Source organism: Stenotrophomonas sp. YJH_SMC_10 (genome assembly GCF_059371555.1).
In genome coordinates, this window is record NZ_JCAFUS010000008.1 from 111687 (window position 1) to 169202 (window position 57516).

Below are 57516 nucleotides of genomic sequence, written 5' to 3' on the forward strand. Positions count from 1 at the left end.
TTGCCGGGCGTGCATGCACGCACGCAGGGTGGGGCCAGGGTGGTTTCCACCTGGGACTTCGGCGTGCCGGCCAACCAGGCCGCATGGAAGGTGCTGGCGCAGGGCGGCAGCGCGCTGGATGCGGTGGAAGCGGGCGCACGCTGGGCCGAAAGCGAGCTGTGCAACCCCACCGTCGGCCATTGCGGCAACCCTGATCGCGACGGCGTGCTCAGCCTGGACGCGAGCATCATGGATGGCGATGGCCGTTGTGGCGCGGTGGCCGCGCTGGTCGACATCCTGCATCCGGTGTCGGTGGCCCGCAAAGTGATGGAAAACAGCCCGCACGTGCTGCTGGTCGGCGAGGGCGCGCAGCAGTTCGCGGTGCAGCAGGGGTTCGAGCGCAAGCATCTGCTGACGCCGCATGCCGAAGCGGCCTGGCGCGAGTGGCTGAAGACCGAGAAGTACCAGCCGGAGATCAACGCCGAGCGGCGAGGTATCCCCGGCAACAGCGACAACCACGACACCATCGGCATGCTGGCGCTGGATGCCCAGGGCCGCCTGGCCGGTGCGTGCACCACCAGTGGCATGGCCTGGAAGCTGCACGGCCGGGTCGGCGACAGCCCGATCATCGGTGCTGGCCTGTATGTCGACAACGACGTCGGAGCGGCCACTGCCTCGGGCGTGGGCGAGGAGATGATCCGCAACGCCGCCTCGTTCCTGGTGGTCGAGCTGATGCGCCAGGGGCGTTCGCCGGCGCAGGCCTGCCGCGAGGCGATCGACCGCGTCGTACGCAAGCGGCCTGAAGCGAGCAAGACCTTGCAGGTCTGCTTCCTGGCGATGAACAAGCAGGGCGAGGTCGGTGCCTACGCGCTGCATCGCGGCTTCGTCTACGCGGTGTGCGATGCGCAGCGCCAGGATGACCTGCGCGACTCGCCGTCGATCTACACGAGCAGCCAGGCGTGAGCACGCGGCTGACTCTGGAGGTCGCCAGCAATTCGCTGGCCTCGGCGCTGGCCGCGCAGGCCGGCGGCGCCGACCGCATCGAGCTGTTCGACAACCTGGCCGAGGGCGGCACCACGCCGTCCTTCGCCAGCATCGCGATCGCACGCGAACGCCTGTCGATCCCGCTGTTCGTGCTGGTGCGGCCACGCCCGGGCGACTTCCACTACGACGCGCTGGAAACCGAACTGATGCTGCGTGACATCGCGCAGTGCCGCGCGCTGGGCTGCGATGGCGTGGTGATCGGTGCGCTGGACGTGCAGGGTGGCATCGACCTGGCGCTCTGCCGCGAGCTGGTCCAGGCCGCCGGGCCGTTGCAGGTGACCTTCCATCGCGCCCTCGATGCGGCCCGCGATCTGCCGGCAGCGCTGGAGCAGGTGATCGGGCTGGGCTGCCAGCGCGTGCTGACCTCGGGCGGCCAGGTCAGCGCCGAAGCGGGCGTGGATATGCTCGCCGGTCTGGTCACCCAGGCGGCAGGCCGCATCACGGTGATGGCCGGTGCGGGCCTGGGGCCGGCCAACATCGCCACCGTGGCACGACGGAGTGGCTGTACTGAACTGCACGCGTCCGCAAAAGGCCTGCGCCGCTCGGCGATGCAGTTCCAGAACCCGGCGCTGCGCGGTCTGGACCCGGACTGGAGCCAGACCAGCACCGCGACCGTGGCCGCACTGCGTCAGGCACTGGACGGCTGATCGCAGGGCCGGGGTCGGTTCCCTTCGCAGAAGGGCTCCGACCCCGCTGTCGAACGCGCACCCCTTGCCGAAAAGTGACGCTTCTGACGTGCGCGGATCGCCAGTCCGTCTGCCAAACAGCGGAACGCAGGGGCATCCATGTTTCCGTGTAGACGATCAAGCGGGGATTGTTGACAGTGGGTCCGACTCCCCGTGGCAATGGCCCTCCTTCCGCATGTCTCGACTGCTCTTGCTGCTTCTCTGTCTGCTGCCCACCGCCGCAATAGCTGGAGAGGAGGGACGGCCCCCACTGTTGATCTGGACGGCGGCCGGACCGGAGGGAGGCGGCATGGACGCTGTGCTGGACGGCGTGACGCTAGCCGCTGCTGCTACTGGCGCGTTCGTCGACACGCGCGTACATCGAATCGGGAAGAAGCGCTTCCGCGCGCTGTATCAGGTGTTCGATTCAAACGCCTCCAACCCGATGGGGCACTGTGGGGCGGGGCACGAGATCCGTATGTTCGTCTACGATTTGACGTCGCCGAAGCCCATTGAACGCGGCAGGATCCTGGTCAGCAGCTGCCTCGAATCCGTGTCCCTCGCCAGCCAGAACGCAGGGCGGCCCTACAGTGAATCCGACTTTTCCTCGGTCATCTGGCGGGGCGACGGGTTCACCATCGAGTGGTGGGGTAATGGGCCCGGAGGCGTTACGTCGAGCCACTACGCCCTCCGAAATGGCCGCTTCGTCCCAACTCGCTCGAGTGAGGGGAATCGCTGAGGGCGGACAAAACCGTTCCGCGCGCGGCTGTCGTGACCGTGTCACGTCTTCGTGCGCCGGTCTCTCAATGATGTTTCGCAACCCTTTGATTGTTCTGCGTAGAGGAAGCCGTTAACGGCATTTCCCCGGTCATTGCTGCATCGCCGCATGCCCGGTGTGGTTCAGCTGTGCTTTAGTTTGGATCGATCCACAGGGGAGGTGCCGTATCGGTCGTGAACCGATCCAGGCGCCTGGATCCGTCGTAGTGCCGCGCCACCGTCCGCCCGTGCGTCCACATCTTCGAAGAGCAACCACCCATGGCTCAGATCGTCCACAAGCGTCGTCACCTCCTGTCCCAGGCCCTGATCCTGGCCCTGTTGCCGCTGGCAGCCAGCGCACAGGAAGCCGCCAGCCCCTCCACCCAGGATCTCGACGCGGTCACCGTTACCGGCTCGCGCATCAAGCGCGCCGCGGTCGAAGGCCCGGCCCCGGTCAACGTGATCACCGCGCAGCAGATCCAGAAAGAGGGCTTCGTCAGCGTGTATGACGCGCTGAAGACGCTTACCGAAGCGACCGGTACCGTCGAAGCGGCCTCGCAGTGGGGTTCGCACACGCCCAACGCCAGCGGGCTGAATCTGCGCGGGATGGGGCCGAACCGCTCGCTGCTGCTGGTCAACGGCCGCCGCGTGGCCGATTACCCGCTGCCGTACGGCGGCGAAACCAACTTCTCCAACTACGGCAACATTCCGGCCGCGGCGGTGGAGCGGATCGAAGTGCTGACCGGTGGCGCCTCGGCCATTTATGGCTCGGATGCGATCGCCGGCGTGGTCAACGTCATCCTCAAGACCAACTACGACGGTGACGAAGTGCGCGTGCGCGGCGGCACCTCCACCGAAGGCGGACGCGATACCTGGGACCTGTCCTGGGCCGGCGGCAGGACAGGGGACAACTGGAGCGTGACCTATGCGTTGCAGTACACCAAGCGCGATCCGTTGTTCGGCCGCGATCGCCCGCAGATGGACGATGCCGATGATGCACCGTATGCGTCCTGGAACATGGAGCAGCGCAAGGTCGGCTTCCGTCCCACGGCCGGGCTGGCGCTGATCGATCCGACGACGGGCCAGCGCCTGGCGCCGCCCACCGGTACCTGCGAGAAGTTCGACGGTGAGTACTACACGGCCGATCGACTGGTCTACAACTACGCCGCCAACCGCATCACCAACACCGGCCGCCTGTGCGGCATGAGCGCCGACTACGCCAACTGGCTGCTCACCGGTGGTGCCGAGAACGTGTCCGGCAACCTGTATGCCACCTTCGATTTCAGCAGCGACCTGCAGGCCTGGACCAACCTGGCGGTCTACCGTTCCGAAGCGATCTGGGGCACCAATCCACCCAGCGTCTCGCTGATCGACGATGCCAACGGCTATTACTGGGACGCCAACCGTAACCGGCCGATCCTGGGCGTGCGCCAGTTCACCCCGAACGAGGTCGGCGGCCTGGATACGCTGCGCAACACCAATCGTGAACTGTCCTGGGACTGGAGCGCCGGCCTGCGTGGCCGCCTCGCCGACCGCTTCGACTGGAGCGCGACGGTGGGGCGTTCCTATTACCGCGTGGAAGAACGGCAGAACGTGGTCGACGAGCAGAAGTCGTACGACTATTTCCTCGGCCCGCGCCTGGGCACCACCGCCGATGGCGAGGCGATCTACGCGCTGAACGAGTCGCGCTGGTGGAACCCGCTGACGCCGGACCAGTACTGGCAGATGGGTACGGTGGCGAGGAACCGCGCGTCATCGTGGGTCAACCAGGCCTCGGCGGACATCACCGGTGAGCTGTTCCAGGGCTGGGCGGGCCCGATCTCGTTCGCCGCCGTGGCCGAAGTGGCGCAGCAGGGCTATCACCTCAGCCCGGACCCGCGCGCCGGTATCGACTTCGACCTGCAGAACGTTGACCGCGGTGGCGGCGAACGCACCCGCTATTCGGCCGGCGTCGAGTTCAAGATTCCGCTGCTGGACGGCGTGACCGCCACCGCAGCCGCGCGCTACGACCGCTACGGCAACTACAAGGCCGATGACAGCAGCCAGGCGCTGGACATCGGCAGCCAGAAGGAAACCACCTGGAACGTTGGCCTGGAATGGCGTCCGGTCGAATCGCTGCTGGTGCGTGGCTCGTACGCCACCAGCTTCCACGCGCCGGACATGCATTACCTGCTGGGCCAGCCGAGCAGTTCCGAAGTGCAGACCTATGACCGCCTGCGCTGCATCCAGAGCGGTGCCTACCTGGTCAACAACTGCGGGGTGGGCAACACCGATGTCTGGTACACCTTCGACGTGAACCGGCGCGGCACGCCGCTGCTGCGCTCGGAGACCGGCGATTCGTGGACGGTCGGCTTTGTCTGGGACGTGATGCCGAACCTGTCGGTGAGCGCCGACTACTGGGCGATCAAGCTGGAAGACATGATCGTCGACGTCGGCGCCGACGAGGTGCTGGCCAGCGAGGCCGGTTGCCTGACCGGCAAGAACATCGATGGCACGCCGTGGGCCAATCCGGCCGGTGGCGACTACTGCGCCGGCATCCTGGCCCGCGTGAACCGTGACAGCAGTGGCCGGCTGGTGTCGATCGAGCGCGGCCCGTTCAACCTGGCCAGCCGCGAAGTGCGCGGCATCGACCTGACCGCGCGTTACCGGCTGGAGACCGCCCAGTGGGGCAGCTTCCAGCTTGGGGTGAACTACACCAACCAGATCTCGACCAAGGAACAGCGCTACGCCGCCGATCCGAACCCGGAACGCCGCGACCGCGACCTGCGCAGCAAGCTGCGCGCGAGCCTGGCCTGGCAACGCGGCAACTGGAACGCCAACGTCTATGCCGACCGCATCGGTTCGGTGCCGGGCGTGCGTTACCACTGGGGCACCGATCGCCTGGACAACCCCGGCGGCTGCCTGCCGTTCGCCGACGGTTACGTGCCCAGTGACAGTCCGTCGCTGAACTGCCTGGAACCGGCACGGCTGCCGGATGGCTCGGTGAACCAGAACCCCAATGCCGGCCAGCAGACCTCGCGCTACTTCGGCCGGGTCGGGCCGTTCATCACCTGGAACGTCAACGTGGGCTACCAGCTGACCGAGCACGCCAAGGTCAATGTCTACGTCAACAACGTGTTCAATTCGGCCAGCTGGAACCACAAGGATCCGTACAAGCTGGACTATGACTTCGCCCCGACCCGCCTGCTGAGCGCGGTCGGCCGCGAGTTCGCACTGGAGTATGTGTTCACCTTCTGAGGCGAGCTGCCGCCGGCGATGGATCCACGCCATGCGTGGATCTGGCCATGCACGGACGTGGATGCCGGGTGCCATTAAGGAACTGCGGACAGGCTGGATTTGACCTTCCCACGATGGCAAGGTTTAGCCTGTCCGCATCCAGAAGGAATCCCGGGAATCTGATCATGAGCACGCCACGCGCCACTGCCGTCCCCACTAGCGCCCCGATCAGCCTGCCGATCGAGGGCATGACCTGCGCCAGCTGCGTGGGTAGGGTCGAAGCGGCACTGTCCAGGGTGGAGGGCGTGGGAAGTGTCGCGGTGAACCTGGCCACCGAGCGGGCGGACATCCGCCCGTCGGGCCCGGTCGATCGCGCAGCGCTGATCCAGGCGGTGGAGCGGGCGGGCTATGACGTGCCCGCCGGTACCACTGAGCTGTCGGTCGAGGGCATGACCTGTGCGTCCTGCGTGGGCCGTGTCGAACGTGCGCTGTTGGCCGTGCCAGGCGTCAGCCAGGCCAGCGTGAACCTGGCCACCGAGCGTGCGACCGTGCGTGGCGTGGCGGATGCTGCGGCGCTGGTCGCCGCCATCGACAAGGCCGGCTATGACGCACGCGTGATCGAGGCGGGTGTGCAGTCCGATGACGAGGCCGCAGAACGGAAGGATGCCGAGCGTGCCGAACTGAAGCGCGACCTGATCGTGGCCACGACGCTGGCATTGCCGGTGTTCGTGCTGGAGATGGGCTCGCACCTGATCCCCGGCATGCACGCATGGGTGATGTCCACGATCGGCATGCAAGCCAGCTGGTACCTGCAGTTCGTGCTGACCGCGCTGGTGCTGGCCGTTCCCGGCCGTCGCTTCTACCAGAAGGGCGTGCCCGCATTGCTGCGGCGTGCGCCGGACATGAACTCGCTGGTCGCGGTGGGTACCGCCGCCGCCTTCGGTTACTCGGTGGTGGCGACCTTCCTGCCGAAGCTGTTGCCGGCGGGTACGGTGAACGTCTACTACGAAGCAGCAGCGGTGATCGTGGCGCTGATCCTGCTCGGCCGCTTCCTCGAGGCGCGTGCCAAGGGCCGTACCTCCGAGGCGATCAAGCGCTTGGTCAATCTGCAGGCCAAGGTCGCGCATGTGATCCGTGACGGCCGCAGCGTGGATGTTCCAGTGAACGACGTGCTGGGCGGCGACGTGGTGGAAGTGCGTCCGGGCGAGCGCGTGCCGGTGGACGGCGAGGTGGTTGAAGGCCGCAGCTTCATCGACGAGTCGATGATCAGCGGCGAGCCGATCCCGGTCGGGAAGCAGCCGGGCAGCAGCGTGGTCGGTGGCACGGTCAACCAGACGGGCGCGCTGACGGTTCGCGCCACGGCGGTGGGCGCGCAGACCATGCTGGCGCAGATCATCCGCATGGTGGAACAGGCGCAGGGCTCGAAGCTGCCGATCCAGGCGGTGGTCGACAAGGTCACCCTGTGGTTCGTGCCGGCGGTGATGCTGGCCGCGCTGGCGACCTTCGTAGTCTGGTTGGTCTTCGGGCCCTCGCCGGCGCTGAGCTTCGCGCTGGTCAATGCGGTGGCGGTGCTGATCATTGCCTGCCCTTGCGCGATGGGACTGGCCACGCCGACCTCGATCATGGTCGGTACCGGCCGTGGCGCCGAGATGGGCGTGCTGTTCCGCAAGGGCGAAGCCCTGCAGTTGCTGAAGGACGCGCAGGTCGTGGCCGTGGACAAGACCGGCACGCTGACCGAAGGACGCCCGCGCCTGACCGATCTGGACGTTGCCGCCGGTTTCGAGCGCGACGCCGTACTGGCGGCGGTTGCCGCGGTGGAATCGCGTTCGGAGCATCCGATTGCCCGCGCGATTGTTGACGCCGCGACCGGGCAGGGCATTGTGCTGCCATCGCTGGTCGATTTCGAATCGGTCACCGGCATGGGCGTGCGGGCCAGTGTCGAGGGTGCTCGGGTGGAGGTCGGTGCCGATCGCTTCATGCGCGAGCTGGGCGTGGACATCACGGCATTCGCAGCATTGGCGGCGGAACTTGGCGCGCAGGGCAAGTCACCGATGTACGTGGCCTTCGATGGACGCCTGGCCGCGATCATCGCGGTGTCCGACCCGATCAAGCCGAGCACCCCGGCGGCGATCGCGGCGCTGCATCAGCTGGGCCTGAAGGTGGCGATGATCACCGGCGACAACGCTGCCACCGCGCAGGCGATCGCGCGCCAGCTGGGCATCGACGAGGTCGTGGCCGAGGTGCTGCCGGAAGGCAAGGTCGAAGCGGTGCGTCGCTTGAAGTCCACCTACGGCCAGATCGCCTTCGTCGGCGACGGTATCAATGACGCGCCAGCACTGGCCGAGGCCGATGTCGGCCTGGCCATTGGCACCGGTACCGATATCGCGGTGGAATCGGCTGATGTGGTGCTGATGTCGGGCAACCTGCAGGGCGTACCGAACGCCATTGCGCTATCGAAGGCGACGCTGGGCAACATCCGGCAGAACCTGTTCTGGGCCTTCGCCTACAACACCGCGTTGATTCCGGTGGCCGCCGGCGTGCTGTACCCGGTCTGGGGCGTGCTGCTGTCGCCGGTGTTCGCGGCCGGTGCGATGGCGCTGTCCAGTGTGTTCGTGCTGGGCAACGCACTGCGCCTGCGCCGCTTCCAGCCACCGATGGCCGATGCCGCCGCTGCGACCCAATGAAGGAGATCCGCATGAACATCGGTGAAGCCGCCAAGGCCTCCAGCGTATCGGCGAAAATGATCCGCTACTACGAACAGATCGGCTTGATTCCTGCGGCGGATAGAACGGAGTCGGGCTATCGGGCGTATTCGCAGGCCGACATCCATCGCCTGCGCTTCATCCGCCGCGCGCGCGATCTCGGCTTCCAGGTGGCCGAGATCGGCGACCTGCTGGGCCTGTGGAACGACACGTCGCGCCACAGTGCCGACGTCAAGCAGCTGGCCGAGCAGCACATCGCCGACCTGGAACAGCGCATCGAGCACATGCGGCAGATGGCCGATACGCTGAAATCGCTGATCCGCTGCTGTGCCGGCGATGAGCGCCCCGAATGCCCGATCCTGCAGCGGCTGGGTGAAGACGATGAGGCTCCGCTGCCGGTGGAAGCGGCCAAGACCGGCGCGGTGCGCCGCCGCGCGCGCAAGCACTGAGTTTTCATGTTCGCATGCATTGAAAAGCCCGCCCTGTGACAGTGCACGGGGCGGGCTTCGTTGTGGATGCCGGGCAGGGGATCAGGCGCTGCGCGGCGGGAAACCTGCATCGTTCACCGCGGCGAACACCTGTTCCTGCGACGCGGTGGTCTGCACCTTGACCAGGCCGCTCGGCGGGTCAGCGACTACGCGGGCGTTCGGATCGATCTGCTGGATCGCGCGGGTCACGCTGCGTGCGCAGCCGCCGCAGGTCATGCCGTCGACATGGAATTCCATCTGTGGCTCCTTCGATGCCATTGGGGTAGGGCCAGTGTGCACCTTCCAACGATGGCAGGGTCAAGCGCCGGACTGAACGGCGGCCAAGGGGCCCATGTACATGCATCAATGAAAAACGGCAGCCACCTGTACCAGCGTGGCTGCCGTGGAGGACCCTCCCCGCCGGAACGGGGCGAGAGCGCGCCGGGTAGGCCCGGCGCCGCCTCAGAACTTCCAGTTCAGGCCGAAATACAGCTGGCGGCCGGCGTACAGGTTGGACAGCAGGCGGGCCTGGCTGTCGTTGCCGATGTAGCTGCGCAGCTCGGACTTGGTGGCGTTCAGCACGGCAGCGGTCACCGTCCAGTCCGGGGTGAGGTTGTAGGCCACGTTCAGGTCAAGCTGGCTGTACGGCTTGGTGTAGGTGGTCATGCCATTGTTCAGGCCGCCGACCACTTCACCGCGACGGTTGTACGAGGCACGCGCCAGGAACTTGTCGTTCTCGTAGAACACGGTGACGTTGGCCTGGTTCTTGGCGCTGCCGACCAGCGGCGAGGAGCCGATTTCCTCGCCGTCCAGCACGATCGAGGCCAGGTTGGTGTCGTTGTAGGTGTAGTTGGCCTGCACACCCAGGCCGAAGTCGAAGGTGTACTGGCCATACAGTTCCACGCCCTGCGAAACGCCATCGCGGCCGTTGGCCTGGGTCTCGTACTTCTGCACGGTGACCGACTGCCCGCCGACGTTCATCTGCTGGTCGCGCACCACCGGCACGGTGAAGTTGTCCACGTTCTTGCGGAACAGCGAAACACCCGCGACGGCGCCCGGCTTGAAGTACCACTCCAGGCCCAGGTCGAACTGGACCGCCTTGAACGGCTCCAGCGCCTTGTTGCTGCCTGAGCCGTACCAGCCGGGCGTGTCGGTGCCGCCGGTGACGCGGCGATCGTTGGCGTACTCCTCGCTGATGTAACGCAGGCCACCGGGATAGGCGATGCTGGTGTAGCTCGGGCGCGCGACCACCTTCGACGCCGCGCCGCGCAGCACCAGGTTGTCGGTGATGTCCCAGGCGATGTTGAAGCTGGGCAGCACGTCGGTATAGGTCTTTTCCAGCGACGACAGCGCGTACACCTTGTCGCGCACCTGGGCGTCGGGCAGGCGGACGAAGCCACCCTGGCAGCGCAGGTTCGGATCGGCGGCCGGATCATCGCAGCTCATCGGTGCGCCGCTGGCGTTGTCGACGAAGTAGTCGTTGAAGCGCTCGACCGAGTCGCTGGACTGGGCGAACTGCTTGGTGCGCACCACGCGCACGCCGACGTTGCCGCGCACGCGCTCGGTGCGGAAGTTGGCCTGGAAGTAGCCGGAGTAGATCTTCTCGTTGACGTCGTAGACGAAGTCTTCCTCGGTGCGGTTGTGCGAGCCGCCGTAGGTCTTGTTCAGGTAATCGATGTAGGCCGGGTAGTTGATGCCCGGGAACACATTGGCGTTGAAGGCGCCGGTGATGTTGCTGATCGGGTTGGACAGGAAGAAGCCCGGCTGCGCGTTGCCAGCGGTCGGATCGCAACCGGCCTGGTAGCGGTTGTTGTCATAGTCGGACGGGTCCAGGCCCGGGCACACCCAGTAGGTGTTGCCGGTGTTGCGGTGGACCTTGCCGTCGCGGTACTTGGCGCCGAACTGGATCGAGTCCAGCCAACCCGCCTCGAACAGCTTGGTGACGTCTGCCTGGAAGTAGTTCTGCTTGACTTCGGTCTGCATCCAAGACGAATCGGTGGAACCGGTATCGACTTCGGCGATGCCGGCCATCAGCTGCTGCTGCAGGTCGGGCGAGAACTGCACCGACGGCGTCCCGGTGAGGTCCCACGCGGTGTACTGGTTGCCGGACTGCCACTGGTTGCCCACCTTGCGGCGCGGCTTGGCCGACATGCGGAAGTTCATCGACGGGCCACCTTCGGACCAGGTGCGGCCGCCGGTGAACGAGGCTTTCCAGAGCGGGCTGATGTCCCAGTCAATGGTCAGGTCCGCAGTCTGCGACAGCGCCTTTTCCTTGCTGTAGCCGCCGGTGAGCTGCGGGGTGGGGATGGTGCAGTCGTCCGGGCCCCAGCCACCGGGCTTGAGGCCGGCCGCAGCCGCTTCATCCTCGCTGCAGTAGTAGGTCTTGCCGGCCAGCTTCTGGTACTGCGCGCCGGTGACGATGCTGCCGCTCGGATCGAAGTCGAGGCCATTGAGCAGGCGGCCGCCGGCCCAGTTGCCGTCCTGGTTGTAGCGGGCCAGGTTCCACTCCGGCACCTTCAGCATGTTCTGGGTGTAGTCACCCTGCAGTTCGAAGCGGAAGTAGTTGGCCGTCATCGTGACGTTGTCGACCGGCTTGAACTGGAAGGTCAGCTGCCCGCCCTTGCGTTCGCGCTTCTCTTCCTTCACCGCGAAGTTCACCGAGGTCGGCATGAAGAACTCGCTGTAGTTCTTGCCGGTCTGGTTGTTGAAGCCGGACTGGCCCCACCAGTAGTGGATGCCATCCTGCTCCAGCAGGTTGCCGTTGGCATCGCGGGCGGTGGTGCCGTTGCCGTACCACTGGTAGTCCTCGGTACTGGCTTCCATGGTGCGGGTAGTGCGCTTCTGCTGGGTCACGCCGACCAGCACGCCGAAGCGCTCGTCCTTGCTGTGCCAGGAATACAGCGCCGACACCTGCGGATCAACGTCGTGGCTGGTGTCGGAGGTGGTGCCCTCCAGGTTCACGTAGCCGGAGTTGGATTCCATGTCGAGCGGACGGCGGGTATGCAGGATGACCGTGCCGCCGATGCCGCCTTCGTCGATGCGGGCTTCCGGCGACTTGAACAGCTCGGCGCTGGACAGCATGTTCGACGGCAGCAGGGTGTAGTTGAAGGAGCGGGTCGCTTCGTTGTTGGTCTCCGACGAGGCGACGAAGTTGCCGTTCAACTGGGTCAGGGTCAGGTCCGGTGCAAGGCCGCGCACGCTGACGCTCTTGCCTTCGCCACCGCTGCGGGTGATGACCACGCCGGGCACGCGCTGCAAGGCGTCGGCCACGTTCTTGTCGGGGAACTTGCCGACGTCTTCGGCGGTGATCACTTCGACCACGGCGTTGGCATCGCGCTTCTGCTCGAGGCTCTTTTCAATGGCGTAGCGGTAGCCGGTGACCTGGACGCTGTCCAGAGTCGTGGCGTCCTGCGTGCCGGTGGACGCGGCCTGCTGCGCGGCGGCGCCTGCCGGAATGACGGCGGCAGCCAGGGCCAGCGCGATGGCCAGCGACAATGCGTCCTGGCCGTGCGTACGTGTTGAATGCTTCATTCCCATCTCTCCCTCTCTCCTGGATTGATCCGGTGACGTGGCACGGACAACTTGAATCGATCTAATTTGAAGTGACTTTGCGGCGGTCGCCATGCAGTGGCAGTAGCACCGCGCGTGTGGCCTGGTACGTCCTGTTGCTGCTCCCCCAACTCCCGGCCATCGCGGCGTCGTCTTGGATCGATCTAAGCGATGGGCGGGCGATTTTTAGCACGGGTCGCCCGCCGGCGCATGCTGCTGCGCAATATGGTACTGGCGTGGCGAAGGGATGACGGTTTGCTGAAATCAGTGAAATCGTTTTCGTGCGCAGGGGAGGGGGGTCGGCAGGGCTGCGCCCTGCACCTGCGGGGGTAGTGCCGGCCGCTGGCCGGCAACAGCCAAAGCCAAAGCCAAAGCGGCTCGGGGTTGTCTGTGGTTTGGCGGGGCGCTGTGGACTGGCAGGACACGCCGTAAACCCCCCTCCGGGGTCCGGCCCAGCCGCTGGCGGCTGGGCGTTCGGGCGCTTGCGAAGCAGTGCTTCTCAAGCAAAGCGCCCTCACCCATGGGGGCTCGATGGCGCCATCCATGGCGCCAACGGTCCTGCCAGCCCACACCGCCCCACCTTTGACAGTTTCCCGGTGACGGTTGGATTGATCCTGGAGCGACATGGGGTCATGGGGTCAGATCCGTTTTCCGTTGGAAAACGGATCTGACCCCGGATCGATTTTCGTTATCCGTCAGAGATCCATTGCAGATCACGGAGATCTGTCGAAGGCGGGGTGGGTCCGGTTGCGGGGGCGTGAGCCGCATGGATGCGGCGACCGAGCCTACATGGACGTATTTACGGCGCCCCCCGCAACCGGACCCACCCCGCCATCCCACGGATCGCCGGCTTTTGCTGTTGCTTCTGGCGTTGCCGGCCAGCAGCCGGCAGTACGCGCGGGTGCAGGGCGCAGCCCTGCCGAACCCGCTCATGCTGCGCCGCAGAATGCATTCGGCTGAACCCGCATGCTCTACTTGAATCGATCTAAATTCACGGTCGCACGGGTCGGGCGTCATTCCAGGGGGAGCTCTCTGCAGGTCAGGGCAGGGCTCAGCGGAACGCTGCCGGACGGCCCCGGCCGTCTGCCTCCGCGCCATCGACTACAGGAACCCGACATGCGTCCAGTGCCGTCTGCTCCCGCCGTCCCATCATCCTCGCGCCCGCTGGTGCGCCTGGCCTGCCTGCTTGCGCTGTCGGCGGCGCCGATGCTGCTGCAGGCCGCGCCGGCAGCGCTGGAGCGCGAGGTAAACACCTTCATCGGCAGCAAGGACGACGGCAACACGTTCCCGGGTGCGTCGGCACCGTTCGGCCTGATCCAGGTCAGCCCGATCGGCAGCCACTACTCGGGCTGGCGCTATGACGATGAGAAGATCCGCGGGTTCGGCCACTCCTTCCTGTCCGGCGCGGGTTGCTGGGAACAGGGCGGCCAGGTGTCGGTGCTGCCGGTGACCGGCTCGATCGGTCCGGGCGGTGATTTCGATACCGGCAACGCCAAGCAGTTCGACCACAAGGCCTATGCCTCGGCTTACACCCATGACGGCGAGGTCGGCCAGGCCGGCTACTACAAGGTGCGCCTGACCAGCTACGGCGGCATCGATGCCGAGGCGACCGCGCGTACCCGTGCCGCGGCCGAGCGCTACACCTTCAGCCAGCGCAGTGGCGATGGCCACGTGCTGGTCAACGTCGGCCAGGCCAACGAGCGCCATTCGGTGATCGGCAGCGTGGTCGATGTGGTCGGCGACCGCGTGGTCGAGGGCAAGCTGGTCACCAAGAGTTTCTGCGGCGGCCATCAGTACACCACCTGGTTCCGCATCGAGTTCGACCGTCCGTTCAAAGCGCATGGCACCTGGGGCGAGGGCGGTGGCCTGCCGGGCGCGCGCCACAGCATGGAAGGCGAGCAGAAGCCGAACGGTGCCTGGCTCAGCTTCGACCTGGCCAAGGGCCAGTCGGTGACAGCGGTCAGCGCGATCTCGCACGTGGATGCCGAAGGCGCGCGCACCAACCTGCGCGCGGAAGGCATGCAGGGTGGGGCGCTGCTCGGCTTCGACCGCATGCGCGCGCTGTCCCAGCAGGCCTGGCGTGAGCAGTTGGGCCGGGTGCGCGTGCAGGGCGGCACCGCCGATGACCGCACCGTGTTCTACAGCGCGGTCTACCACGCGCTGCTGCAGCCGATGACCGGCAACGACGCCGATGGCCGCTACCGCGGCTATGACGATGGCATCCACCGTGCCGATGGCTGGACCTACTACGAGTACTTCTCGCTGTGGGATACCTACCGTGCGCAGAACCAGTGGCTGGCACTGACCCGCCCGGACGTGGCGCGCGACATCGGCCGCACCCTGCTGGCGATCGATGAGCAGGGCGGTTGGCTGCCGCGTTGGGGCTATGCCAACTTCGAGACCAACATCATGACCGGCGATCCGGTCACCCCGTTCATGGTCGACCTGTGGCGCTTCGGTGCGCTCAAGGGGCGTGAATCGCAGGCCTGGGATGCGCTGCGCCGCAATGCCTTCGGTACGCCGCCGCTGAACTCGCGCATGGCCGGCCGCTCCGGCAACCCGACCTACCTGGACAAGGGCTACGTGGCCTATGACCGTGCATTCCCGTCCAAGGGCATGGACGTCGATCCGCACCACGGTGGTTCGGCCACGCTGGAGTACGCGCTGGCCGACTGCGCGCTCTCGCAGATGGCCGATGGCCTGGGCCACGCCCAGGATGCGGCGACGCTGCGTGAGCGCGGCCGCAACTGGCGCAAGGTGTGGGATCCGCAGGTGCGCGATGCCGAGACCGGCTTCACCGGGTTCCCGCGCCCGCGCACCGAGGATGGCCAGTGGTACACCCCGTCCGACGGCCATTACAGCCCGCGTTCGCACCACGGCTTCCACGAGGGCACGGCGTGGCAGTACCAGTGGCTGGCGCAGCAGGACGTGCCGGGCCTGGTCGAAGCGATGGATGGCCGCGAACAGGCGGGCCGCCGCCTCGATGCGTTCTTCGCGATGGACGCGCTGCAGGCCGACCCGCTCAACGCCGCGCGCAAGGCGTGGGTGGTCGGGCCGTACAGCTACTACAACCAGTTCCGCTACAACCCGAACAATGAGCCGGACCTGCATTCGCCGTGGCTTTATACGCTGATCGGCCAGCCGTGGAAGACCGCGGCCGTGGTGCGTGCGGCGCAGCAGCTGTTCACCAATGCCCCCAACGGCGTGACCGGCAACGATGACCTTGGCACGATGTCGGCCTGGTACCTGTTCAGCGCCATCGGCGTGTACCCGGCGGTGCCGGGCAGCGGCCAGTTCCTGCTGCACACCCCGCGTTTCAGCAAGGTGGAAGTGGACATGGGCAACGGCCGCACCCTGCGCATCGACGCGCCGGGCGCCGATGGCCGCCGCCTGCAGTACGTGCAGGGCGTGCAGGTCGATGGCCAGGCGCATGCACCGGTGTGGCTGGACTGGAGCCGCCTGCAGCAGGGCCCGCGCGTGCGCTTTGCGCTGGATGCGAAGGTGCCGGAGCAGGGCTGGGGCACGGCGGTGAAGGACCTGCCGGTATCCTGGTGCGCGGCACCGGGCAGCCAGCTGCGCTGAGCCGGACTGTGCCGTTCGCGGTGACCCAGCGAACGGCACGGCACGACACGGCCCTGATCCATTAGGCTTGAGCCTCCAGCGGAGTCCGGGAAGACGATGAACGACAACGGCAGCAGTCCCAGCAAGCGCGCCGGCAAGGCGGTGACGGTGACCGACATCGCGCGTGCGATCGGCGTGTCACGGGCAACCGTGTCGCTGGTGTTGCGCGGCAGCCCGCTGGTCAATGTCGATACCCGCGCCAAGGTCGAGGCCGAGCTGCGCCGCCAGCGCTATGTCTACAACCGCGCGGCGGCCAACCTGCGCCGACGCACCTCGTCGAGCATTGCGCTGGTGATCAACGACCTGTCCAACCCGTTCTTCGCCGAATTCGCGTCCGGCGTGGACGAGGCGCTGGGCGGGCGCGGTTACGTGACGCTGCTGGGCAGCACCGGGGAATCGCCGGAGCGCCAGCAGGCGGTGCTGTCCACGCTGATGGAGCACACCCCGGCCGGCCTGATCCTGTCGCCGGCCGAGGGCAGCGACACCGCGCAGTTGCGGCAGGCGCTGGGCGCCAATGCCAACGTGCTGCTGTTCAACCGCGAACTGGCCGGGGCTGACTGGGACTTCCTGACCCTGGACAACCAGCACGGCGCCTATCTGGCCACGCGCCACCTGATCGAGCGCGGCCATCGCCAGATCGCCTTCTTCGGCGGCCACGCCGCATCCAGTTCCTGCCACCAGCGCCGCGCCGGGTTCCAGCAGGCGTTGGCCGAGGCCGGGCTGTCGCTGCCGCCGGGTTGGATGATCGAGTCGGCGCCTAACCGTCTGGAAGCGGCAGCGCGCACCGATGAGCTCTTCGCCGACGGTCATCGGCCGAGTGCGGCGGTCTGCTACAACGACACCGTCGCGCTGGGCCTGATGCTGGGCTTGAACTCGCGGGGCATCCGTCCGGGCGGCGATTTCGCCGTGACCGGCTTCGATGACATTTCCGAGGCGGCGGTGGCGGTACCGCCATTGACCACGCTTACCGCCGATCCGCGCGAGCGTGGCCGCCAGGCTGCGGCGCTGCTGCTGCAACGGCTGGACGAACCGGACGCGCCGCCGCGGCGCACGGTCGCGCCGGTGCAGCTGCGCATCCGCGAAAGTAGTGCCGCACGACCGAACTGATTCCTTCCGCATACCCCTTCCACGCAACAACGACCTTCCGCGCATCGAGGCGCGTACCGCATGCCGATCTCCGCAACGCCCCGTCCATCGGGTTCTTCGGGCAACGCACCCGCCGTCACCAACGGCAAGGCGCTGGCTGTCGTCACCACGATCTTCTTCATGTGGGGCTTCCTGACCTGCCTCAATGACATCCTGATCCCGCACCTGAAGGCGGTGTTCGAACTGAACTACGCCAAGGCGATGCTGGTGCAGTTCACCTTCTTCGGCACCTATTTCCTGATGTCGCTGCCGGCCGGTCGGCTGGTGGCGGCGCTGGGTTACAAGAAGGGCATCGTGGCCGGCCTGGTGATCGCCGGCATCGGCGCGCTGGGCTTCTGGCCGGCGGCCGAACTGCGCGTCTATGGCGCCTTCCTCGGTGCCCTGTTCGTGCTGGCCACCGGCATTACCGTGCTGCAGGTGGCCGCCAACCCCTATGTCGCGCTGCTGGGCCCGGAGCAGACCAGCTCCAGCCGCCTGACCCTGGCGCAGGCGCTGAACTCGCTGGGCACGGCCATCGCGCCGATCTTCGGCGGCATGCTGATCCTGTCCAACACGGTCAAGAGCGCTGACGACATCGCGGCGCTGCCGGCCGCCGAGCAGCTGGCCTACCGTGCCGCCGAGGCGCAGGCGGTGCAGGGTCCGTACGTGGGCCTGGCCGTGGCGCTGGTGCTGCTGGCGCTGTTCGTGTTCCTGTTCCGCCTGCCGGCGCTGAGCGACGCCACCGAGCAGGCCGACCAGGGCCACCACCACAGCTACCTGGATGCGCTGCGCAAGCGCCACCTGCTGCTGGGCGTGCTGGGCATCTTCTTCTACGTCGGCGCCGAAGTGTCGATCGGCAGCTTCCTGGTCAATTACCTGTCGATGCCCAACATCGGTGGCTTCAGCGAACAGGAAGCCACGCACTACGTGTCGGCCTATTGGACGATGGCGATGATCGGCCGCTTTGCCGGCTCCGCGCTGCTGGCGCGCTTCTCGCCGAGCCGCCTGCTGGCGATCTTCGCGCTGGTCAACGTGGCGCTGCTGGTCACCACCATGCTGACCTCCGGCAACATCGCGCTGTACTCGGTGGTGGCGATCGGCCTGTTCAATTCGATCATGTTCCCCACTATTTTCGCGCTGAGCATCGAGCGCCTCGGCCCGCTGACCAACAAGGGCTCCAGCCTGCTGATCATGGCCATCGTCGGCGGTGCCGTGGTGCCGTACCTGCAGGGCGTGCTGGCCGACCACATCGGCGTGCAGGCCAGCTTCATCCTGCCGCTGCTGTGCTACGGCTACATCATTTTCTACGGACTGGTCGGCGCGCGTACGCCGGCCTCCGCAACGCAGGGAGGCTGAGTCCGGAATGGGTGCCATTGTCTGCTTCGGCGAAATTTTGATCGATCTACTAGCGCAGCCGCCGGCCTCGGCCGACACGCCGCGCGCATTCCTGCAATATGCCGGCGGTGCACCGGCCAACGTCGCCGTGGCGGCTGCACGGCTGGGCGCGAAGACCCAGTTCGTCGGCATGCTGGGCCGCGACATGTTCGGTGACTTCCTGGCCGACAGTCTGGTCGAGCACGGCGTGGGTACCGATTACATCGTGCGCACCGACGCGGCCAAGACGGCACTGGCCTTCGTGGCCCTGGATGCCAATGGCGAGCGCAGCTTCAGCTTCTACCGGCCGCCGGCGGCCGACCTGCTGTTCCGTGACAGCGATTTCCAGGCCGCGTGCCTGGACAGCGCGCAGTGCTTCCACGTCTGCTCCAACAGCCTGACCGAGCCGGCCATTGCCGGGGCAACCTTCGCCGGCATGGACCGCGCCCGTGCCGCCGGTGCGGTGGTCAGCCTGGACCTCAACCTGCGCCCGGCGCTGTGGCCCGCCAACGAAGATCCAACGCCGCGCCTGTGGCAGGCACTGGAACGCGCTGACCTGGTCAAGCTGTCGCGCGAGGAGCTGGACTACCTGGCTGCGCCGCTGGGTGCCGACGGCGAGGCGGCGGTGCTGCGGCGCCTGCTGGCTGCGCAGGCGCGCTGGGTGATCGTCACCGACGGTGCGGCCACGCTGCACTGGTACACCCGCGACAACCACGGCACCGTCACCAGCTTCCGCGTGGCTACGGTCGACACCACGGCCGCGGGCGACGCGTTCGTCGGTGGCGTGCTGGTTGGGCTGCTGGAGCGCGGCGGTGCCGGTACCGGTTTTGCCGCCTTCTGCCAGGACCCCGAGGCGATCACCGCCACGCTGCGCTTCGGCGCTGCGGTCGGCGCGCTGGCTGTTACCCGCAAGGGCGCGTTCGCCGCGATGCCCTCGCTCGATGAAGTGCAGCAGCTGCTGCAGGCACAGGACATTACCGCATGAGCCCTTCGCCCGATTTCCGTTCGCCCGCGTTCCTGCGCGCGCACATCGCCGACACCATGGCGTTCTACCACCCGCGCTGCATCGATCCCAACGGTGGCTTCTTCCACTACTTCCGTGACGACGGCAGCATCTACGATGCCAGCCATCGCCACCTGGTGAGCAGCACCCGTTTCGTCTTCAACTATGCGATGGCTTACCGCGAGTTCGGCAATGCCGAGTACCGCGACGCGGTCGAGCACGGCGTGCGCTACCTGCGCGAGGTGCACCGCAACCCCGCCACCGGCGGCTATGCCTGGACCCTGCGTGATGGCAAGGTCGAGGACGATATGAACCACTGCTACGGCGTGGCCTTCGTGCTGCTGGCCTACAGCTGTGCGCTGAAGGCAGGCATCGAACAGGCGCGCGCGTGGATGGACGAAACCTGGCAGCTGCTGGAAACGCGCTTCTGGGAGCCGCAGCACGGGCTCTACAAGGATGAAGCGGACGGCCAGTGGAACTTCACCGGCTACCGTGGACAGAACGCCAACATGCACATGTGCGAGGCGATGCTGGCCGCGTTCGAGGCCAGTGGCGAGCAGCGCTATGTGGAGCGCGCGCTGCAGCTGGCCGACAACATGACCCGCCGCCAGGCGGCCAAGGCCGGCGGGCTGGTCTGGGAGCACTACGATGAGAACTGGGAGATCGACTGGGACTACAACCTGGACAACCCCAAGCACCTGTTCCGCCCGTGGGGCTTCCAGCCGGGTCACCAGACCGAATGGGCCAAGCTGCTGTTGATCCTCGATCGCCACGTGCAGGCCGACTGGCTGGTGCCGACCGCGCAGCACCTGTTCGACGTGGCCGTGGCGCGCAGCTGGGACGACGCCCGCGGCGGCCTGTACTACGGCTTCGCACCGGAATCGCGCCGGCAGCCGGGCATGGATGGCGCGCCGATCGGTGGCGACAGCTTTGTCTGCGACGACGACAAGTACTTCTGGGTGCAGGCCGAAACGCTGGCCACCGCCGCACTGATGGCCAAGCGCACCGGTGATGACCGCTACTGGCAGTGGTACGAACGCATCTGGGCGTACGCGTGGGCGCACTTCGTCGACCATCAGTACGGCGCCTGGTTCCGCATCCTCGATGCCGACAACCGCAAGTACAGCGACGAGAAAAGCCCGGCCGGCAAGGTGGATTACCACACCATGGGTGCGTGCTACGAAGTGTTGAACGTGGTGCGTTGAAGATCGTTCGAATGCAGTAGCGCCAGGCCATGCCTGGCAATCCGAAATCGGTAGCGCCGGGCCATGCCCGGCGGAAAAACAGGAGCTCCGCGTGCATCGTCTTTCCCTCGTTGTCCGTCTGCTCCTGCTGCTGGTCGCAGCCTCCACCTTTCCGGTAGCTGCAGCGCCTCTGCAGGCACAGTGGGAGTTCCGCATGCTGCCGGGTGACGCGCAGGGCGCTGCGCATCCGGGCCTGCAGCAATGGCGTGCGGCCACGGTGCCGGGCAGCGTGCACACCGACCTGCTGGCGCATGCGCTGATCCGCGACCCGTACGTGGGTGCGCCCGAAGCCGAGCTGCAGTGGATCGGCCTGGCGGCCTGGGAGTACCGCGCGCGCTTCGACGTGGACGCGGCGACGCTGGCCAAGCCCAATGCCGAACTGCGTTTCGACGGGCTGGACACTTACGCCGAAGTCAGTCTCAACGGCAAGCCGCTGCTGCGCGCGGACAACGCGCACAGGACCTGGCGCGCGCGCGTGGACGGACGCCTGCGGGCCAGGGACAATGAACTGCAGATCGTGTTCCGCTCACCGATCCGCACCCTGCTGCCGGGCGTACAGGCGATGCCGCACAAGATCGCCGGCAACTATCCTTCGCCCTATGGGGACGAGCCGAAGGACGCGATGGTCGGCAACTTCGCGCGCAAGCCGGCCTACCACTTCGGCTGGGACTGGGGTCCGCGCTACGTCACCGCCGGCGTCTGGCGTGGAATCGACCTGCAGGCCTGGGACGCGCACCGCCTGACCGATCTTGCGGTGCGCACCGATGCATTGAGCGCGGAGCAGGCGAAGCTGGCGGTGCTGCTGCAGGTGGAGCAGGGCGCGTCGGCCGGCTCGGCGGTGGTCCATGTGGACGTGCGCGATCCGCAGGGTCGCAGCGTGGCCCAGGCGCAGCGCACGGTGCTGCTGAAGCCCGGGCAGAACAGTGTTGAACTACCGATTGAACTGGCGGAGCCGAAGCGGTGGTGGCCGGTCGGCCATGGTGCGCAGGATCGCTATACCGTGCAGGCGCGCCTGGATGGCGGTGCCGACGCAACGCTGGTGCGCGAGCAGCGCATCGGCCTGCGCACGGTTGAGCTGCGCCGCGAAGAGGACGGCAAGGGCGGGCAGGGCTTCGCCTTCGTCATCAACGGCGTGCCGATCTTCGCCAAGGGCGCCAACGTCATTCCGTTCGATGCCTTCCCCGCACGCGTCGATGCCACGCGCCTGCGCCAGGTGCTGACCGCCGCGCGCGACGCCAACATGAACATGCTGCGCAACTGGGGCGGTGGCTACTACGAGGACGACGCGTTCTTCGACATCGCCGACGAGCTGGGCCTGCTGGTCTGGCAGGACTTCATGTTCGGTGGCGGCATGCAGCCGGGCTACGATCCGGCGTTCCGCGCCAGCGTGGTCGCCGAGGCGCGCGACAACGTGCGCCGCCTGCGCCATCACCCCAGCATCGTGCTGTGGTGTGGCAACAACGAGGAAGAAACCGCCTGGAAGGACTGGGGCCACGGCCGTGACCTGAAGGCGGCCGACCCGGCATTTGCGGCGAAAGTCTGGCAGGGCTATGTCGACCTGTTCGGCAACGACCTGCGCCAGGTGGTGGGCGAGGAAGGACTGGGCGTACCGTACTGGTCCAGTTCGCCCAGCAACGATCTGGACGAGAAGGCCAACGATTCCACCCGCGGCGACAAGCACTACTGGCAGGTCTGGGGCAATCCGGCGCTGCCGGTGCAGGCCTACCTGGGTGAGACGCCGCGCTTCATGTCCGAGTACGGGCTGCAGGCGTGGCCGTCGGTGGCCACCGTGGACCAGATCGCCACCCGCGCCGAGCAGCGCATCGACAGCCCGGTGATCCGTGCACACCAGAAGTTCATGGCTGGCGAGGGCAACAGCCGGCTGCTGCACTACATCGAACTGGGCTACGGCACGCCGAAGGACTTCGAGGACTTCGTCTACCTGAGCCAGTTGATGCAGGCCGATGGCATCGCGCTGGCCGCGCTGCATCATCGCGCCTCGCGGCCGTACACGATGGGCTCGCTGTACTGGCAGCTCAACGATGTCTGGCCGGGTGCTTCATGGTCCAGCGTGGACTACTTCGGTCGCTGGAAGGCGCTGCACTTTGCCGCGCGGCGTTTCTTCGCGCCGGTCACGCTGGCAGCATTGCGTGATGAGGGCAGGACGCGGGTGCGCCTGATCAATGATGGCGCCTCACTGGAAGCGCGCTGGCGGCTGCGGGTGATGGATGTGGATGGCAAGGTGCTGCGCCGTCGCGAGGACGCAGTGATGCTGTCGGCGGAGGGCGTCACCTCCATCGGTGATTTCCGCGATGCCGAGCTGCTGGCCGGCGCCGACCCGAAGCGCACGGTGGCCGTGTTCGAGCTGCTGCAGAACGGCGCGGTGCGTGCGCGGCAGGTGGTCGGATTCGTCGAGGCCAAGGACCAGGTGCTGCCGCGGCAGAAGCTCAAGGCCACGTTGGCCATTGACGGCGACCACTACCGCCTGCGCCTGGAAAGCGCGGCGTACGTGCGCGCGGCGTGGATCGACTTCGGCGCGCTGGACGTGCAGGTCGAAGACAACCTGCTGGACCTGCTGCCGGGTGAAACCCGTGATATCGCGGTGCGCGGTCCGGTGGACCTGGCAGCGCTGCGCGAAGCGCTGAAGGTGAAGACCCTCAACGATCGTTGAGCAAAAAAGGGGACGGAGGGGATTAAGTCGTTTGTGGCACACATGGGCCACAAACGACTTAATCCCCTCCGTCCCCTTTGTCCTGCTTACAGCTGGATCTGCTGGAAGTTCTCGACCCGCTCGTGGCCATTGGCGGCCTGGCCGGTGCGCGGCATCGGGTAGTCGTCGCGGCGGTCGATCAGGCGCGTCTGCAGGCCGGCTTCACGGGCGGCATCCAGCTCTTCCACCACATCGGACAGGAACAGGATCTCGCCGGCGGGCACGCCGATCGACTGCACGATGCGGCGGTAGCTGTCGGCCTCACGCTTGCCGCCGATCTCGGTATCGAACCAGCCCGACACCAGCGGGCTGAGGTCACCGGCATCGCTGAACCCGAAGAACAGCTTCTGTGCCGGCACCGAGCCGGAGGAGTACACGTACAGCGGCAGGCCGGAGGCATGCCAGCCTTTCAGCACCGGTGCCACTTCCGGGTAGAAGTGCGCGGTGTAGTCGCCACGACGGTACCCTTCGTCCCAGATCAGCCCCTGCAGCGCTTTCAGCGCGGTGTGCTTGCGGTCCTGGTCGATCCAGCCCTGCAGCGTCTCGGCCACCAGGCTGTCCTGGCAGGCGCCGCCGATCTCGGCAGCCACCGCATCCAGCCAGCGGCGGACGTCGGGCTGCTGGCCGTGCTCGGCGATGAACGCGGGCAGCGCTTTGCGGGCATAAGGGAACAGCACGTTCTTGACGAACGAGATGCTGCTGGTGGTGCCTTCGATATCGGTCAGGATGACGCGGGGCTGCATGGATCAGGACGCCTGGGTGGGTACGTAGCGGGGGAACTTCTGCGCGATGTCGGTGCCGGTGAAATGACCGACCCAGCCGTCCGGCTCGGTGAAGAAGCGGATCGCCACGAAGCTCGGTTCATCGCCCATGTCGAACCAGTGGGTGGTGCCATCGGGCACGGCGATCAGGTCGTCCTTCACGCACTCGATCTCATAGACCTTGTCACCCACGTGCAAGGTGAACAGGCCCGAGCCTGCGACGAAGAAGCGCACCTCGTCCTCCTTGTGGAAGTGCTCGTCGAGGAACTTCTTGCGCAGCTCGGCGCGGTTCGGGTTGTCCGGGGCGATCGAGGCCACGTCCACGCTCTTGAAGCCGCGCTCGGCGACCAGGCGGTCGATGTCGGCACGGTAGGCGGCGAACACTTCCTCCTGGCTGGCGCCCGGCGCGACCGGTGCGGCGGCCTGCCAGCGCTCGAAGGTGACGCCGATCTTCTGCAGTTCGGCAGTGATGACCGCGCCGTCCTGGGTGTCCAGCAGCGGCGATTCGGGGCGGGTGTCGTCGTAGATGCGCAGTCGGCTCATGGCGGCAGCTTGAACGTCTCGGGGGGAAGACAGGGTAGCAGGGCGGGCGCGGGGTGCAGATTCCGGATCGGCATCTGCATCTGCGCGCGGGTTCAGCTGCGCAGCTTGCGCAGCTCCAGTTCGCAGTGGAACAGGAACTCGAACGCTTCCAGGTGGCGGCGTGCCTCGGCCATGTCGCGGCCCCAGGCATACAGGCCATGGCCGTCGATCAGGTAGCCCCACAGGTTCTGCCGGTCGAGCAGGTCATCGACCTGCTGCGAAAGCACGTTCATGTCCTGGGTATTGGCGAACACCGGCACGTCGATGGCCATCTCGTGGGTGCTGTTGCCGGCGAAGGCCTTCAGCAGTTCGTAGCCTTCCAGGTGCACATGACCCTGCGGCGCGTACAGGCGCGAGGCAATGGTCTGCACCGGCGAATGGGTGTGCAGTACGCAGCCGATTTCCGGGAAGCGGCGGTACAGCTGGGTGTGCAGCAGGGTTTCGGCGGAGGGGCGCAGCGGGCGGCCGACGGCCTTGCCATCGAAGTCCACCACCATGATGTCGTCCTCGATCAGGCGGCCCTTGTCCTTGCCCGAGACGGTGATCGCGGCGTGGCGGTCGTCCAGGCGGTGGGAGAAGTTGCTGCTGGTGGCCGGGGTCCAGCCGGCCTGGGCCAGTTCGCGGACGTTGTCGATCAGCAGCTGGGCCAGTTCGCTCAGGCGCGCGGTGTCGTACGGGAAGGTGGGGGCGTTCATGTGGGCGATTTTACTGGATTCGGCCAACGGCTGAGCCCCTCGTGGCGGGTCTTGTAGAGCGGTTCATGGCGGGCGGGGCGGGTGGGCCGTGCAGGGGACGCTGCAAGTACGTCCCTGTAAGCTCGATGGCGCCATCCATGGCGCCAACGCCCCTGCGCGGCCCACCCGCCCCGCCTCTGACAGGTTCCGCGCGCGGCCTGCCACGGAGTGAAGAAGGAAAAGCGAAAAGCGGGTCGCTTCGCTTCGCTGCGCTTGCTCGCAGTCGAGCATGGCTCCGCTCGACAGAAATATTCATTCCGGAACATTCGTTCATGAGAACGCTTCATCCACGCATGGCGTGGATCTACTGGACGCGCCGGTGGACTGTCGGAGGTGGGGCGGGTTGGGTTCGCGGGGGTGTCCGCGGCATGGATGCCGCGGCCAAGCCCCCAGGGATGGGTTTACGGCGTCCCCCGCGAACCCAACCCGTCCCGCCAAGCCCTCAACCCAGCTGTTGCCGTTGCCGTTGCTCCGGCTTCAAAGGCGGGTGCAGGGCCGCAGGCCCTGCAATGCAAAACCTTACTTACCCCGCAGGCGGCTGTGCCGGAACCCGTAGCCGAAATAGATCACGAAACCGACGACCGTCCACACCCCCATCAGCATCCAGTTGTGCATCGTCATTGCCGACAACAGTGCCAGGCAGCTCAGCACGCCCAGGCTGCAGATCAGCCACGCCATCGGCATGCGGAACGGGCGCGGCAGGTCCGGCTGGGTACGGCGCAGGATCAGCACGCCGGCACAGACTGCGGCGAACGCGATCAGCGTGCCCATCGAGGTCAGCTCGCCGAGGATGTCCAGCGGGAACAGCGCCGCCAGCAGCGCGATGCCGATGCCGGTGATCACGGTGTTGATGTGCGGGGTGCGGTACTTCGGGTGGATCCGGGTGAACACCGGCGGCAGCAGGCCGTCGCGGCCCATGATCATGAAGATGCGCGGCTGGCCGATGATCATCACCAGCACCACCGAGGACAGGCCGACCAGCGCGCCGACCTCGACCACCCAGCGCAGCCAGCCGAGCTGGGGATGCGCCGCCACCGCGGTCACCACCGGCTCATCGGTGCCCAGCAGCTGGAACGGCACCAGGCCGGTCATCACCGCGGCCATCGCGATGTACAGCACGGTACAGATCACCAGCGACAGCATCATGCCGATCGGCATGTCGCGTTGCGGGTTCTTCGATTCCTGCGCCGCCACCGATACCGCCTCGAAACCGATGTAGGCGAAGAACACCATCGCCGCGCCACGCAGCACGCCTTCCATGCCGTACTTGCCGGGGCCTTCATTGGCGGGGATGAACGGAGTCCAGTTACTGGTGTCCACGTATTTCCAGCCGACCACGATGACCAGCACGATCAGGCCGGTCTTGAGCACGACCATCGCCATGTTCATCGCCGAGGACTTGCTGATGCCGACGTAGCACAGCCAGGTCAGCAGCAGCACGAGCGCGGCGGCGGGCAGGTTGGCGATCGCGCCGGTCGGGCGGAGCTGCGCGTCGAGCGGGGCACTGACCAGGGCTGCCGGTAGATGGATGTCGAACTGGCTGAGCAGGCTGAGGAAGTAACCGGTCCAGCTGACTGCCACCGCCGAGGCGGAGACGCCGTACTCGAGCACCAGCATCCAGCCGATGAACCAGGCCGAGAGCTCGCCGAAGGTGGCGTAGGTGTACGTGTAGGCGCTGCCGGAGACCGGCACCATCGAGGCGAATTCGGCATAAGCCAGCGCGCAGAAGGCGCAGCAGATGGCGGCCAGCACGAAGGACAGCATGATCGCCGGGCCGGCGTGGTTGGCGGCGGCCTGGCCGGTGATGACGAAAATGCCTCCGCCGATCACCGCGCCGATGCCGAGCGCGGTCAGCCCCCAGGGGCCAAGGTGGCGACGCAGGCTCAGGCCGTTGGCGTCTTCATGGGCGGCATGCGGATGCTTGGTGGCCCACAGTTGCTTGAACATGTGTGGTGGTCTTGTCGAAGCGCGCCATGGGCGGCGCGCGGGAAAACGGACGGGCCGGCGCGAGGCCGGCCCGAAGGCGGATCAGGGCGACTTGGCGAGCTTGCTGTTGCGGATGCCGTAGCCCAGGTAGATCAGCAGGCCGAGCAGCGTCCAGCCAACGAACAGGTGCCAGTGCACCACGAACGCCTGCCAGAACAGGAACAGGCAGGTGGCCGCGCCGAGCGGGCAGATGATCCAGACCATCGGCACGCGGAACGGGCGGTGCAGGTCCGGCTTGGTATAGCGCAGCACCAGCACGCCGACGCAGACGGTGGCGAAGGCCAGCAGGGTGCCCATCGAGACGAGTTCGCCGAGCACGTTCAGCGGCACCAGGCCGGCCAGCGCGGCAGCGATCACGCCGACCACGATGGTGGCGACGTACGGGGTGCGGAACCGGGCGTGGACCTTGCCGAAGAACTTCGGCAGCAGGCCGTCGCGGGAGATGGTGTAGGCGATGCGGGTCTGGCCCATCATCATCACCAGCACCACCGAGGACAGGCCGGCGATGGCGCCGACTTCCACGAACGTCTTCAGCCAGGACAGGGTCGGGTAGGGCTCCAGCGCGGTCGCCACCGGCTTGTCGGTGCCCAGCAGGTGGTACGGCATCATGCCGGTCAGCACCGCACAGACGATGATATAGACGATCGTGCACACGGCCAGCGAGCCGAGCAGGCCGATCGGCATGTTGCGTTGCGGGTCCTTGGTTTCACCGGCAGCGGTGGAGACCGCATCGAAGCCGATGTACGCGAAGAACACGATGGTGGCGGCGCGGAAGATGCCGCTCCAGCCGAACTCACCCGGCACGCCGGTGTTTTCCGGAATGAACGGGTGCCAGTTGGCCGGGTCGATGTGGGCCGCGCCGATGCCGATGAACAGGCAGATGACGGTGACCTTGATCGCCACGATGATCGCGTTGACGAACGCCGACTGGGTCACGCCCACGTACAGCAGGCCGGATACCGCCGCCACGATCAGCACCGCCGGCAGGTTGAACAGCTTGCCGGAGGAGACGAACTCGCTGCCGGTCCAGGCGATGGGCGCGGCGCTGAGCAGGTCCGGGAAGGGCATGTGCAGCGTGGTGGTGATGAAGCTGATCAGGTAGGCCGACCAGCCCACCGCGACCGACGCCGAGGCGAACAGGTACTCCAGCACCAGGCACCAGCCGATGAACCAGGCCATGCCTTCGCCGAGGGTGGCATAGGAATAGGAGTAGGCACTGCCGGAGACCGGCATCATCGCCGCGAACTCCGCATAGCACAGGCCTGCCAGCGCACAGGCGAAACCGGCCAGTACGAACGACAGCATCACCGCCGGGCCCGCGTGGTTGGCTGCGGCCTGGCCGGTCAGCACGAAGATGCCTGCGCCGATCACCGCACCCACGCCCAGCAGGATGAGGTGTTTAGCCGTGAGGGTCCGTTTCAACGTGGCTTCGCCGTCCAGGCTGCCTTCGATGGGTTCGCCGGCATCGACGTGCCCGGCCGGCTCGACCGGCTTGACCCTCAACAGAGCTTTCAGCATGCAGTACTTCCTAGTGATCGGATGGGGTGGGCGGCCGATACGTTGCCGGCTGCCTTGAATGGTGAAGGCCGTGCGAACGGCCCGCTGTACCTTAGCCAAAGCTGAAGCCAACGCACAAGCGCAATCGCAACAATGAACGGCGATAATGAGCAGTATTTTTCCGAACTGCCCCCATTCATGAGCCAGACCGTCGAAACCCTTGCCGCGCTTGACGATCGCCTGCGCGGCCTGCTCCGGGACTACGCGCGCCGCGAACCCGCCCACGACGCCCTGGCTGCCGAATTCGGCACATTGCTGGATGATCCGCAGGATCCGTTCCGGCGTGAGCGGCTGGCCGGCCACTTCACCGCCAGCTGCTGGCTGGTCAGCGCCGACGGCCAGCGCCTGCTGCTGACCCACCATCGCAAGCTGCAGCGCTGGCTGCAGCTGGGCGGCCACGCCGACGGTGACCGCGACCTGGCCCGGGTGGCGCTGAAGGAGGCCGAGGAGGAGTCCGGCCTGAGCGGGCTGGTACTGGAAGACCCGGCCATTTTCGATCTGGACAAGCACTGGATTCCCGAGCGCAAGGACGTGCCGGGGCACTGGCACTACGACGTGCGTTTCGTGATCCGGGCGCTTGGTGGCGAGGCATTCGTGCTCAGCGAGGAATCGCTGGACCTGGCCTGGCGGCCGGTAACCGAGGTCGCGGCCGACCCGGCGTCGGATGAATCCATGCAGCGCATGGCGCGCCGCTGGCTGGCACGTTGAAAAAAGGGGACGGAGGGGATTAAGTCGTTAATGCATAAACGACTTAATCCCCTCCGTCCCCTTTTTACCTAGTACAGGATGCGCGTCCGCAGCGTGCCCGGAATCGCGGCCAGTTCGTCGCGGACGGCGGCGGCCTGCGCCTCGCTGGCGGTGATGTCGATCACCACGTAGCCCACCTTCGGGTCGGTGCGCAGGAACTGGCCGTCGATGTTGACGTTGTGGCGCGAGAAGATCTCGTTGACCCTGGACAGCACGCCCGGCACGTTCTGGTGGATGTGCAGCAGGCGCAGGCTGTCCTCGTGTTCGGGCAGGGTCACTTCCGGGAAGTTGACCGCCGACAGGGTGCTGCCGTTGTCGCTGTAGCGCACCAGCTTGGCCGCCACTTCCACGCCGATGTTGTCCTGCGCTTCCAGCGTGCTGCCGCCCACGTGCGGGGTCAGGATCACGTTGTCGTGGCGGGTCAGCGGCGACTCGAAGATATCGCCGTTGCCCTTCGGTTCGACCGGGAACACGTCCAGCGCGGCACCGCCGACGTGGCCGCTGGCCAGCGCTGCGTCCAGCGCATCGATGTCGACCACGGTGCCGCGCGCGGCGTTGATCAGGTGCGCGCCCTTGCGCATCTTCGCCAGCTCGGTGCTGCCGATCATCCACTGCGTGGCCGGGGTCTCCGGCACGTGCAGGGTGACGATGTCGGCGCGGGCCAGCAGGTCGTCCAGGCTGGCCGCGGCACGCGCATTGCCCAGCGCCAGCTTGGTTTCCACGTCGTGGAAGATCACCTGCATGCCCAGCGATTCGGCCAGCACGCCGACCTGGGTGCCGATGTGGCCATAGCCGATGATGCCCAGGGTCTTGCCACGCACCTCATGGCTGCCGCTGGCCGACTTCGACCAGCCGCCGCGATGGCACTCGGCGTTCTTCTGCGGAATGCCACGGGTCAGCATGATCGCCTCGGCGATCACCAGCTCGGCCACGCTGCGGGTATTGGAGTAGGGCGCGTTGAACACCGGGATGCCGGCCAGCTCGGCCGCGTCCAGGTCGACCTGGTTGGTGCCGATGCAGAAGCAGCCCACCGCGATCAGGCGCTTGGCCTCGGCCAGCACCTCGGCGCTGAGCTGGGTGCGCGAACGGATGCCGACGATGTGCGCCTCGGCGATGCGCGCCTTCAGTTCGTCCTCGGGCAGTGCCTTGGTGTGCGCCTCGATCTGGCTATAGCCGGCGGCGCTGAACACCTCCACGGCGGTCTGGCTGACCCCCTCCAGCAACAGCACGCGGATATCCTGCTTGGGGAACGAGGTCTTCTTCGGCGACATGGGGCAACACGGCCAGTGGGACAGGGGCTGACCACTATGCCAGATCGCAACGCCCATGGTGCAGTGCGCAATTGGTTGCATCCGTAGCTATCTGTACGGCTGCGGGGCTGGACGCTGGCGCGTGCCGCTGGCACGCTTGCCCGTTCTTCACGCACCGCGCTGGACCGTCATGACCGATTCCCGCATTGCCTCGCTGCAGCAGGCCTGTCCCGGCCTGAGGCTGAAGACCGACCCGGCCGACCTGGAGCATTACGGGCGTGACTGGACCCGGCGCTGGACGCCGGCGCCGCTGGCGATCGCACTGCCGGCCACGGTCGAGGAAGTGCAGGCGGTGATGCGCTGGAGCGCAGGCGAGGGCGTGGCCGTGGTGCCGTCCGGTGGCCGCACAGGCCTTTCCGGGGGCGCGGTGGCCGCCAACGGCGAGCTGGTGCTCAGCCTGGAACGGATGAACAAGGCGCTGGCCTACGACGCGGTCGATCGCACCCTGGTGGTGCAGGCCGGCATGCCGCTGGAGGCCGTGCATAACGCCGCGCTGGACCACGGCCTGATCTACCCGGTGGATTTCGCCGCGCGCGGGTCGTGCACGATCGGCGGCAACATCGCCACCAATGCCGGCGGCATCCGCGTGATCCGCTACGGCAATACCCGCGAGTGGATCGCCGGACTGAAGGTGGTCACCGCCAGTGGCGAGTTGCTGGAGCTCAACAAGGGCCTGATCAAGAACTCCAGCGGCTATGACTTCCGCCAGCTGCTGATCGGTTCGGAGGGTACGTTGGGCGTGATCGTCGAGGCGACGGTGAAGCTGACCGATCCGCCGCCGGCCAGCAACGTGATGCTGCTGGCAGTGCCCAGCTTCGAAGTGCTGATGCAGGTATTCGCCGCGTTCCGAGCGCGGCTGCAGCTGCAGGCCTTCGAATTCTTTACCGACCGGGCGCTGGAGCACGTGCTGGCGCATGGCGCCCAGGCACCGTTCGACGAGGTGCATCCGTACTACGTAGTCACCGAGTTCGCCGCCAACGACGAAGCGCAGGAAGCGGCGGCGATGGCGGCCTTCGAGGACTGCATGGGCAACGGCTGGGTCAGCGACGGGGTGATCAGTGCCAGCGACGCCCAGGCCGCCCAGCTGTGGCGCCTGCGCGAAGGCATCACCGAATCGCTGGCGCGCTACAAACCTTACAAGAATGATGTCTCGGTGCGGATCTCGGCGATGCCGGCGTTCCTGGCTGAGACCCAGGCACTGATCGGGCAGGCTTACCCGCACTTCGACGTGATCTGGTTCGGCCATATCGGCGACGGCAACCTGCACATCAACGTGCTCAAGCCCGACGACACCAGCGACGCCGATTTCGTCGCGCAGTGCGAGCAGGTGACCAAGCTGCTGGCGCAGGTACTGGCGCGCTTCGATGGCAGCATCTCGGCCGAGCACGGTATCGGCCTGGTCAAGAAGGGCTACCTGGACAGTACCCGTGGCCCGGCCGAGATCGCGCTGATGAAGGCGGTCAAACGCGCGTTCGATCCCCAAGCGCGGCTGAATCCCGGCAAGCTGTTTGACGCCTGAACCGGGCAAATCCTTCACGCACCCGTTACGCTCCACGCATCCTCACAACCGGCTTCGAACCGATGACCCGTCCGATCCTGCTGCTCGTCCTGCTGTCCCTGCCGCTGGCCGGCTTTGCATCCAGCTTCGCCGGCACCTCGGCCGGTTCGGCGACCGGTGCCTCTTCCGGTTCCTCGGGCAGCAGCTCGGGTGACGACAAGGTGGTGCTGGCGGCACGCGACGACGCCGCTGCCTTCGTCGCCAGCGACGGCCAGATCCGCGGCGCCCGCCTGCAGGCCGCACTGGCCCACCTGCGTGAGCAGAGCGCCGCCGCGCAGCAGCAGAGCGACCTGGAACTGGCCCGCTCACTGCTGGCGCGTTGATCCGGCCTTCGGGTAGTGCCGGCCGCTGGCCGGCAACTGCATGACATCTGTACGGAACGCCGCCACGCATGGCGTGGCTCTACTACTGGTCGCCCATGTCGCGCACGCAGCTGATCGCCTGCGGCTGGACCCGGCAGGGTTGAGCCCTGCCCAACGGCAGGTGGCGTCGCAGACGCTCGCCGATGTGCAGTCATTGCTGCCCGAGGGCCTGCTGCGCGCATTGCCGGCGCAGGTCCAGGTGCGCTGGAGTGATGACCTGCCGGTCGATGTACATGGCCGTGCCTTCGGCGGGCGCATCGCGCTGCGCCGCGACCTGCTGGACGAGGCGGTGCCGGGTGCGCGGCGCGCGCGACGCAGCGCGCTGGTGCATGAGCTGACCCACGTTGCCGACCGCGGCGGCGCGAACTGGTCGCGCAGTGCGCGCTGGCGTGATCTGGCCGGTTGGCAGCGCAAGCCCTGGCACCTCGGTCGTGGCGACAACGATTTCCGTGACCGCAGCCCCGATGCCTATGAACTGAAGGACCCCGCCGAATACCTGGCGGTGAACGCCGAGCACTTCGTGCTCGACAGCACGTTCGCCTGCCGGCGCCCGGCACTGGCGCAGTGGTACCAGGCCCACTTCGGAGCGCCGCCATCGCTGCCGCAACCGCAGTGTGCCGCAGCGTTGCCGTTGCTGCAGGCCGAATCGGAAGAGGGCGCGGCATCGCTGCTGCAGCTCGATCCGGCCCGCGTCTATGCCGTGGACTACCTGTTCGCCGAAGGCAGTGCGCAGCCGATGAGCCGCTGGGGCCACAGCATGCTGCGGCTGGTGATCTGCAAACCGGGCCGCGCGCCGGGACCGGACTGCCGCCTGGACCTGGAGCACCACCGCGTGCTGTCCTTCCGCGCCTTCGTCGGCGACGTGCAGATATCCAACTGGCGCGGCCTCACCGGCGGCTACCCGTCGCGCCTGTTCGTGCTGCCGCTGCAGCAGGTGGTGGACGAATACACCAAGGTTGAACTGCGCGGGCTGCAGTCGCTGCCGTTGCGGCTGCACCGCGAGGAGATCGCCAGCCTTCTGGAGCGGACCGCCCAGGTGCACTGGAGCTATGACGGGCGCTATTACTTCGTCAGCAACAACTGCGCAGTGGAAACCGCGAAGCTGCTGCAGGCGGGTGTGCCACGGCTGGGCGAGGCCGGGCTGGCCCAGCTGAGCCCGCGTGGCCTGAAACGGCGACTGGCACGGCTGGATGCGCTCGATGAGCAGGTACTGGCCGATCGCAGCGCAGCGCAGGCGCAGGGGTATTACTTCGCTTCGGCGCGCGACCACTACCAGCAGTTGTTCGCAGTGGCGGCGGCGCAGCTGGCCTTGCCCGCCCGTGATGTGCACGGCTGGCTGAAGCTGCCGGCACGGCAGCGCGCGCCGTGGCTGCTGCAGGGTGACCTGCGCGCCAGCGCCGGCCTGCTGCTGCTGGAACAGGCTGCGCAGCGGCGCGCCGAGCTGCGCGCGCGCGACGTGCTCAAGCGGCAGCTGCTGGCGGCGCCGGACAGCGCAGCAACCCGCAGCCTGCGCGCGTTGCTGGAGCAGGGCGGGCAATGGCTGCGCCCGGGTACGCTGCTGCAGGATGGCGGCTACGGGTTGCCGCTGGACGACGAGCAGGCACTGCTGGCCACGGCCGTGGCCACGGCCAGCGCACAGGCCGTACCGGCATGGCAGGCCTTGCGTTCGCGGCTGCGCCAGCAGCTGCCGGTGCGGCAACGCGAGGAAATGGATGCGATCGACGCGAACCTGGCCGCGCTCGGTGCACGGCTGCGGGCACAGGCCGCGGCTCCGGCTACTGGCGCGGCAGTTCGATGACGAAGCGACTGCCGCCGGCGCTGCCCGGCGTGCAGTAGGCTTGGCCACCGTGCGCATCGGCAATCGCTTTGACCACCGCCAGGCCCAGCCCGCTGCCACCGCCCTGGCGCGAGCGCGAGCCGTCGGCGCGCGTGAACGGCGTGAAGATGTCCGCGTGCAGTGCCGGATCGATGCCCGGGCCCTCATCCTCGATTGCCACCTGCACGTGGCCCGGCGTGTCATGCACGGCGATGCGCACCTTGCCCGGGCTGGCATAGCGGCGCGCGTTCTCCAGCAATGCCAGCAACGCCTGGCGCAGGCGGGTGGGATCACAGTGCGCGTTGTGCTCCTCACGGCTGGTTTCCAGTTCGAGCACGAAACCGGCGGCGCGGAACTGCGGGTCGACCAACGTCATCACCGAGTGCACCTCGGCCACCACGTCGGTGCGCGCGCGGCGTACATCCAGCCGTGCGTTGTCGGACAGGCTCAGCACGCGCAGGTCCTCGATCAGGCGCGACAGTCCTTCGACCTGCGCGAGCAGGCTGCGGAACTGCGACTCGTCCGGCTGGAACACACCCTCGGCCAGCCCCTGCAGGCGACCACGCAGGATCGTCACCGGCGTGCGCAGCTCATGGGCGATGGCCGCGTGCCACATCGCGCGCTCGCTCTCCATGTGCTGCAGGCGGCGCGCCATTGCGTTGAAATCCTCGACCAGGGTGGCCACTTCGCCGGGGGAATTCTCCTCGGCGCTGGCACGTGCGCCGAGGTCGCCGCCGGCAAGCGCGCGCACGCTGTCCACCACCGAATTCAACGGCGACAGGATGCGATGGGCCAGGCGGAATGAAGCAGCGAGGGCCAGCGCCAGTCCGGTCAGGATCACGCCGACCATCCATGCCAGCTCCGGCCCGGTTGGCAGCCAGCTTTCGGGCTCTTCGGTGCTGCCGGGGAAGAATTCGACCAGCACCGCATACAGCAGCCACGACGACAGGATCATCATCACGATGACGCCGATCACCATCAGCGACATCGACACGATGATGTGGCGGCTGAGCCCGGAGCGGCGCAGGCGGGCCATCAGCGGTCGGCCATCAGACGGTAGCCGACGCCGCGCACGCTGGCCGGCACGTTGACCATGCCCACTTCGTCGAGCTTGCGGCGCAGCTTGCTGACATGGCTGTCGACGGTGCGCTCCAGCGCTTCGCTTTCCGGCAGGCATTCATGCATCAGTTCGCTGCGGCTGAAGATGCGCGTGGGCGCCAGCGCCATGCAGTGCAGCAGCTTGAACTCGGTGAGCGTGAGCAGCACTTCATGGCTGTAGCCTTCGCCCTCGACGTGCACGGCATGGGTGGCCGAATCGATCAGCAGTGGGCCGACCCGCAGCGCAGTGGGTGCATCCACCCGCGAGGCCCGCAACGTCCGCCGCAGCACGGCGCGCACGCGTGCGGCCACCTCGGCCGGGTTGAACGGCTTGACCACGTAGTCGTCGGCGCCCATCCGCAGCGCGGTCAGCTTGTCCAGGTCTTGGTCCAATGCGGTCAGCATGATCACCGGCGTCTCGCCACGCTGGCGCAGCTGGGTCAGTACGCTCCAGCCATCCAGGCGCGGCAGCTGCACATCGAGCAGGACCAGGTCGGGACGGGCGCTGCGATGCAGGTCCAGTGCGCTGTGGCCATCGGCGGCACGCAGGGTGCGCAGGCCTTCGCGTTCCAGGTAGGCAGTAAGGATGTCGGCGATCTCGACCTCATCCTCGACAATCAGGACGAGGGCGGCGAGGGCGGGTGAGGCATGCATGCAGGGCGGGGCCGTAAGGTGCTTGCCTCCATCGTATCTCCACACTTCCTCCATCGAAACCCCATCATCGCCACGCACACTGCGCGCTTCAGAACCTATCCGCCGCCTGCGCGGCATTGTGTACAGCAATGAGAACCTTCAGGACTCCGGTCGCGTTGATCGCGGCCCTTGCCTTGGCCATGACGGCCTGCTCCTCCCCCGAGGCCACCCCGGAACCGGCGCCGCGTGTCAGCGTGGTGAGCGTGGGTCCGCAGGTGGTGCAGCGCGATGACGAACTGCCGGGCCGCGTGGCGGCGGTGCGCACCGCGCAGATCCGAGCCCAGGTGGGCGGCATCGTGCAGCGGCGCCTGTTCGAACAGGGCGCGGAAGTCAGTGCCGGCCAGGCCCTGTTCCAGATCGACCCGGCAGCGTTCCGTGCCGATGTCGATTCGGCATTGGCCGCGCTGCAGCGCACTGAGGCCGCGCTGGCCCGCAGCCGCGTTCAGTCGCAGCGCCTGCATGCATTGGCCGCCGCGCAGGCGGTCAGCCAGCAGCATCGCGACGACGCCAGCGCCGAGTACGAACAGGCCCGCGCCGCCGTGAACGAGGCACGCGCCATCCTGGCGCGTCGCCAGCTCGACCTGCGCCATGCGACGGTCAGCGCACCGATTGCCGGTCGCATCGACCAGGCGCTGGTGACCGAAGGCGCACTGGTCGACGTGGCCGATCCCGAGCCCATGGCGGTGGTGCAGCAGATCGACCAGGTCTACGTCGATGTGCGGCAGCCCGCCGCGCAGCTGGAATCGCTGCAGCGCAGTGCGGGCGGTGCCGGCGAACTGCCGGTGACGATCATCGGCGCCGCTGGCAAGCCCCTGCCCGAGCGCGGCACGCTGCTGTTTTCCGGCATCAACGTCGATGCGCGAACGGGAGACGTGATCCTGCGCATCCTGGTCGACAACCCACGCCGCCAGCTGCTGCCTGGCATGTACGTGCGCGCGAGGGTGCCACGCGGCGCGCCGGCCAGCGCCCTGACCGTGCCGCAGCAGGCGGTCCTGCGCAGCGCCGGTGGCCAGGCCTATGCCTGGGTGATCGGCGGCGACGGCAAGGCGGTGATCCGCACGCTGGAGGTGGACGGCAGCGTCGACCGGCAATGGCTGGTGCGCTCTGGCCTGAAGGCGGGCGAGAAAGTGGTGGTCGAGGGCCAGGAACGCCTGCAGGAAGGCGTGGTGGTCGATGCACGCGACTGGCACAGGCCAGTCGCCAGCGCCGGTGCCGTGCAGGCCGGCAGCCAGGGCTGAGCCTTTCCCGGGCCGGTCCCTCCAGGGAAATCCAACATGGCACGTTTTTTCATCGATCGCCCGGTGTTCGCCTGGGTGCTGGCGATCTTCATCATCCTGGCCGGCGTACTGGCGATCCCGCGGCTGGCGGTGGAGCGCTATCCGGCCGTTGCGCCGCCCAGCGTCAGCATCTACGCCAGCTATCCCGGCGCCAGCCCGCAGACGCTGAACGACGCCGTGGTCGGCCTGATCGAGCGCGAGCTGTCCAGCGTCAAGCATCTGCTGTACTTCGAATCGTCGGTGGATACCTCCGGTGAAGCGTCGATCACGGCCACCTTCAAGCCGGGGACCGACCCGGAGCTGGCACAGGTGGACGTGCAGAACCGGATCAAGGCGATCGAGCCACGCCTGCCACGCAGCGTGCGCCAGAACGGCCTGTTCGTGGAGGCCGCCGATTCCGGCTTCCTGATGCTGGTCGGCCTGCGCTCGCCGGATGCCAGCGTCAGCGAAGCGGCGCTGGGCGACTTCATGGCCCGCAACATCATCGAGGAGCTGCGCCGCATCGATGGCGTCGGCCGCGTGCAGCTGTTCGGCGCCGAACAGGCGATGCGCGTGTGGCTGGACCCGGCCCGGTTGACCGGTTACGGCCTGACCATCACTGATGTGGCCACGGCCATCGAGCAGCAGAACCTGGAGATCTCTCCGGGGCGCGTCGGCGATTCGCCGGGTGTGCCGGGCCAGCGCATCACCGTGCCGTTGAGCGCCGATGGCCAGCTGTCCACGCCGGAGCAGTTCGCCGCCATCGTGCTGCGCGCCGGGGCCGACGGTTCGCGTGTACTGCTGGGCGATGTCGCCCGCGTCGAGCTGGGCGCGCAGAGCTACGCCTGGGGTACCCGCGAGGACGGTCACCCGGCCACCGCCGCCGGCGTGCAGCTGCGCCCGGGTGCGAACGCGGTGCGCACGGCCGCGGCGGTGCGCGAGCGGATGGCCGAGCTGGCACCGCTGCTGCCGCGCGGGGTGGAGTCGAGCATTCCGTTCGATACCGCACCCTTCGTGAAGATCTCGATCCAGAAGGTGGTGCAGACCCTGCTGGAGGCGATGCTGCTGGTGTTCGCGGTGATGTACCTGTTCCTGCAGAACTGGCGCTACACGCTGATTCCAGCGCTGGTGGCACCGATCGCGCTGCTGGGGACCTTCGCGGTGATGCTGGCCCTGGGCTTCTCGATCAACGTGCTGACCATGTTCGGCATGGTGCTGGCGATCGGCATCATCGTCGATGATGCGATCGTCGTGGTCGAAGGCGTGGAACGGATCATGGCCGAGGAGGGCCTGCCCCCGCGCGAGGCCACCCTCAAGGCGATGCGCGAGCTGACCGGTGCGGTGATCGGCATCACCCTGGTGCTGACCGCGGTGTTCATCCCGATGGCGCTGGCCAGCGGCTCGGTGGGCGCGATCTACCGCCAGTTCACCGTGGCGATGGCGGTGTCGATCCTGTTCTCGGCGCTGCTGGCGTTGAGCCTGACCCCGGCGCTGTGCGCGACGCTGCTGCGCCCGACCACCCATGGCCATCATGGCCGCGGCGGGTTGTTCGGTGCCTTCAATCGCGGCTTCGAGCGGATGACCGGGCGTTACCAGCGTGGTGTTGCATCGTTGCTGCAGCGGAGCGGGCGGGTGATGGGCGTGTTCGCGGCGCTGGTCGTGGCGCTACTGCTGGGCCTGCACTGGCTGCCGGGCGCGTTCCTGCCGGAGGAGGACCAGGGTTATTTCATGACCTCGATCCAGCTGCCGGCCGAGGCGACGGCCGAACGCACCTTGGCGGTGGTCGAAGCCTACGAACGCCATGTGGCCTCGCGGCCGGGCATCGGCTCCAACCAGGCGATCCTCGGCTACAGCTTCTCCGGTTCCGGCCCGAGCGCAGCGCTGACCTATACGATGCTGAAGGACTGGGGTGAGCGTGCAGGGGCCACCGCGGCCGGCGAAGTGGAGGCCGCGCAGAAGGCGATGGCGGCGGTTGCCGAGGGCGAGGTGATGAGCGTGATGCCGCCCGCCATCGACAGCCTGGGCCGATCGTCCGGCTTCTCGCTGGCCCTGCAGGCGCGCACCGGGCAGAGCCAGGCCGAACTGCGCGCAGCCCTGCAGCAGCTGTTGAAGCTGGCCGAGGCCAGTCCGCTGCTGTCGGAGGTGCATGCCGACGGCCTGCCGGCCGGCACCAGCGTGCGGCTGGACATCGATCGGGCCAAGGCCGAGGCGATGGGGGTGGGCTTCGAGCACATCAGCAGCACGCTGTCGGCGGCGATGGGCTCGCAGTACGTCAACGATTTCCCCAACAAGGGCCGCTTGCAGCAGGTGATCCTGCAGGCCGATGCACCCCACCGGATGGAACTGGAGGATGTGCTGAAGCTGTACGTGCGCAACAGCGAAGGCGGCATGGTGGCGCTGTCCGAGCTGGTCACCCCGCACTGGACCGAGGCGCCGCTGCAGCTGCAGCGCTATCTCGGCTTCCCGGCGTTGAATCTGTCCGGCGCACCGGCCTCGGGCGTATCGACCGGCCAGGCCATGGCGGAGATGGAGCGGTTGGCGCAGAAGCTGCCGTCCGGTTTTGCCCTGCAGTGGACCAGCCAGTCGCTGCAGGAGCGCGAATCGGGACAGCAGGCACCGTGGTTGTTGCTGCTGTCGATGCTGGTGGTGTTCCTGGTGCTGGCGGCACTGTACGAGAGCTGGTCGATCCCGCTGGCGGTGATGCTGGTGGTGCCACTGGGCCTGCTCGGTGCGGTTGCTGCGGTGCTGTTGCGTGGCATGCCCAACGACGTGTTCTTCAAGGTCGGCATGATCACCGTGATCGGGCTGTCGGCGAAGAACGCGATCCTCATCGTCGAGTTCGCGCGCCAGCTGCAGCAGCAGGGTCGCGGCCTGGTGGAAGCAGCGCTGGAGGCGGCGCGGCTGCGCCTGCGGCCGATCGTGATGACCTCGCTGGCGTTCGCGCTGGGCGTGGTGCCGCTGATGCTGGCGCAGGGCGCGTCGAAGGAAACCCAGCAGGCGATTGGAACCGGTGTGTTCGGCGGCATGGTCAGTGCGACCGTGCTGGCGGTGTTCTTCGTGCCGGTCTTCTATGCAGTGGTGCAGCGCGCGCGGCAGTGGATCGCGCAGCGGCTGCGCAGGCGCCGGCCGATGCCGGAAGGAACCGTGGATGGAACGCAACAGCGTTGAAGATCTGCACGAGCCCCAGTTGATGGCGCTGGAGCAGCGCCTGTGCACGGCACTGCTGGAGAATGATCACGATGCGCTGGCCACGCTGCTATCGCCAGCCCTGTTCATGATGGATGGCCACGGTGGCCGGATGCGCGACCTGCCGTGGCTGGGAGCGTGGCGTGCCGGTGGCCTGCAGGTGCGGAGCCTGCGCCTGCACGCGGTGGAAACGCTGCTGTGTGGCCGCCTGGCGTTGCTGTCCGGCGATGTGCACGGGGTGGTGCATTGGCAGGGCCGGGAGCGCGAGTTGAAACTGCGCCTGCTGCGGGTCTGGACCTGCAGTTCTGGAGACAGCGGTGCCCGGTTGCTGTCGATGGCGGTGTTGGCCGCGTGAGTGCGGTCAGGCCGCTTTCAGGCCCTGCTCACCGCAAGGTGGTAGGGTCGAGCGTCTCTGTAGTTTCGACAAGGAGTCGAGCCATGCGTGTAGTTCCCAGTCTGTTGGCGGCCTCCCTCGGCTTGGTGCTGGCTGCGTGCCAGCCGGCTCAGGCACCCGCCGCCGGCAATGACACCCCGCCTGCCACGCCGCAGCCGGACCCCGGCGCCAAGGGCGGCGGCAGCGAGACCGCCTATCAATGCGGTGACCTGGGCGTGCGCGCGACCTTCAATGGCGAGGATGCGGCGACCGTGGTGATCGGCGACCGTACCTTCGCCATGACCTCCGAGCGCGCGGCATCCGGCGCCAAGTACAGCGATGGCCAGGGCAACAGCTTCTGGACCAAGGGCAGCGATGAAGGACTGTTGAGCCTGAAGGGCGAGACGGACCGCGAGTGCCATGCGGTCGAAGCGACCGAAGGTGATGGCAGCGCGGGCACGGCCGCGTTCCGCGCCACCGGCAACGAGCCGGGCTGGTTGGCGGTCGTCGATGGCGACGCGCCGGGCCTGCAGGTGGAAGTCGATTATGGCGAGCGCCGCTTCGACGTCGCCCAGCCCACCCAGGGTGCTGACGGATGGAGCGGCAAAGCATCCGATGGCACCGACGTCAAGCTCAGCTTCCAGCGCACCACCTGCCAGGACGACATGAGCGGCGAGGCGTTCGAGGCCAAGGTGAATCTGACCATCGGCACCCGCCAGTACCACGGCTGCGGCAACTTCGGTACACAGCAGCCGTAAGCTTCCTGTGGAGCCGAGCCCGCGCTCGGCTCTACACGGCTGCTGCATCCGATGCGCTGCCCGCTGCCTGCGGTGAACTTGCCGCAGGCAGGGACAGGCTGCCGATCAGCGAAAGCGCTTAGTCGGCGCGGCCGGCGAATTCGCCGGTGGCGGTGTTCACCAGCACGCGTTCACCGTTGACGATGTACTCCGGCACCATGATCTCGATGCCTGTGTTGAGCTTGGCCGGCTTCGGGCGCTTGGTGGCGGTGCCGCCCTTCAGTTCCGGCGGGGTCTCGATCACTTCCAGCACCACCGAGGCCGGCAGCTGGATCGCCACCGGCTGCTCGTCGATCACCTGCACGTAGATGCCGGTCAGGCCGTCGGTGATGTAGCCGGCGTCATCGCCGATCACGTCCGCGTCCAGGGTGTAGGGGGTGTAGTCCTCGTCATCGAGGAACACGAAGGCATCGCCGTCCTTGTACGAATAGGTGGACTGGCGGCGCAGCAGTTCGACCTCGACCAGGTTGTCGTCGGCATCGAAGCTCGCATCGAGCTTGTTGCCGCCCGGCACGCTGTACATGATGAAGCGGAAGCGGACGTTGCCGCCGCGACCCTGCGGCGAGCTGCGCTCGATGTCGCGGATCTGGTACACGCCGTTGTTGTACTCGACGACGTTGCCCTTCTTGATGTCGTTGGCTTTCATGGTGATCTAGGTCGTTGGGGGAGGGCGCCGTCCCGGCGCCCGGGGGGAATCACTTCGGAGCGAGGCGGGTGGCGCCGTCCAGGCGGATGGTCTCGCCGTTGAGGTAGGTGTTGCCGAGGATGAAGCCGACCAGGCTGGCGAAGTCTTCCGGCTTGCCCAGGCGCGACGGGAACGGGATCGAGGCGGCCAGCGACTGCTGCACGGCTTCGGGCATGCCATCGACCATTGGCGTCCAGAACACGCCCGGGGCGATGGTGTTGACGCGGATGCCGAAGCGCGACAGCTCGCGCGCCATCGGCAGCGTCATCGACACCACGCCGCCCTTGCTGGCCGCATACGCGGCCTGGCCGATCTGGCCTTCATAGGCGGCGATGCTGGCGGTGTTGATGATCACGCCGCGCTCGCCGTCTTCGCCGGCGTCGTTGTGCTGCATGCGGTTGGCCGCGGCCTTGGCCACGTTGAAGCTGCCGACCAGGTTGACCATCACCGTGCCCTGGAAAGCGGCCAGCGGCATCGGGCCTTCCTTGCCCAGCACGCGGCCGGCGCCGAGGATGCCGGCACAGTTCATCGCCACGTTCAGGCCGCCGAGGAAATCGTGGGCCTGGTCGATGGCCGCAGCCACGGCCGACTCATCGCTGACGTTGACGTTGAAATAGCGGGCCTTGTCGGCACCCAATGCGGTGACGGCGGCAGCGCCCTTGTCATCGTTGAGGTCGAACAGGGCCACCTTGCCGCCCTGGGCGACGAGGTGCTGGGCCACGGCCAGGCCGAGGCCGGAGACGCCGCCAGTGATCACGGCACGTACGGAAGACAGCTGCATTGAACGGTCCTGCAGGTTCGAGAACCGCCGATTCTAACGGAAGCGGCGACCGCCGCCGTTGTGCACTGCGCCGCCCCGGCAGGAGCGGCGCAGCGGGGTGCTCAGCCGGTCGCTGCCAGCGCCTGTCCGGTGCGGCTGGCGGTGGCGCGGCCGAGCAGGCCAGCCAGCCAGCGGCCGGTCTCGGCCAGTGCCGGCAGGTCCACGCCGCTGTCCAGGCCCAGGCCCCGCAGCAGGTAGACCACGTCCTCGCTGGCGACATTGCCGCTGGCCCCCTTCGCATACGGGCACCCGCCGGCACCGGACACGGCGCTGTCGACCACGCGCACGCCTTCTTCCAGGCAGGTGGCGATGTTGGCGATGGCCTGGCCGTAGGTGTCGTGGAAGTGCACGGCCAAGGCGTCCATCGGGATCTCGGCAGCGACCGCCTGCAGCATCGCCCGTGCCTTGCGCGGGGTGCCGACGCCGATGGTGTCGCCCAGCGAGATTTCGTAACAGCCCATCTGGTGCAGCGCGCGCGCCACCCGCACCACGTCGGCCAGCGGCACCTCGCCCTGGTAAGGGCAGCCGAGCACGGTGGAAACGTAGCCGCGCACACGCACGCCATCGGCGGCGGCGCGGCGCAGGATCGGCTCGAACCGGGCCAGCGATTCGTCGATGCCGGCATTGGTGTTGGTGCGGTTGAAGGCCTCGGACGCAGCGGTGAACACCGCCACTTCCTCCACGCCCACCGCGCGGGCGCGGTCGTAGCCCTGTTCGTTCGGCACCAGCACCGGGTAGTGGATGCCGGGCCGGCGCTGGATGCCGGCGTAGACCTCGGCGGCGTCCGCCAGCTGCGGGATCCACTTCGGGCTGACGAAACTGGTCGCTTCGATGCTGCGCAGGCCGGTGGCCGACAGGCGGTTGATCAGTTCGATCTTGTCGGCGGTGGACACCGACTGCTTTTCGTTCTGCAGGCCGTCACGCGGGCCGACCTCGACGATGCGGACGTAGTCGCTCATGCGGCCACCCCGGCGGCGGGGAAGTGGCAGACCGCTTCGATGTTGTTGCCGTCCGGGTCGAGCACGAAGGCAGCGTAGTAATCCGGGTGGTACCACGGGCGCAGGCCCGGGGCGCCGTTGTCGCGGCCACCGGCGGCGAGGGCAGCGGCGTGGAAGGCGTCCACCTGCGCGCGGCGGGCGCAGGCGAAGGCCACGTGCACGCCGTGGCTGGCGGTGCCGCCATTGCCGAGCCAGAAGAACGGCTTGCCGTCGCTGCCGAAGCCGACGTGGTCGTGGTCGCCGGTCTGTTCGGCGCTCACTTCCATCACCACGCCGATCTGCAGCGGCGCCAGCGCCTGCAGGAAGAAGGTCTTGCTGCGCGCCAGGTCGGCGCTGGTCAAACCAAGATGATCGAGCATGTTCAGGCTTCCGTGACCCAATGGGGGGCGCGCTTGTCGAGGAAGGCGCCCAGGCCTTCCTGGCCCTCGGCGGAGACCCGCAGGCGCGCGATCAGGGCCGCATTATCGCGATCCAGGGCGTCGCGGTCATGGCTGTCCCGGACCTGCCGCACCAGCTGCTTGGCGGTGGACGAGGCGATCGGGCCGGCCTTGTCGAGCAGCGCCAGCTGGCGTTCCAGCGCCTCGTCCAGGCGCTCGGGCTCGACCAGCTGATGGACCAGGCCGATGCGCAGCGCGGTGTCGGCATCGAAGTGCTCGCCGGTGGCGAACCAGCGACGGGCCTGGCGGGGGCCGATGGCCTCGATCACATAGGGCGAGATGACGGCGGGCAGCAGGCCCAGGCGGCTTTCGGTCAGGCCGAAGCGGGCCGCGGTGCTGGCGATGGCGATGTCGCAGCAGGCGACCAGGCCGACACCGCCGCCGAAGGCCGCGCCGTGGACCCGGGCCAGGGTCGGCTTGGGCAGCTCGTCCAGGGTGCGCATCAGCCGTGCCAGGGCCAGCGAGTCCTCACGGTTGTCGGCTTCGCTGGCGGCCGCCATGCCGCGCATCCACTGCATGTCGGCACCGGCCGAGAAGGAGGCGCCGTGACCGGCCACCACCACGGCCCGGATCGAATCGTCGCGCCCGGCGGCCTCCAGCGCGGCGGTCAGCCGGGCGATCAGGCTGGCGTCGAAGGCGTTGTGCAGCTCCGGCCGGTTCAGCCAGAGGGTGAGGACGGCGCCGCGGCGCTCGATCTGCAAAGCATCGTTCATGGGATTCCAGAGTCACTCCATACCTGTATGGATCATAGCGGGCCATTGGTCATGGGCCATGACGCGACGCGGGAATGTTAGAATCGAGAACCATTTACATCCAGCAGAGAACACGCTAGATGACGCTGTCCGAACTGCCGCTGCACACCTCGGCCGTGGTCGAGTCCGTGCAGGACCTGCATGCCAACGATGCCATTGCCCGTCGCCTGCGCGAGCTGGGTTTCGTGAATGGCGAGGAAGTACGCCTGGTGGCCAAGGGTCCGGTGGGGGGCGAGCCGCTGCTGGTGCAGGTCGGGTTCACCCGGTTCGCGCTGCGGATCAGTGAAGCCAAGCGCGTCGTGGTCGACGCCGTCAGTCAGGAACGCCGTGCATGACCGCTACTGCCGCCTCCGCCCCCCTGCGCATCGCACTGGTCGGTAACCCCAACAGTGGCAAGACCGCGCTGTTCAACCAGCTGACCGGCAGCCGGCAGAAAGTCGCCAACTACACCGGCGTTACCGTCGAGCGCAAGGAAGGCCGCCTGCGTGCGCCGTCCGGCCGTGAATTCGCCGTGCTCGACCTGCCGGGCGCCTACAGCCTGCATCCGGCCAGCCTGGACGAGGCGATCACCCGTGACCTGTGCCGGGGCTTCTACCCGGGCGAAGCGGCGCCGGACGTGCTGCTGTGCGTGATCGACGCCACCAACCTGCGCCTGCACCTGCGCTTCGCGCTGGAGCTGCGCGAACTGGGCAAGCCGATGGTGGTGGCCCTGAACATGGTCGACGCGGCCCAGCGCCGTGGCATCCAGGTGGACGTGGCCGCGCTCGAGCGCGAGCTGGGCGTACCGGTGGTGGAGACCGTGGCGGTGCGCAAGCAGGGGGCCAGGGCCCTGGTCGAGCGCCTGGACGCGATGGTGCCGCACCTGGATGCACCGGTGCCGGGCCCGGAAGGTGGCATCGATTACCACGCCAGGGTGCGCGAGATCCTGTCAGTCGCCGTGCGGATGCCGGCGCGGACCGCGAAGATCGACGACGCACTGGACCGCTGGCTGCTGCACCCGGTGTTCGGGCTGATCAGCCTGGCGGTGGTGATGTTCCTGATCTTCCAGGCCGTGTACGCGTGGGCGACGCCGCTGATGGACGGCATCGAGGCTGGCTTCGCCTGGCTCGGTACTCTCGTTGGCAGCGTGTTGCCGGAGGGTCCGCTGGCCAGCCTGCTGACGGACGGCATCATCGCCGGCGTCGGTGGCGTGGTGGTATTCCTGCCGCAGATCCTGATCCTGTTCTTCTTCATCCTGGTGCTGGAGGAATCCGGCTACCTGCCGCGTGCGGCGTTCCTGCTCGACCGCATGATGGCTGCCGCCGGCCTGTCCGGCCGCTCGTTCATCCCGCTGCTGTCCAGCTTCGCCTGCGCGGTGCCGGGCATCATGTCCACGCGCAGCATCCAGGATCCGCGTGACCGCCTGGCCACCATCCTGGTCGCACCGCTGATGACCTGCTCGGCGCGCCTGCCGGTGTATGCGCTGCTGATCGGTGCGTTCATTCCGCAGAAGACGGTGTGGGGGGTGTTCAACCAGCAGGGCCTGGTCCTGTTCGGCCTGTACGCGGCCGGCATCCTCAGTGCGCTGGCGATGTCGTGGATCATGAAGAAGTGGCGCCGCGACAAGAGCGAGCACCCGCTGATGCTGGAGCTGCCGTCCTACCGGCTGCCGCACGTGCGTGACCTGGCGGTGGGCCTGTATGAGCGCGGCATGATCTTCCTCAAGCGCGTCGGGGGCATCATCCTGGCGCTGACCATCCTGCTGTGGGTGCTGCTGTCGTTCCCGGCGGCCCCGGTCGATGCCACCCTGCCGGCGATCGACTACAGCTACGCGGGCCGGATCGGCCATGCGATGGCCGTATTCTTCGCGCCGCTGGGCTTCAACTGGCAGATCTGCATCGCGCTGATTCCGGGCCTGGCCGCGCGTGAAGTGGCGGTGTCGTCGCTGGCGACGGTGTATGCGCTGTCGGCGGCCGACGACGATGCCGCCAGCCAGGCACTGACCCCGTTGATCAGCGATGGCTGGTCGCTGGCCACGGCTCTGTCGCTGCTGGTCTGGTACATCTACGCCCCGATGTGCATCTCGACGCTGGCCACCATCAAGCGCGAGACCAACTCGTGGAAGCAGATGGGCTTCGCGGCGTTCTACCTGTTCGCGGCGGCCTATGTGGCCGCGCTGATCACCTACCAGGTGACCAGGGCGCTGGGAGGCGGCTGATGGATACCGGTCTGCTGGTCCAGTACCTGATCATCGCGGTGGCCGTGCTGGTCAGTGCCTGGGTGGTGCTGAAGAAGCAGTTCCCCGGCACCGTGCGCACGCTGCGCGGGGCGCTGGCGCTGGCCCTGCTGAAGCCGGGCCGCGCGGCCTGGGCGCAGGCGCTGGGGCGAAAGATCGCGCCGCCGGCGAGCGGCGGTGCGGGTGCCTGTGGCGGTTGCGACAGCTGCGGGCCGACCAAGAGGTAGCGTCGAGCCATGCTCGGCGGCGGCCGTCCGGTGGGTGCGAACCTTGTTTCGCACGCTCTCAGTGTTCAGACCTCTCTGCGGATGATCGCCCGGAAGTTCCCGTCCCGGTTCAGGCGCCGCACCGACGCGCGGTTTCCATGGGCTGCTGCGAAACCCGCCACGTCCGCCAGGGCATCGAGCAGCAGGGCCTTCAATGCGTCGCGATTGCCGGCCTCGAGCAGATCTTCAAGATCCTGCTGGATGAAGGCCCGGCGCAGGCCCGGCGTTTCTTCGATCCGCCAGTCGACATGGGGCGTGGGAATGCTGGAGCGGTACCGGAAGGCCGTTTCAAGATCGTCAGGCGCGAGCGGATACGCGAGCAGCTCTGGGAAGTAGAGTCCAGCATTCACATAGAAGCCCCGGCTTTCGCTGGCACGCTGGTGATTCACGACAAGCAGCGCGGCATCCAACAAGCGGTAGCGGGTCGTCGACGTCCCGGCAAAGCCGGTCTTCCTTGCGCACTTGCTGAAGACGGTCGAGGATTTCATGGGTGTTGCCCCGGCTGAAGGGAGGGCCACAGACTTGAAGCGGAGCGTTGTCGCGTCCAGTGGCAAACCCGTCACCGCCGGAGTCGAACGGCCTGACAGTTGCGCGCAGGCAACACCGTGCGTCGCGAGGAATGAGCGCCCTCAATCAAAGAGCATGCAGCGTCACAGCGATGGCGCTTGCCGGAGCGGGCGTGCTGCCGCTAGCCTGCAGGCATGAACCAGACTCCCCTGCGATTGCTCATTCACGGCGCCTCCGGGCGCATGGGCCAGGCCCTGCTGCGGCTGGCCGCCGAACATCCCGAAACCCTGCAGATCGTGGCCGCGGTGACCGGCCGTGCGCCGGCGCAGCGCGTGGTCGACGGCGTGCCGTTCTTCGGTGCCAGCGAACTGCCCGGCGCGCCGGTGTTCGACGTGGCGATCGACTTCAGCCTGCCGGAGGGCTTCGACCCGCTGCTGGCGCTGTGCGTGGAGCGTGGGGCCGGGCTGGTGTCGGGCACCACCGGCATCTCCAGCACGCAGCGCCAGGCGCTGGAGGCGGCAGCGGCGAAGATTCCGCTGGTCTGGGCCTCGAACTTCAGCCTGGGCGTGGCGGTACTGGACGAGCTGGTCGAGCGCGCGGCGCAGGCGCTGCCCGGCTGGGACTGCGACATCGTCGAATCGCACCACACCCAGAAGAAGGACGCGCCGTCGGGCACCGCGCTGACCCTGGGTGCGGCCGCGCAGCGGGGCGGGGCGGAGCCGCACTACGCCAGCCTGCGTGCCGGCGACATTGTCGGCGAGCACCTGGTCCAGTTCACCGGGCTGGGCGAGCGCATCGAGCTGGTGCATCGGGCCACCAACCGCGATATCTTCGCCCGCGGCGCCCTGTTCGCCGCCCGCCAGCTGCAGGGCCGGGGCCCGGGCAGCTACCGGGTGCGGGACCTGCTGGCGTAAGGCGGTAGTTGCCGGCCGCTGGCCGGCAACCTTGGGTTACGGGGCGCCAATGGGATTGCCGGCCAGCGGCCGGCACTATCCGGTAGCGGGTGCCGCATACGCCGCCGGATTGAAATGAATGCGCAATCGCCTGTTCATGAAGCGCGATAACCGCTGGCGCGAGCGCCCCGGCAGCGCTACAATTCGCACTCGCCGAATCACGAAAGCCGGACCGGTCCCAGACCGTACGTCCGCGCTTTTTTGCAACCGGATTTCCGTGAAGCGCAGGCGTGACTTCGGCAGCCCCCTCGGTAGCCAAAGTGAGATTCCCGTGACCCAAGCCGCAATCCTCGTCCTCGAAGACGGCACCGTATTCGAGGGCGAATCCGTAGGCGCGCCCGGCCTGTCCGTCGGTGAGGTGGTGTTCAACACCGCCATGACCGGCTATCAGGAAGTTCTGACCGACCCGTCCTACGCCCGGCAGATGGTCACGCTGACCTATCCGCATATCGGCAACACCGGCATGACCGACCAGGACGATGAAGCGTCCAAGGTGTGGTCGGCCGGCCTGATCGTGCGCGATGTTCCGCGCCGTCCCAGCAACTGGCGCAGCCAGGTGTCGCTGCAGGACTGGCTGATCCAGCGTGGCGTGGTTGCCATCGCCGGCATCGACACCCGCAAGCTGACCCGCATCCTGCGCGAGAAGGGCGCGCAGAACGGTGCGCTGATGGCCGGCGACATCGACGTGGAAAAGGCACTGGAAGCCGCCCGCAAGTTCCCGGGCCTGAAGGGCATGGATCTGGCCAAGGTCGTCACTACGGAGAAGACCTACACCTGGACCGAGGGCCAGCTGGATCTGGATGCCAATGCCTTCGTCAGCGTGCCGGCCCGGTTCAAGGTCGTTGCCTATGACTTCGGCGTGAAGACCAACATCCTGCGCATGCTGGCCGAGCGCGGCTGCGAAGTGACCGTTGTGCCGGCGCAGACCCCGGCCGCCGAAGTGCTGGCACTGAAGCCGGACGGCGTGTTCCTGTCCAACGGCCCGGGTGACCCGGAGCCGTGTGACTACGCCATCGAGGCGATCAAGACCTTTATCGATGTGAAGATCCCGACCTTCGGCATCTGCCTGGGCCACCAGCTGCTGGGCCTGGCCTCGGGCGCGCAGACCATGAAGATGGGCCACGGCCACCACGGTGCCAACCACCCGGTGCAGGACCTGGACAGCGGGCGGGTGATGATCACCTCGCAGAACCACGGTTTCGCGATCGATGAAGCAACCCTGCCGCCGACCCTGCGCGTGACCCACCGTTCGCTGTTCGACGGCACCAATCAGGGCGTCGCCCGCACCGACGTGCCGGCGTTCTCGTTCCAGGGCCATCCGGAAGCGTCGCCGGGCCCGCACGACGTCGGTCCGCTGTTCGACCGCTTCGTGGTGCTGATGGAGCAGGCCAAGGCGTGATCAGTACGCCGCCGGCCTGCCGGTGGCGTCGCGATGGACCGTAAACCCCGCATCGCTGCTGCCCCCGGCGCGGCGCTGCGGATCAAGATTCCTGATCGACAGCGTGCGATCACCCCCCTTGTCACGCTGTACTGACTTAGAGAAGAAAATGCCCAAGCGCACTGACCTCAAGACCATCCTCATCATCGGTGCTGGCCCGATCGTCATCGGCCAGGCCTGCGAGTTCGACTACTCCGGCGCCCAGGCCTGCAAGGCCCTGCGCGACGAGGGTTACCGCGTGGTGCTGGTCAACAGCAACCCGGCCACGATCATGACCGACCCGGAGATGGCCGACGCCGTCTACATCGAGCCGATCAACTGGCAGACGGTCGAGAAGATCATCGCCAAGGAAAAGCCCGACGCGCTGCTGCCGACCATGGGTGGCCAGACCGCGCTGAACTGCGCGCTGGACCTGGCCGACAACGGCGTGCTGGAGAAGTACAACGTCGAACTGATCGGCGCCAAGCGCGAAGCGATCCGCATGGCCGAAGACCGCGAGCTGTTCCGCGTGGCCATGGGTGAGATCGGCCTGGAATGCCCGACCGCCGCCGTCGCCCACACCCTGGACGAAGCGCTGGAAATCCAGACCCGCGTCGGCTACCCGACCATCATCCGCCCCAGCTTCACCCTGGGCGGCAGCGGTGGCGGCATTGCCTACAACCGCGAAGAGCTGGTCGAGATCGTCAGCCGCGGCCTGGAACTGTCGCCGACCACCGAAGTGCTGGTGGAAGAGTCGGTGCTGGGCTGGAAGGAGTTCGAGATGGAAGTGGTCCGCGACACTGCGGACAACTGCATCATCGTCTGCTCGATCGAGAACCTGGACCCGATGGGCGTGCACACCGGTGACTCGATCACCGTGGCGCCGGCGCAGACCCTGACCGACAAGGAATACCAGCGCCTGCGCGATGCCTCCATCGCCGTGCTGCGCAAGATCGGCGTCGATACCGGTGGCTCGAACGTGCAGTTCGGCATCAACCCGAAGACCGGCCGCGTGGTCGTCATCGAGATGAACCCGCGCGTGTCGCGTTCCTCGGCGCTGGCCTCCAAGGCCACCGGCTTCCCGATCGCCAAGGTCGCCGCCAAGCTGGCCGTGGGCTACACCCTGGACGAACTGAAGAACGAGATCACCGGCGGCCTGACCCCGGCCTCGTTCGAGCCGTCCATCGACTACGTCGTCACCAAGATCCCGCGCTTCGCCTTCGAGAAGTTCCCGGCCGCCGACGCCCGCCTGACCACCCAGATGAAGTCGGTGGGCGAGGTGATGGCGATGGGCCGCACCTTCCAGGAGTCGGTGCAGAAGGCCCTGCGTGGCCTGGAGACCGGCAAGGTCGGCTTCGATCCGACCGGGCTGGACCTGTCCAACGAAGACGACCTGCAGACCCTGCGCCGCGAGCTGAAGGCGCCCGGCCCGGAGCGCCTGTTCTTCGTCGCCGATGCGTTCCGCGCCGGCATGAGCGTGGAAGAGATCTACGCGCTGTCGTTCATCGATCACTGGTTCCTGGACCAGATCGAGGAAATCATCGCTGCAGAAGGCGAAGTCGCTGCCGGTGGCATCGACGCGCTGGACGCCGCACGCCTGCGCAAGCTGAAGCGCGCTGGCTTCTCCGACGCGCGCCTGGCGCAGCTGACCGGCACCAACGAAGCCGCCATCCGCGCGCTGCGTCGTGCGCACAAGGTGCGCCCGGTCTACAAGCGCGTGGACTCCTGCGCCGGCGAGTTCTCCACCGGCACCGCCTACCTGTACTCCACCTACGAGGACGAGTGTGAGGCCGCGCCGAGCAACCGCGACAAGATCATGATCCTGGGCGGTGGCCCGAACCGCATCGGCCAGGGCATCGAGTTCGACTACTGCTGCGTGCACGCGGCACTGGCGCTGCGCGAGGATGGCTATGAAACCATCATGGTCAACTGCAACCCGGAGACCGTGTCGACCGACTACGACACCTCCGACCGCCTGTACTTCGAACCGCTGACCCTGGAAGACGTGCTGGAAATCGTCGAACTGGAACAGCCGAAGGGCGTGATCGTGCAGTACGGCGGCCAGACCCCGCTGAAGCTGGCGCGCGCGCTGGAAGCCAACGGCGTGCCGGTGATCGGCACCAGCCCGGACTCGATCGATCTGGCCGAAGACCGCGAGCGCTTCCAGCAGCTGGTCGACAAGCTGGGCCTGAAGCAGCCGCCGAACCGCATCGCCCGCAACGACCAGGAAGCCCTGCTGCTGGCCCGCGAGATCGGCTACCCGCTGGTGGTGCGCCCGAGCTACGTGCTGGGTGGCCGTGCGATGGAAATCGTCTACGGTGAAGCCGACCTGGCCCGCTACGTGCGCGACGCGGTGAAGGTGTCCAACGATTCGCCGGTGCTGCTGGACCGCTTCCTCGACAACGCCGTCGAGTGCGACGTCGACATCATCGCCGACAAGGACGGCAACGTCCTGATCGGTGGCGTGATGGAGCACATCGAAGAAGCCGGCGTGCACTCGGGCGATTCCTCGTGCTCGCTGCCGCCGTACTCGCTGTCGGCTGAAACCCAGGCCGAACTGCGCCGCCAGGTGGTGGAGCTGGCCAAGGCCCTGAACGTGGTCGGCCTGATGAACACCCAGTTCGCGATCCAGACCAGCGACGAAGGTGCCGACACCATCTACCTGCTGGAAGTGAACCCGCGTGCCTCGCGCACCGTGCCGTTCGTGTCCAAGGCCACCGGCATGCCGCTGGCCAAGATCGCCGCCCGCTGCATGGCCGGCAAGACGCTGGCCGAGCAGGGCGCGACCAAGGAAATCGTGCCGGACTACTACTCGGTGAAGGAAGCGATCTTCCCGTTCGCCAAGTTCCAGGGCGTCGACCCGATCCTCGGGCCGGAGATGCGCTCCACCGGTGAGGTGATGGGCGTGGGCCGCAGCTTCAACGCCGCCTTCGCGCGTGCGCAGGAGGCCGGTGGCATCAAGGCACCGCCGGTCGGCAAGGCGTTCGTCTCGGTGCGTGATCCGGACAAGAAGCGCGTGCTGCCGGTGGCCAAGGCGCTGCTGGCGCGTGGCTACAGCCTGGTCGCCACCCGTGGCACCGCCGCGTGGCTGCAGCAGCACGGCATGGACTGCGAGATCATCAACAAGGTGGTCGAAGGCCGTCCGCACATCGTCGACTCGATCAAGAACGGCGAGATCGTCTACATCGTCAACACGACCGAAGGTCGTTCGGCGATCAACGACTCGTTCTCGATCCGTCGCGAGGCGCTGCAGCATCGCGTCACCTACTCGACCACCATTGCCGGCGCCAAGGCGCTGGTGGATTCACTGGAATTCCGCGGCACCGGTCCCGTCTGGTCGCTGCAGGAGCTGCACAAGGAGTTGAATGCATGAGAGCCCCCATCACCATGAAGGGCGCGCAGAAGCTGCGCGACGAACTGGATCACCTGAAGTCGGTCAAGCGCCCGAAGGTGATCGCCGCCATCGCCGAAGCGCGCGAGCATGGCGACCTGAAGGAGAACGCCGAGTACCACGCCGCGCGCGAGGAACAGGGCTTCATCGAAGGCCGCATCAAGCAGCTGGAAGGCGAGCTGTCGCACGCCGAGATCATCGACGTGAGCAAGCTCAATGCCGGCTCCAAGGTGGTGTTCGGCGCCAGCGTGACGCTGGCCGACGTGGAAACTGACGAAGAGAGGAAGTACCAGATCGTCGGTGACCTGGAGGCGGACATCAAGCAGGGCCTGATCGCGATTTCCTCGCCGGTGGCGCGCGCGATGATCGGCAAGCTGGAAGGCGATTCGATCGTGATCGACGCCCCGGCCGGCCAGCGCGAGTACGAGATCGTCAGCGTCAGCTACGTGGACTGACCGGGTGGCGACGGCGACCCTGCTGTTGCCGGCGCGCAGCCGCTTTGCCGCGGCAGCGTTGCCGGACGATGTGGCACGTGCGCTCGGCCGTGCCACGACCGTGCAGGTCGCGCCGGGCGAACGCGCGCAGCTGTCACGCCATTTCTCGGTCGCCGCGCCGCACTGGCCGGTGGCCGCGCTGACCCGCCAGCGCGATGTCGGCGATGCCGCTGGCGCCAGCTGGCTGCGTGCCGATCCGGCCTGCATGGTGCCGGACATGCATGGCGCGCGGATGATGGCCTACGGCGAAACGCTGCGGCCGACGCTGGCCGACAGCCTGGCCCTGCTGCCGGTGCTGCAGCCCTTGTTCGCCGATGCCGGGTTCGTGCTTGATGCACCCGATCCTTCGCGCTGGTACCTGCGCCTGCCGATCGACGTGGTCCTGCCGGACTTCGACAGTCCGGACGAGGTCCTCGGCGATGACCTGTTCTCGCACTTGCCGGAAGGCGAGGGCGGCCGCCGCTGGCGGGCGCTGATGACCGAGGCGCAGGTGCTGCTGCACAACCATTCCTGGAACCAGCAGCGCGCCGCGCAGGGACAGCAGCCGATCAATTCGCTGTGGTTCTGGGGCGGTGGCGTGATGCCGGTGTCGGTCAGCACGCCGCACGCGCAGGTGCGCAGCCGCGACGCGCTGCTGCAGGGCCTGGCCCTGGCCGCCGGTGTGGCGGTCGACGGCGAGCAGGCGGTGGACGCACTGGTTGATCTGCGCCAGCTGCGTTCGCTGCAGCAGCTCGGCAACGATGCGATCCGGCCGTTGCTGGCCGCGCTGAAGCGTGGCGAACTGCAGCGGCTGGTACTGGATTTCGAGGACGGTCTGCAGTTCCAGCTCGACCGCGGCCAGCGCTGGCAGTTCTGGAAGAAGCCGCGCCAGCTCCACGACTGATCGGGGCCTCGGCCGAGCGGGATCGGATCCGTTTGCCATCGGAAAATGGCTCTGACCCCGATGTTTCCCGGGGTTGCCGGCCAGCGGCCGGCACTACCGCAGGTAGCGGCGCCTCAACGAACCTCGCTGACCACCGTCGGCAGCGTCCAGTGCCCGCCCGCTACGCCCCGGCACTGCCCGGTAGTGAACGCACTGGCCTTCACGAAACGCGTTCCATCCCAGACCCAGTCGTGGCCGGAGATGCAGTCGCCGACGCCGCGCCCGCGAAAACGACCGCTCAACGTAGCGTCGTCGCGATCGAAGTCTTCCGCATCGGACGTGACGAAGCGTGCTTCGTACGGCGCCTTGTCCTGCACTACCCAGTAGCCGCTGCTGAAGTTGTAGGCACCCATGAAGCAGCTGGTGCTTGCCAGCACATGCTGGGCGTCCAGTCGCTGGATCTCGATCTCATCCGTCCCGCCCTCGCTCAGGCGGCCGCACTCATCCGGCTTCGGCAGGCTGGCGATCAGTGCCTTGCGCAGGCCCGGTGCTTTCGCCAGTGCCGCGTCGGAGGCGCGCGGAGCCACCAGCGTGCCGCGCATGATCACTGGCACCGGCAATGCCGCAGGCACGCTCGCTTCGGGCTTGTCGCCACGCCGCACCAACGCACCGGGCGTGCCCAGCCGGCCCTGGGCCTCGTCCATCTTCAGCAGTACGGCCGCTGCACCGCTGTCGGAGATCGGCCACGCCTTGCCCTTGCCGTCGATGATCTCGATGCGTGCCTGGCGCGGCAGTGCGGCGACCAGTGCATCGGTCTGTGCCTGCTGCAACAACACTTTGTCCCCGTCGCCCGTATCGCGCACCGGGCCCAGGTCCTTGCCGTTCAGGCGCAGGCGCAGCGCCCCGGCCGGCGTCGCGCTTTCGCCATCCTCGCCATTGCGCAGCCGCGCGAGCACCTTCGTACCCGGGCCGCCCGCGCGTTCCAGCATCAGGCTGAGCAGGTTGCCGGGTTGTTCCGGACTGTAGCCGGCGGCGCGGCAGGTGCGGGTGTTGTCACAGGCCAGCGACCAGTCGTTGTGCTGGAACTGCACGCCGGCGTTCGGTTCGGGCGTGGCGGCGTGGGTGGCCGGGGCCAGGGCGAGGCCCAGCAGCGCGGGAAGGAGCGTGCGATGCATGCGTTGAAGTCCATTTCCGGGCCGACAAGCATGGAAGATATGCTGGCAAATTCCAAATGCTCGCGATCGGGGTGGAGCCTCCTGCGGGCAGAGAGATCCGACCGCGCGCTATCATGGGGATGTCTTCCGCAACCCGGCGATGCCGATGTCCCTTGCCGCCGACGCTGCGCACTCCTGCTCCGATACGCCGATGATCCGTCGCCGCGATGCGGTCGTACCCGGCAGCTGGCCAGACGGCACGCTGCCACTGCTGGCGCGCCTGTATGCCAGCCG

Annotated in this window: 46 protein-coding genes (2 of these 46 running past the window's edge); 29 read left to right on the forward strand and 17 right to left on the reverse strand. The window is 67.4% G+C overall.

Translation table 11 applies throughout. The features are described from left to right. The 6 genes from AC5P9C_RS12200 to cueR form a co-directional block, all read left to right on the forward strand. Positions 1–942 carry the 3' portion of a glycosylasparaginase gene (locus AC5P9C_RS12200; RefSeq protein ID WP_343541368.1) on the forward strand. It extends 57 nt beyond the left edge of the window, so 942 of the gene's 999 nt are visible here — the last part of the coding sequence; the start codon falls outside the window, past its left edge; it ends in the stop codon at positions 940–942. Next, positions 939–1670 carry a copper homeostasis protein CutC gene (locus tag AC5P9C_RS12205; protein ID WP_329849764.1) on the forward strand — a complete coding sequence of 244 codons (732 nt, stop codon included), beginning with the start codon at positions 939–941 and terminating at the stop codon, positions 1668–1670. The genes AC5P9C_RS12200 and AC5P9C_RS12205 overlap by 4 nt, the downstream gene beginning before the upstream one ends. A 328-nt stretch (positions 1671–1998) precedes the next feature. Beyond that, positions 1999–2427 (forward strand): hypothetical protein, encoded by a 429-nt coding sequence (locus AC5P9C_RS12210; protein ID WP_258027080.1) that lies wholly within the window; start codon positions 1999–2001, stop codon positions 2425–2427. A 296-nt stretch (positions 2428–2723) separates the two neighbouring features. Then, complete coding sequence (locus tag AC5P9C_RS12215) at positions 2724–5681, forward strand: TonB-dependent receptor plug domain-containing protein (protein WP_343541369.1); 2958 nt, start codon at positions 2724–2726, stop codon at positions 5679–5681. Between the two features lie 164 nt (positions 5682–5845). Then, on the forward strand, positions 5846–8344 hold the full coding sequence (locus AC5P9C_RS12220; RefSeq protein ID WP_343541372.1) for a heavy metal translocating P-type ATPase: 2499 nt from the start codon (positions 5846–5848) through the stop codon (positions 8342–8344). An 11-nt stretch (positions 8345–8355) separates the two neighbouring features. After that, positions 8356–8811 carry a Cu(I)-responsive transcriptional regulator gene (gene cueR / locus AC5P9C_RS12225; protein WP_049471344.1) on the forward strand — a complete coding sequence of 152 codons (456 nt, stop codon included), beginning with the start codon at positions 8356–8358 and terminating at the stop codon, positions 8809–8811. An 81-nt stretch (positions 8812–8892) separates the two neighbouring features. On the opposite strand, the gene AC5P9C_RS12230 is transcribed toward cueR, so the two are convergent. Together AC5P9C_RS12230 and AC5P9C_RS12235 are read right to left on the reverse strand one after the other, a co-directional pair. Continuing rightward, a complete protein-coding gene (locus tag AC5P9C_RS12230; RefSeq protein WP_049471345.1) occupies positions 8893–9087 on the reverse strand; it encodes a heavy-metal-associated domain-containing protein in 195 nt (64 codons plus the stop codon). 204 nt (positions 9088–9291) lie between these two features. Further along, positions 9292–12366, reverse strand: a complete 3075-nt coding sequence (locus tag AC5P9C_RS12235; RefSeq protein WP_414609235.1) for a TonB-dependent receptor — start codon at positions 12364–12366, stop codon at positions 9292–9294. 1128 nt (positions 12367–13494) lie between these two features. On the opposite strand from AC5P9C_RS12235, the gene AC5P9C_RS12240 reads away from it, so the two are divergent. From AC5P9C_RS12240 to AC5P9C_RS12265, 6 genes are all read left to right on the forward strand, one after another. Beyond that, positions 13495–15960 (forward strand): GH92 family glycosyl hydrolase, encoded by a 2466-nt coding sequence (locus AC5P9C_RS12240; RefSeq protein WP_064238379.1) that lies wholly within the window; start codon positions 13495–13497, stop codon positions 15958–15960. A 96-nt stretch (positions 15961–16056) separates the two neighbouring features. After that, positions 16057–17106 (forward strand): LacI family DNA-binding transcriptional regulator, encoded by a 1050-nt coding sequence (locus tag AC5P9C_RS12245; protein ID WP_014646964.1) that lies wholly within the window; start codon positions 16057–16059, stop codon positions 17104–17106. A 60-nt stretch (positions 17107–17166) separates the two neighbouring features. Beyond that, on the forward strand, positions 17167–18480 hold the full coding sequence (fucP, locus tag AC5P9C_RS12250) for an L-fucose:H+ symporter permease (RefSeq protein WP_049464304.1): 1314 nt from the start codon (positions 17167–17169) through the stop codon (positions 18478–18480). Between the two features lie 7 nt (positions 18481–18487). Beyond that, the gene (locus AC5P9C_RS12255; RefSeq protein WP_049464306.1) at positions 18488–19483 is read left to right on the forward strand and encodes a carbohydrate kinase family protein; all 996 of its coding nucleotides are present in this window, start codon (positions 18488–18490) and stop codon (positions 19481–19483) included. Further along, positions 19480–20706 (forward strand): AGE family epimerase/isomerase, encoded by a 1227-nt coding sequence (locus AC5P9C_RS12260; RefSeq protein ID WP_053462817.1) that lies wholly within the window; start codon positions 19480–19482, stop codon positions 20704–20706. The genes AC5P9C_RS12255 and AC5P9C_RS12260 overlap by 4 nt, the downstream gene beginning before the upstream one ends. Before the next feature lie 91 nt (positions 20707–20797). Beyond that, positions 20798–23416, forward strand: a complete 2619-nt coding sequence (locus tag AC5P9C_RS12265) for a beta-mannosidase (RefSeq protein ID WP_343541737.1) — start codon at positions 20798–20800, stop codon at positions 23414–23416. An 86-nt stretch (positions 23417–23502) separates the two neighbouring features. Here the strand turns inward: AC5P9C_RS12265 and mtnC are convergent, their stop codons facing one another. The 5 genes from mtnC to AC5P9C_RS12290 all read right to left on the reverse strand — a co-directional run bounded on the left by mtnC (position 23503) and on the right by AC5P9C_RS12290 (position 29036). Continuing rightward, positions 23503–24198 carry an acireductone synthase gene (mtnC, locus tag AC5P9C_RS12270; protein WP_053462819.1) on the reverse strand — a complete coding sequence of 232 codons (696 nt, stop codon included), beginning with the start codon at positions 24196–24198 and terminating at the stop codon, positions 23503–23505. A gap of 3 nt (positions 24199–24201) precedes the next feature. Then, on the reverse strand, positions 24202–24759 hold the full coding sequence (locus AC5P9C_RS12275; protein WP_049464314.1) for a 1,2-dihydroxy-3-keto-5-methylthiopentene dioxygenase: 558 nt from the start codon (positions 24757–24759) through the stop codon (positions 24202–24204). A gap of 92 nt (positions 24760–24851) precedes the next feature. Beyond that, on the reverse strand, positions 24852–25493 hold the full coding sequence (locus tag AC5P9C_RS12280) for a methylthioribulose 1-phosphate dehydratase (protein WP_049464316.1): 642 nt from the start codon (positions 25491–25493) through the stop codon (positions 24852–24854). A gap of 558 nt (positions 25494–26051) precedes the next feature. Continuing rightward, entirely contained in the window at positions 26052–27479 is a 1428-nt protein-coding gene (locus AC5P9C_RS12285; RefSeq protein WP_343541740.1) for an amino acid permease, read from the reverse strand. Between the two features lie 81 nt (positions 27480–27560). After that, a complete protein-coding gene (locus AC5P9C_RS12290) occupies positions 27561–29036 on the reverse strand; it encodes an amino acid permease (protein ID WP_057495087.1) in 1476 nt (491 codons plus the stop codon). Positions 29037–29168: 132 nt separating this feature from the next. Here AC5P9C_RS12290 and AC5P9C_RS12295 point away from each other — a divergent pair, with 132 nt between their 5' ends. Further along, a complete protein-coding gene (locus AC5P9C_RS12295) occupies positions 29169–29783 on the forward strand; it encodes an NUDIX hydrolase (protein WP_343541743.1) in 615 nt (204 codons plus the stop codon). A 68-nt stretch (positions 29784–29851) separates the two neighbouring features. Here the strand turns inward: AC5P9C_RS12295 and serA are convergent, their stop codons facing one another. After that, a complete protein-coding gene (gene serA, locus AC5P9C_RS12300; protein ID WP_005416356.1) occupies positions 29852–31093 on the reverse strand; it encodes a phosphoglycerate dehydrogenase in 1242 nt (413 codons plus the stop codon). A 169-nt stretch (positions 31094–31262) separates the two neighbouring features. Here serA and AC5P9C_RS12305 point away from each other — a divergent pair, with 169 nt between their 5' ends. The 3 genes from AC5P9C_RS12305 to AC5P9C_RS12315 all read left to right on the forward strand — a co-directional run bounded on the left by AC5P9C_RS12305 (position 31263) and on the right by AC5P9C_RS12315 (position 34850). Next, the gene (locus AC5P9C_RS12305; RefSeq protein ID WP_343543426.1) at positions 31263–32651 is read left to right on the forward strand and encodes an FAD-binding oxidoreductase; all 1389 of its coding nucleotides are present in this window, start codon (positions 31263–31265) and stop codon (positions 32649–32651) included. Between the two features lie 62 nt (positions 32652–32713). Next, positions 32714–33013 carry a DUF2388 domain-containing protein gene (locus AC5P9C_RS12310; RefSeq protein WP_164687993.1) on the forward strand — a complete coding sequence of 100 codons (300 nt, stop codon included), beginning with the start codon at positions 32714–32716 and terminating at the stop codon, positions 33011–33013. A gap of 40 nt (positions 33014–33053) precedes the next feature. Then, positions 33054–34850, forward strand: coding sequence for a DUF7844 domain-containing protein (locus tag AC5P9C_RS12315; RefSeq protein WP_343543427.1), 1797 nt, complete (start codon positions 33054–33056; stop codon positions 34848–34850). Here AC5P9C_RS12315 and AC5P9C_RS12320 read toward each other — a convergent pair. Further along, positions 34828–35904: an ATP-binding protein gene (locus AC5P9C_RS12320; RefSeq protein ID WP_049468697.1), complete on the reverse strand. Its 1077-nt coding sequence runs from the start codon at positions 35902–35904 to the stop codon at positions 34828–34830. The two genes, AC5P9C_RS12315 and AC5P9C_RS12320, sit on opposite strands and share 23 nt — an antisense overlap. Then, positions 35904–36620, reverse strand: a complete 717-nt coding sequence (locus AC5P9C_RS12325; protein WP_049468695.1) for a response regulator — start codon at positions 36618–36620, stop codon at positions 35904–35906. The genes AC5P9C_RS12320 and AC5P9C_RS12325 overlap by 1 nt, the downstream gene beginning before the upstream one ends. Before the next feature lie 128 nt (positions 36621–36748). On the opposite strand from AC5P9C_RS12325, the gene AC5P9C_RS12330 reads away from it, so the two are divergent. The 4 genes from AC5P9C_RS12330 (at position 36749) to AC5P9C_RS12345 (ending at position 42232) form a co-directional block, all read left to right on the forward strand. Beyond that, positions 36749–37897, forward strand: coding sequence for an efflux RND transporter periplasmic adaptor subunit (locus AC5P9C_RS12330; RefSeq protein ID WP_053462681.1), 1149 nt, complete (start codon positions 36749–36751; stop codon positions 37895–37897). 36 nt (positions 37898–37933) lie between these two features. Further along, complete coding sequence (locus tag AC5P9C_RS12335) at positions 37934–41083, forward strand: multidrug efflux RND transporter permease subunit (protein WP_495205169.1); 3150 nt, start codon at positions 37934–37936, stop codon at positions 41081–41083. Further along, positions 41064–41456, forward strand: a complete 393-nt coding sequence (locus AC5P9C_RS12340) for a nuclear transport factor 2 family protein (RefSeq protein ID WP_182067374.1) — start codon at positions 41064–41066, stop codon at positions 41454–41456. Before AC5P9C_RS12335 ends, AC5P9C_RS12340 begins: the two co-directional genes overlap by 20 nt. Before the next feature lie 83 nt (positions 41457–41539). Then, positions 41540–42232, forward strand: coding sequence for a COG3650 family protein (locus tag AC5P9C_RS12345; RefSeq protein ID WP_343542602.1), 693 nt, complete (start codon positions 41540–41542; stop codon positions 42230–42232). A gap of 118 nt (positions 42233–42350) precedes the next feature. Here the strand turns inward: AC5P9C_RS12345 and yeiP are convergent, their stop codons facing one another. From yeiP to AC5P9C_RS12370, 5 genes are all read right to left on the reverse strand, one after another. Then, positions 42351–42917, reverse strand: a complete 567-nt coding sequence (gene yeiP / locus AC5P9C_RS12350) for an elongation factor P-like protein YeiP (RefSeq protein WP_005409468.1) — start codon at positions 42915–42917, stop codon at positions 42351–42353. Between the two features lie 49 nt (positions 42918–42966). After that, entirely contained in the window at positions 42967–43737 is a 771-nt protein-coding gene (locus AC5P9C_RS12355) for an SDR family NAD(P)-dependent oxidoreductase (protein WP_103282966.1), read from the reverse strand. 101 nt (positions 43738–43838) lie between these two features. Beyond that, positions 43839–44735, reverse strand: a complete 897-nt coding sequence (locus tag AC5P9C_RS12360) for a hydroxymethylglutaryl-CoA lyase (RefSeq protein ID WP_343542605.1) — start codon at positions 44733–44735, stop codon at positions 43839–43841. After that, a complete protein-coding gene (locus AC5P9C_RS12365) occupies positions 44732–45133 on the reverse strand; it encodes a VOC family protein (protein WP_064238407.1) in 402 nt (133 codons plus the stop codon). The genes AC5P9C_RS12360 and AC5P9C_RS12365 overlap by 4 nt, the downstream gene beginning before the upstream one ends. A gap of 2 nt (positions 45134–45135) precedes the next feature. Beyond that, positions 45136–45924: an enoyl-CoA hydratase/isomerase family protein gene (locus tag AC5P9C_RS12370; RefSeq protein WP_130768130.1), complete on the reverse strand. Its 789-nt coding sequence runs from the start codon at positions 45922–45924 to the stop codon at positions 45136–45138. A gap of 119 nt (positions 45925–46043) precedes the next feature. Here AC5P9C_RS12370 and AC5P9C_RS12375 point away from each other — a divergent pair, with 119 nt between their 5' ends. Genes AC5P9C_RS12375 through AC5P9C_RS12385 form a run of 3 tightly spaced genes read left to right on the forward strand, consistent with a single transcriptional unit; the run spans position 46044 to position 48405 of the window. Continuing rightward, complete coding sequence (locus tag AC5P9C_RS12375) at positions 46044–46298, forward strand: FeoA family protein (RefSeq protein ID WP_049464336.1); 255 nt, start codon at positions 46044–46046, stop codon at positions 46296–46298. Then, complete coding sequence (feoB, locus tag AC5P9C_RS12380) at positions 46295–48160, forward strand: ferrous iron transporter B (RefSeq protein ID WP_057495098.1); 1866 nt, start codon at positions 46295–46297, stop codon at positions 48158–48160. Before AC5P9C_RS12375 ends, feoB begins: the two co-directional genes overlap by 4 nt. Continuing rightward, positions 48160–48405, forward strand: a complete 246-nt coding sequence (locus tag AC5P9C_RS12385) for a DUF6587 family protein (protein ID WP_270953068.1) — start codon at positions 48160–48162, stop codon at positions 48403–48405. Before feoB ends, AC5P9C_RS12385 begins: the two co-directional genes overlap by 1 nt. A 65-nt stretch (positions 48406–48470) precedes the next feature. Here AC5P9C_RS12385 and AC5P9C_RS12390 read toward each other — a convergent pair whose 3' ends face one another. Next, on the reverse strand, positions 48471–48932 hold the full coding sequence (locus AC5P9C_RS12390) for a DUF4304 domain-containing protein (RefSeq protein ID WP_057495100.1): 462 nt from the start codon (positions 48930–48932) through the stop codon (positions 48471–48473). A gap of 213 nt (positions 48933–49145) precedes the next feature. Here AC5P9C_RS12390 and dapB point away from each other — a divergent pair, with 213 nt between their 5' ends. From dapB to AC5P9C_RS12415, 5 genes are all read left to right on the forward strand, one after another. Further along, entirely contained in the window at positions 49146–49865 is a 720-nt protein-coding gene (gene dapB, locus AC5P9C_RS12395) for a 4-hydroxy-tetrahydrodipicolinate reductase (RefSeq protein WP_074726322.1), read from the forward strand. 310 nt (positions 49866–50175) lie between these two features. Then, complete coding sequence (gene carA, locus AC5P9C_RS12400) at positions 50176–51303, forward strand: glutamine-hydrolyzing carbamoyl-phosphate synthase small subunit (RefSeq protein WP_049464327.1); 1128 nt, start codon at positions 50176–50178, stop codon at positions 51301–51303. 148 nt (positions 51304–51451) lie between these two features. Beyond that, positions 51452–54694, forward strand: coding sequence for a carbamoyl-phosphate synthase large subunit (gene carB / locus AC5P9C_RS12405; protein ID WP_049464325.1), 3243 nt, complete (start codon positions 51452–51454; stop codon positions 54692–54694). Positions 54695–54702: 8 nt separating this feature from the next. Next, positions 54703–55167 carry a transcription elongation factor GreA gene (greA, locus tag AC5P9C_RS12410; RefSeq protein ID WP_495205173.1) on the forward strand — a complete coding sequence of 155 codons (465 nt, stop codon included), beginning with the start codon at positions 54703–54705 and terminating at the stop codon, positions 55165–55167. A gap of 4 nt (positions 55168–55171) precedes the next feature. Further along, complete coding sequence (locus AC5P9C_RS12415) at positions 55172–56089, forward strand: phosphoglycerate mutase (protein ID WP_049464323.1); 918 nt, start codon at positions 55172–55174, stop codon at positions 56087–56089. Between the two features lie 113 nt (positions 56090–56202). On the opposite strand, the gene AC5P9C_RS12420 is transcribed toward AC5P9C_RS12415, so the two are convergent. Beyond that, a complete protein-coding gene (locus AC5P9C_RS12420; RefSeq protein WP_343542470.1) occupies positions 56203–57243 on the reverse strand; it encodes a DUF1176 domain-containing protein in 1041 nt (346 codons plus the stop codon). Positions 57244–57388: 145 nt separating this feature from the next. Between AC5P9C_RS12420 and recJ the strand changes: the two genes are divergently transcribed. Then, positions 57389–57516, forward strand: the 5' portion of a protein-coding gene (gene recJ, locus AC5P9C_RS12425) for a single-stranded-DNA-specific exonuclease RecJ (protein ID WP_343542468.1). Its footprint extends 1630 nt past the window's final position; 128 of the gene's 1758 nt are visible here — the first part of the coding sequence; it begins with the start codon at positions 57389–57391; its stop codon lies off the right edge, out of view.

Excerpts from the sequence above, each read along its gene's own strand:
- AC5P9C_RS12210 (WP_258027080.1), top strand. The coding sequence starts at position 1,999 with ATGGACGCTGTGCTGGACGGCGTGACGCTAGCCGCTGCTGCTACTGGC.
- AC5P9C_RS12215 (WP_343541369.1), top strand. The coding sequence starts at position 2,724 with ATGGCTCAGATCGTCCACAAGCGTCGTCACCTCCTGTCCCAGGCCCTG.
- AC5P9C_RS12220 (WP_343541372.1), top strand. The coding sequence starts at position 5,846 with ATGAGCACGCCACGCGCCACTGCCGTCCCCACTAGCGCCCCGATCAGC.
- cueR (WP_049471344.1), top strand. The coding sequence starts at position 8,356 with ATGAACATCGGTGAAGCCGCCAAGGCCTCCAGCGTATCGGCGAAAATG.
- AC5P9C_RS12230 (WP_049471345.1), bottom strand. The coding sequence starts at position 9,087 with ATGGAATTCCATGTCGACGGCATGACCTGCGGCGGCTGCGCACGCAGC.
- AC5P9C_RS12235 (WP_414609235.1), bottom strand. The coding sequence starts at position 12,366 with ATGGGAATGAAGCATTCAACACGTACGCACGGCCAGGACGCATTGTCG.
- AC5P9C_RS12240 (WP_064238379.1), top strand. The coding sequence starts at position 13,495 with ATGCGTCCAGTGCCGTCTGCTCCCGCCGTCCCATCATCCTCGCGCCCG.
- AC5P9C_RS12245 (WP_014646964.1), top strand. The coding sequence starts at position 16,057 with ATGAACGACAACGGCAGCAGTCCCAGCAAGCGCGCCGGCAAGGCGGTG.
- fucP (WP_049464304.1), top strand. The coding sequence starts at position 17,167 with ATGCCGATCTCCGCAACGCCCCGTCCATCGGGTTCTTCGGGCAACGCA.
- AC5P9C_RS12255 (WP_049464306.1), top strand. The coding sequence starts at position 18,488 with ATGGGTGCCATTGTCTGCTTCGGCGAAATTTTGATCGATCTACTAGCG.
- AC5P9C_RS12260 (WP_053462817.1), top strand. The coding sequence starts at position 19,480 with ATGAGCCCTTCGCCCGATTTCCGTTCGCCCGCGTTCCTGCGCGCGCAC.
- mtnC (WP_053462819.1), bottom strand. The coding sequence starts at position 24,198 with ATGCAGCCCCGCGTCATCCTGACCGATATCGAAGGCACCACCAGCAGC.
- AC5P9C_RS12275 (WP_049464314.1), bottom strand. The coding sequence starts at position 24,759 with ATGAGCCGACTGCGCATCTACGACGACACCCGCCCCGAATCGCCGCTG.
- AC5P9C_RS12280 (WP_049464316.1), bottom strand. The coding sequence starts at position 25,493 with ATGAACGCCCCCACCTTCCCGTACGACACCGCGCGCCTGAGCGAACTG.
- AC5P9C_RS12285 (WP_343541740.1), bottom strand. The coding sequence starts at position 27,479 with ATGTTCAAGCAACTGTGGGCCACCAAGCATCCGCATGCCGCCCATGAA.
- AC5P9C_RS12290 (WP_057495087.1), bottom strand. The coding sequence starts at position 29,036 with ATGCTGAAAGCTCTGTTGAGGGTCAAGCCGGTCGAGCCGGCCGGGCAC.
- AC5P9C_RS12295 (WP_343541743.1), top strand. The coding sequence starts at position 29,169 with ATGAACGGCGATAATGAGCAGTATTTTTCCGAACTGCCCCCATTCATG.
- serA (WP_005416356.1), bottom strand. The coding sequence starts at position 31,093 with ATGTCGCCGAAGAAGACCTCGTTCCCCAAGCAGGATATCCGCGTGCTG.
- AC5P9C_RS12305 (WP_343543426.1), top strand. The coding sequence starts at position 31,263 with ATGACCGATTCCCGCATTGCCTCGCTGCAGCAGGCCTGTCCCGGCCTG.
- AC5P9C_RS12310 (WP_164687993.1), top strand. The coding sequence starts at position 32,714 with ATGACCCGTCCGATCCTGCTGCTCGTCCTGCTGTCCCTGCCGCTGGCC.
- AC5P9C_RS12315 (WP_343543427.1), top strand. The coding sequence starts at position 33,054 with ATGACATCTGTACGGAACGCCGCCACGCATGGCGTGGCTCTACTACTG.
- AC5P9C_RS12320 (WP_049468697.1), bottom strand. The coding sequence starts at position 35,904 with ATGGCCCGCCTGCGCCGCTCCGGGCTCAGCCGCCACATCATCGTGTCG.
- AC5P9C_RS12325 (WP_049468695.1), bottom strand. The coding sequence starts at position 36,620 with ATGCATGCCTCACCCGCCCTCGCCGCCCTCGTCCTGATTGTCGAGGAT.
- AC5P9C_RS12330 (WP_053462681.1), top strand. The coding sequence starts at position 36,749 with ATGAGAACCTTCAGGACTCCGGTCGCGTTGATCGCGGCCCTTGCCTTG.
- AC5P9C_RS12335 (WP_495205169.1), top strand. The coding sequence starts at position 37,934 with ATGGCACGTTTTTTCATCGATCGCCCGGTGTTCGCCTGGGTGCTGGCG.
- AC5P9C_RS12340 (WP_182067374.1), top strand. The coding sequence starts at position 41,064 with ATGGAACGCAACAGCGTTGAAGATCTGCACGAGCCCCAGTTGATGGCG.
- AC5P9C_RS12345 (WP_343542602.1), top strand. The coding sequence starts at position 41,540 with ATGCGTGTAGTTCCCAGTCTGTTGGCGGCCTCCCTCGGCTTGGTGCTG.
- yeiP (WP_005409468.1), bottom strand. The coding sequence starts at position 42,917 with ATGAAAGCCAACGACATCAAGAAGGGCAACGTCGTCGAGTACAACAAC.
- AC5P9C_RS12355 (WP_103282966.1), bottom strand. The coding sequence starts at position 43,737 with ATGCAGCTGTCTTCCGTACGTGCCGTGATCACTGGCGGCGTCTCCGGC.
- AC5P9C_RS12360 (WP_343542605.1), bottom strand. The coding sequence starts at position 44,735 with ATGAGCGACTACGTCCGCATCGTCGAGGTCGGCCCGCGTGACGGCCTG.
- AC5P9C_RS12365 (WP_064238407.1), bottom strand. The coding sequence starts at position 45,133 with ATGCTCGATCATCTTGGTTTGACCAGCGCCGACCTGGCGCGCAGCAAG.
- AC5P9C_RS12370 (WP_130768130.1), bottom strand. The coding sequence starts at position 45,924 with ATGAACGATGCTTTGCAGATCGAGCGCCGCGGCGCCGTCCTCACCCTC.
- AC5P9C_RS12375 (WP_049464336.1), top strand. The coding sequence starts at position 46,044 with ATGACGCTGTCCGAACTGCCGCTGCACACCTCGGCCGTGGTCGAGTCC.
- feoB (WP_057495098.1), top strand. The coding sequence starts at position 46,295 with ATGACCGCTACTGCCGCCTCCGCCCCCCTGCGCATCGCACTGGTCGGT.
- AC5P9C_RS12385 (WP_270953068.1), top strand. The coding sequence starts at position 48,160 with ATGGATACCGGTCTGCTGGTCCAGTACCTGATCATCGCGGTGGCCGTG.
- AC5P9C_RS12390 (WP_057495100.1), bottom strand. The coding sequence starts at position 48,932 with ATGAAATCCTCGACCGTCTTCAGCAAGTGCGCAAGGAAGACCGGCTTT.
- dapB (WP_074726322.1), top strand. The coding sequence starts at position 49,146 with ATGAACCAGACTCCCCTGCGATTGCTCATTCACGGCGCCTCCGGGCGC.
- carB (WP_049464325.1), top strand. The coding sequence starts at position 51,452 with ATGCCCAAGCGCACTGACCTCAAGACCATCCTCATCATCGGTGCTGGC.
- AC5P9C_RS12420 (WP_343542470.1), bottom strand. The coding sequence starts at position 57,243 with ATGCATCGCACGCTCCTTCCCGCGCTGCTGGGCCTCGCCCTGGCCCCG.